This window comes from Novosphingobium sp. JCM 18896 (assembly GCF_025938095.1).
Classification (GTDB): Bacteria; Pseudomonadota; Alphaproteobacteria; order Sphingomonadales; family Sphingomonadaceae; genus Novosphingobium.
In genome coordinates, this window is sequence record NZ_JAPCZF010000003.1 from 1 (window position 1) to 57671 (window position 57671).

Genomic DNA, 57671 nt, shown 5'->3' on the forward strand with positions numbered 1-57671 from the left:
CGTGATCCAGCACCATGCGGACTGCCCGCTCACGAACCTCCGGTGCAAACTTGTTCGTCGTCTTGCTCATCGTAGACCCTTCCTCTCAGGAGTTAGGGCCTCCGACAATCCCGGGGCGGTTCAGTCTGTTACGACGCCGCTCGGCTACGATGACGATGATTATATTCCGCTGTCCAAGGCTCTCGTTGCGGTTGGCGGTCGTCCCAAACCGTATTCCGCATTCTTTTCTAAGACGTTCGCTATGCGGAGTGGGTTGCGAGCTCCGGCAAATGCGCAGGGTCAGGTCGATCTCAGCCGGCTTCGCGTGAGCCCTGGAGTCCTCGATCATCTTTACCGACTTCACAGCAGTTTCGCGCTAGCGACCGCTGATGATACGCAGAAAAAAACCTTGCCCTATGGCGTGGCAGCCGAAATCCTGAATTGCAGTATCGCTGACGTGCAGATGCTCGGTTGGTCGACCGCCGTGCCAATCGATACCGAAATGCAGCGGATTACCATTTCCAGTGTCGCGCGCCTCGCAAAATCTCTCGTGAGCCTCGAGGAGATCAACGCCCGGCTAGGTTACCGTGAGCGACGTGCTTCGTCATGGCTCAAGGAGAATGGACTCAAGGAGCTTCTGCCTGGATTCGCTTCAAGAAGGGCTGTCGCCGCAAAACTCGGGGCCATGCTGCCACTCGGACACTGGCGCCGCCACCTGAAGGGTCTCACGATTAGGCAGGTCGCAAGAGGGAGAGCTGACCTATCCGACCGTGAGTGGGAATTGGTACGTTGTTGGATCCCTCGAGCCCGGCGCAGCCGCCATGGAGTATGCGACAGGGCTGTCGCTAATGCCATGATTTGGGTTTCCGGCACGGGCAGAAAATGGTCAGACCTTCCGTCACGCTACGGGCGCCGCGATGCATGCTATTCACGTTTCCGCACCCTGGAGCGTCGGGGAACGACCGAAGTGATAAGCGATGTCTTATCGCGTGAGAATCAACGAGGCCAAAAAGGTGGGGTTGGACCCAACTTCATAAACTAGCATGCAGGTCCGAAGGGTAGCCGGAATGATGGAAAGCGATGAACGTAGGGCTTTATCAGCGATGATGGAGCAGGGGAGCTTGCTGCCCATCGATCGAAAGCGGCTAAGCGCGCCCGGAATCCGGACCTTTCTTGCAATAGCAGATCAATGGCTTTTGACTGAGGATCAGCGGCGGAAGGTCCTCGGTAGCCCGGCGCCATCGACCTACCGTAGGTGGCGTCGCGAAGCGTCCAATGGTCTCTCCTTCTCGCTGAGCCTGGATGTGCTCGCTCGACTGTCTAACTTGCTCGGGATCCACGCCGCGCTGAGCCAGCTTTTTACCGAACAGAGATTAGCCGTTGAGTGGATGCATTCGCCGCACGCTGCACCGCCGTTTGATGGGCAGTCGCCGTTGGACCTCATGACGACCGGCCATCTGGATGGCCTAATGGCGACCCGGCGATTTCTCGCTGCGGCCCAACAAGGGCTCTATGTGCTGCCCAATGCGATCGATGTTGACAGCACGCCCTACACCGAAGAAGAAATCCAGATACGGTAATTCCGCTGTGACTGGACGGGCTGATTAAGCCTTTGTAAAGGCGCTCTTTTCGTAACGGCGTGCATTTTGAGGCATTGTTGTTCCTCAGCCTCTGATTTCAAGGCGTCGTTAGCTGATCCGGTTCCGGTGAAATAACGATGCCTTTGGCGGAAATCTGCCATTTTTCTGAGGCGTTCTAAATTGGTCTCAACAAGAACTTGAAGCTAGCCTTTGGCTAGGCCTCTGTGTGCTCTTCCTCGTGCGGTCGGTAGGGTACCCTGCCCGCTGCCGAGCCCATCCGGCGCGACTTGCGCTGACCTCGACGCAGATCGTTTTTTCGGCCGCGAAGGCCGGCATGGCCTGCAGCGCCAGCACCATCGACACGGCGACGATCGAACCAGAAAACCTCATCTGAACCGCCACTTTGAAAAACGTGAATGCAGATAATGCGAGTTACTAGCAATAGCAATATGACAATCTATGACGTGATCGGGCGGCGCTGTTCAGCAGATTGCGGGCCGATACGAACAAGCGAGCGGCCTTCACGTTACCCGATCCGTCATCGAATTTACGCGGCGAGCCGCTTGGCATCGTACATGCGACGGTCTGCGTGATCGAGCAGATCCTCTAGGGCGATCGTGGTGCCGCCAGGAAGCACGACGAGACCGAAGCTCACGCCAATCCGCCAGTCCTGGCGTTTGGATTCGGCGTCGATCAAAGCTTGCAGGCGCTCCAGCGTGCGACGGGCATCATCGTCGGTCACGGCAGTCAGAACCAGCAGGAATTCATCGCCCGCGATACGGTAGATGGCATCGGACTGGCGGATCGTGTCCTGAACGAGCCGCGACACCGCCGACAGGCACAGGTCGCCCACCGCGTGGCCAAGCCGGTCGTTGAGCTGTTTGAAGCGATCAAGGTCGAGGTAGGCGACTGCGATACCATCCGAGGCGGCCGGCAAATCAGCAAGCGAGCTCGAAAGTCGTTGCAGCATGGCTCGCCGGTTCGGCAGGCCCGTCAGCGGATCGCGCAAGGCCTGGCCTTCGGCACGTTTACGCCTGGAAATGTCTTCGATCACGGCGACGAAGAAGTCCGGCGAACCGTTCGCCAAGGCCACCATCGATACCGTGAGGTTGACCCACACCAGGCTGCCATCCGGGCGGATGTAGCGCTTTTCCATCTGGTAGTGATCGATGAGGCCCGCGGCGAGATCGATGAGCTGCTCGAGATCGGCATCGATATCGTCGGGATGGGTGATGACCTGGAAGGATTCGCGATAGAGCTCGTCGCGGCTGCGCGCGACGATCTGGCAGAAGCGATCGTTGGCCCTGAGGAACTTTCCGGTGATGTCGACATGGGCCATGCCGACCGCAGCCTGATCGAACGTCGCTTCGAACCGCCGCGAAGTCTCCATCTGCGCACTGTTGGCGAGGCCGAAGGCGATCGGCGCGATCAGGAGTCGCGCGATCAGGAGATCGTCTTCCTGAAAGGCCCGCGGCGACGCCGAGTAGATCTTGAGCACGCCGACGTTTCCGGCCGCGCCCGGCAAGGCGACGAGGATCATCGAGCCCACACCGATTCGCCGGCAGGCCAGGCGATCGACGCGAGGATCGGTCTCCGTGTCGTGGCAGATCGCGGGCTCGCCGCTGAGCACGCATTCGCCAGACAGGCTGCCGCGCATGGGCAGCTCAAGCCCGACGAAACCGGCAGCGCTCCCGCTCGCGGCCCGGTAGACCATGTTCTCGCCTTCGCGCATTTCTATGACGGCGCCATCGGCACCATCGATGGTCGCAAGCGCGCCACTGACGACAGCCTCGAGCATGTCATGAAGGTCGCCGACCGCGTCGACGATGGCGCTCTGCGCGGCGATGATCCGCGTCACCTGTTGTCGCCAATGCACCATGTCTGCCTCTTTCGACTCACGTCCTGGAGAGCACTAGGTAATTATACCGAGTGGGACGCTCTTGCGCCACATTAAGCCACCAGCGGCTTCTCCGAGCTGGCGGGCTGCAGTGCCGGCAGCGAGGCTTCGATCGCCCAGCGTATGGCTTCGGCGCTATGCCTCGCGCCAAGCTTCGTCAGCACGTTCGAACGGTGAAGTTCGACGGTGCGAGGGCTGATTTCCAATCGCTCGCCGATCAGCCGATTGCTGAGCCCCTCGGCCATGCCAGAGAGGATTTCGCGTTCGCGACGCGACAATCGTTCGATGCGCGCCGTCGCTTGAACCTGCCGAGCGCCGCCGGAGACGGCCATGGCCGATCGCGTGCCGGCGTCACGCAGGATCTTTACGAGGGTGTCCGTGCAAAGCGGCCATGAGGCATAGCCCACCGCGCCGTCGAGCACGGCATCGACGACCCGCGCCGGCTCGGGCTTTTCCGAATAGGACACGATCGGCAGCCAAGCCTGCTGCGCACTGATTGCCTGGGCCAGTGACGAGATCGCGCCCGGGTCGTCGTGAATGACGACTATCCCCGATTTGGGCCACGATCCGAGAAACTCTTCCACGGTTTCGAATGGCTCGGCGAAAATGCCGGTGTTGTTGAGGAAGAAAGTGATCGAGGCACGGCGACGAACGTCGACATCGATCACCCAGACCATCTCATGCATTTCGGCTTGGGCCCTTTTTCGGGAAGCTGGGGCGAGAATTCTTGTCCACGTCCATAGCCATCAGGGCTTTATGGTAAGCGCCGGGTAAACGGCATTTAGTATAAATACCTGGTGATGAATCTGGCGCGCGGCGCTGGTGCCTCAGGCTCTCCGGCGGCGCGTTCGGACGTCGCCGGTCTTCAACGCACCTTTGGTTGCCATGATAGCCGCTGGGTGCATGAACGACGGGTGCGCTGTTGTGCCCATTTCGGAGGTATTGCCGCTTGCCGGCTGCCCGAACAGTGCTTTCATCGTCGCCTGCGAGTGCGGCGCGCCAAGGGGCTGGCAGGAAGTACGGGACTTTTCAGAATGCGTAATGGATGGATCGTCGGTGCGGCTATTGCCGTTCATTTCGCTTGTCCTGCCTGGGCCGGCGACAAGGTATTGACGGGACCGGTGCCGAGTTGGGTGGCGCCGGCGCCGGCGCTGAACCTCGATCCGTCCGCGCGCTCTGGGACCGCTTTGCCGCTGTTCGACGAGCAAGTTCTCGTCGACGGTGATACCGTTACGGCCTTCTTCGACACCGCAACGGTGATCTCGACGCCCGAGGTGTTGGCCCAACGCGGCAACCTCAAAATGAGCTGGCAACCCGATCACGGCGACCTGACCTTCCATCGTCTCGAGATTGTGCGCGAGGGGCAGGTCATCGACGCGCTGGCAGGGGGAGCCGGCATTACCGTGCTTCGACGCGAGGCCGGTCTCGAGCGGATGATCGTCGATGGCCAGCTTACCGCCGTGAAGCATTTCGAAGGTCTGCGCGTGGGAGACACGCTCCGCGCGGCGTTCAGCGTGACCACGCGGGATGCGACGCTCGAGGGCAACGTTCAGGATGGCCTGCTGCTCATTCCGGCGCCGGCAAAGATCGGGTTCGGAAGAGCCCGTCTACTTTGGCTGAGTAATCGCGACATCGCCTGGAAGGTCGGCCTGCCGAATGTCACCGCTGTGCCGCGCAAGATCGATGCGCGTTGGAACGAAATCGTCATTCCGCTGCCGATCGCGAAGTTGCCGGAAATGCCGAAGAACATGCCGTCCCGGTTCACCCCCGTGCCGGTCGTTCAGTTCTCCAGCTTCAAGGACTGGCAAGCGGTAGCCCGGGCGATGGCGCCGCTGTATCGGACGGAAGCGACGATCGCGCCTGGCTCGGACCTGGCCGCCCGCGTCGCGACCATAGCTGCGCGCTCGCAGGATCCGATCGAGCGATTGGCCGATGCGCTGCAGATGGTGCAGGACGAAGTCCGCTATCAGCTCATCGCGCTTGGCACTGGTAACTACGTGCCTCAATCCCCTGCGGAGACGTGGAGCAAGCGCTATGGCGATTGCAAGGCGAAGACGCTGTTGCTGCTCGCGGTTCTCGATCGCCTGGGTGTCGAAGCCGAGCCGGTTCTTGCCAATACCGGCCGAGGCGATGCGGTTGGACAGATGCTGCCGGCAGCCGGCGCCTTCGATCATGTTTTCGTGCGGGCGAAGATCGCGGGGGAAGATTTCTGGGTCGACGGTACGATGTTGGGGTCGCGCCTTGCCGACATCCGCGACGTTCCGCGGTTCGGGACGGTGCTGCCCCTGGCCGGTGCCGCCCCCACGCTCGTCGAACTGCCGAAGCGCGCGCATGCTCGCTCGGACCTCGACGTCGATATCGCCTACGACATGACGGCAGGTCCTTACTTGCCGGCGCCTTTCCGCCTGACCTTGCGGCATACCGGCGCCTATGCAGCGACCAATCGCGTCGATCGCAATGCCGACTACGACGAGAAGCTGTTCGCCTTTGCGGAAAAGGCCGCGAACGACTGGATCGGCACCTCGTCGATTGGCAAACCGCGTGCCGAGTTCGACACCGCGAACGCGACCTGGACTCTCGTGGTGGACGGGGTCGGATATCCCAAGTGGCAGTACCGTGACCGGCGGCAGGCTCTTTCGCTGGGGCCAACGCTCATTGTCGCTTACGACGCGCCTCGCGACAGAGCGGCTTGGCGTGCCATCCCGGCGCTCATCGATCAGCCGTGGACGGCGCGCAGCCATGTATCGATACGTCTTCCCGATGACGGCAAGGGGGCGACCCTGATCGGTGGTGACATGGGGGATCTCGATCTGCCCGCGGTCAAATGGCAGCGATCAGCCAAATTGACGGAAGGCACGGTGTCCGAAGAGATATCTTCGTTCGAGACCGGCGCCGAGATTCCTGCCGACAGGACGAGCGGTGCGGGGCGGGCCATCGCCGATGCCATGGCCAAGAAGGCCCGCATCGAACTGCCCGAAAGCTATGCCCGGCGCTGGGACGATGTCGCGCGCAGGAAGGCCTCGCCCGCCGTAGCGAAAGTGCGGGCCATTTTCGACGAGCGCATCGCCGCGAAACCCGACGATGCAGGGCGCTTGGTCGACAGGGGGTGGCTTCAGGAGCGCCTGCTCGATTGGAGCGGGGCCGAGGCCGACTATGCCAAGGCGATTGCGCTGGATCCGACGGCGGCGCGCTATTTGAACCGCGCGCAAGTGCGATCCCAGCGCGGCGACAAGGCGGGTTCGCTCAAGGATGCGCAAGCAGCCTACGATCTCGAGCAGGGCGACAAGGAAGCTCGCGACTATCTTGCGGTAGAACTGGCAGAGGCCGGGCGTGTGGACGAGGGGCTCGACCTCCTCCCATCCGAACCGGACATCAACACCGATGATGGGCTCTCGGATTTTCTGCACCGTGTGGACGTCCTGGAATCGGGCGAGCGTCACGAAGAGGCTCTCGAACTCCTTGACGCGGCTCTGGAGAAGCGAGGAACATCGGCTGAACTTCGCAACGCGCGCTGTTGGTATCTGGCGCTGCGGAGCAGCAGTCTCGATATGGCCCTCGCGGACTGCAATCGCGCGATCGAGCTATCGTCCGATCCGGCGACCTATCTCGATAGTCGTGCAATGGTTCGTTTTCGCGAGGGCAAGTTGGCGGAGGCCCGTGCGGACTATGACGCAGCACTCGCCCAGGAACCGGAACTCGCGAGTTCTCTCTATATGTCGGCGGTCGTGTCCAGGCGGCTCGGAGACAAGGGGCGGGCCGATCTCGAACGGCGGGCCGCTCTTACGCTGAATCCATCGGTCGAACGTTTCTATCGACGATACGGGATAACCCCGTAAGCCCTTCGTGCTGCATTCTGCCGATGCCGTCGGCGCGGTAGGTCTATTCGCTGGCGCAGCGCGCGGGGGATGTGCCGAGGCCCGCAGTCTGTTGAAATTTCATCGACTGGCCAGTTCTCTTATTCGGCCACAAAACAGCCGCGCGAATGACTTTGCGGCGGTCGAAACGGTACGTCGATCGAGTGAATACATGATCATCCTGAACGAGTCCGGTTCGTCGGTTCGCGTCCATGGCAGAGCCGCCAGCAGGCCCTGCGCGATCTCGTTCTCCACGGCATAGGCGGAAGCATGCCAGATCGCGTCGGTGGCTGCGGTCAGCCTGACGAGCGTATCGAAGTCCTCGATCACGTGGCGTGGGCCATCGACGGTGTCATCGAGTTCCGGCGATCGCGGCATGCGCACGCCGCCGGAGACCAAAACGGGGAACAGCGTTTCGTCGCTCGCGCCATCGAGCAGCGGATGACCGGTGCGAACGATTAGGCTTCGCGGAAACCGGCCGAGCACTTCGGCGCGCACCGGCACGGTATCGGGCAACTGTCCCTCCGCGGCGACGAAGAACTCGATGTCGCCCGCCATGAGCAGCGGCCATAGCGCTTCGACATTGCGCACCACCACGTCGTTGATCACGCCGGGCGCGGTCTCGATCCGTTCGAGCAGCGCCGCGGGGAGCAGCGCGCGTGCCGGCATCGGCGCCATGCCGAAGCGGACGAGGCCGAACTGGCCCTTGGCCGTGCGATCCCACTGCCGCTCCACGTCATCGGCGTTGGCGAGGAGGACCGAAGCGGCATCGAGCATGACCTGCCCTTGCGGCGTGATCCGCACGCCCGAGCGATCGCGGTCGAACAGGCGCACCTCGAACCGCTGTTCGAGCATCTGGATCGCGCGGGTGAGGGCAGGCTGGGAGATGCCAAGTTCCTCGGCCGCGCGGGCAAAACTCAGGCGGCGAGCGAGCGTCACGGCATAGCGGAGGTTGCGTAGATCGAGCATCAGTCGTGATTATCAAAATTGGCTTTTGAATGCATTAGACTCAATGATGGTGCCGATTAGTCTCCCGATCGGAACAAGCAGAAAGCGGCGCATGATCGCCGATCTTCAAGGGAGAGCCGAACTTGATGACCCTTCGCCGTTCGATTGTCGCGCTGATGCTGGCCGGTACCGCGCTTGCCGGTCCTGCCCTGGCCGATCCGCAGAACGCCACGCCGCGCGCCGCGCCGGCAGCTTCGGCGCAGAGCCAGCAGCGGCCGAACGTGCTGGTATGGCTGATGGACGACGTCGGCTTCGCGCAGGTCTCTTGCTTCGGCGGCCTGGTCGAGACGCCCAACATCGATCGCGTGGCGGCGATGGGGTTGCGCTATTCGAACTATCACACCGCGCCGATCTGTTCGGCTTCGCGCGCCGCCTTGTTGACCGGGCGCATGCCGCATTCGGTCCACATCGGCGGCCATGCCACGGCCGCGCGCGATTTTCCCGGCTATGATGCGCATATCCCGGCGGGGGCAGGGACGATCGCCGCCAATCTCCACGCCGCGGGCTATGCGACCTATGCCGTCGGCAAGTGGGATCATCTGCCCAACGGAGATGTCTCGACCGCCGGCCCGTTCAACTATTGGGCTACCGGTCAGGGCTTTGACCGGTTCTACGGCTTCCTCTCCGCCGACACCGACAACTGGGAGCCGCAACTCGTTCGCGACCAGACGCCGATCGGTCGGCCGCAGAAGCCCGGCTATCATCTGAGCGCCGACATGGCAGACCAAGCGATCGCGATGATCCAGTCGCGCGGCGCGGCCGATCCGCAGCGGCCGTTCTTCCTCTACTGGGCGACCGGCGCCGCGCACGCCCCGCACCACGCGCCGGCCGAATGGATCGCGCGCTACAAGGGCAAGTTCGACCAGGGCTGGGACAAGGTGCGCGAGACGATCCTGCAGCGACAGATCGCGCAAGGCACGGTGCCGAAGGGAACCAGGCTGGCGGCCCTGCCCGAGGGCATGCCCCGGTGGGACAGCCTGAGCCCTGAGGACAAGCAGCTCTACGCGCGGCAGATGGAGGCCTTCGCCGCATCGCTGTCCTATGCCGATGCGCAGTTCGGCCGGATGCTCGATGCGCTCGCCGCCGCGGGCGAACTCGACAATACGATCGTGGTCGTGACCTCCGACAACGGTGCCAGCGCCGAAGGCGGCCCGAGCGGGCTCTACAACGAGGCGGCGGTGACGGGTGGCGGGCTGACCGCGGCGGACAACCGCGCCTTCCTCGACCGCTGGGGCGCGCCCGGTACCTATCCGCACTATGCCTATGGCTGGGCGGTCGCGGGGAACACGCCGTTCCGCTACTACAAGCAGACCACGCACGAGGGCGGAACGCATGTGCCGCTGGTGGTCGCCTGGCCCAAGGGCATCGCCGCGCGCGGCGAGCTGCGCGGGCAGTTCGCCCACGTTTCCGACATCGCACCGACCCTGCTCGCGGCGGCGGGCGTGCCGCTGGCGCAGACGGTGAACGACGTGCCGCAGGTGCCGATGGAGGGGCAGAACCTGACCGCGACCTTTGCCTCGGCGCGCGCACCCGGGCACGAGGGGCCGCAATATGTCGAGCTCTACGGCAACAAGGGGCTGTGGCAGGACGGCTGGCAGATCGTCACCTCGCACCGCTACCGCACCTGGGACTGGCAGACGGCCAAGACCTTCGACGAGCCCTGGGAGCTCTACGATCTGCGCAAGGATCCCGGCCAGACCACCGATCTCGCCGCGAAATATCCCGAGCGTGTCGCGGCGATGGCAGCGGCCTTCGCCGACCAGGCCAAGCGCTACAACGTCGCGCCGATCCACAACCTCAGCGATACCGCCGGCGAATCCGCCAAGAAGGCCGCGGAGGATTTCGCACGCCGGGGTGGCAAGTGGCACTATGCCGGTCCCACCAGCAATCTGGCCTCGATGATCGCGCCACCGGTGAACACCCGCGGTTTCACGATGACGGCGAAACTCGATCTCGCCGAGGCCGGGGCCACGGCGCCGATCTTCTCGATGGGCGGCCGGATGGGCGGGATCGGTTTCTACTTGCGCGACGGCAAGCCGACGCTGGTGATGAACGACCTTGCGGGCGGCAGCGTCGCGGTGACGGCGGCAGACGCGCTGGCGCCCGGCAAGCAGGAGATCGCCCTCGACCTCGTGCGGGGCCAGCGCGAGGCTACCGGTGCGACGCCGTTCGAAGTGAAGATCAGCGCGGGCGGCAAGGTTCTGGCACAGGAACGGCTGTCGTTTGTCTTGCCTGCCTATTTCGGCATCCCGGAGACTTTCGATCTCGCCGCCGACTGGGGATCGCCCGTTCTGGCCGGCTATCGTGCGGGGACGCCGTTTCCGGGCAAACTCACCGACGTGACCTTCGACTTCAACGGCAAGGGCGGTGGCAATCTGCAAGTTCACTGAGGTCGGAGAATGGGCCTGCCAATTTCCCCTACCGATCGCTCCGCTTTGATTGATCGGGCCGGCTCGCGAAGGGCTGCTTGCTTGGCCACCGACAACGGCTAAGCGACAGGCATGACGGCCTCAGATCTCGAACAGCTGCTTATCGCCCGCCTTGTCCGGCAGCGAGGCGGTACTTCACAGGCCTGGCAGCGGGCGCTTGGCAAGGTGATCGTGCGCGACAGGGAGACCCACGCCCATTGCAATTGGGATGTCAGGCCGAGCGGCACCGACGCGCAGCGCGCTGCGATCGAGGACCTCCTCGACGATGTGCGACTTGAACATTCCATCCTGGCAGCCGGTTGAACGCTTTCCAGGATTCTTAGAAGTGAATGATCGTCAATTTTGATCGAGATGCTCGCGCACGAATGTCACGGGGATAAGCCGCTTTTCCTTTTTAGGCCATAAAGCGCAGAGGAACGCCGAACGCTTTCCGGCTCCCGATGGCCTGAAAGACGACGAATGCGGGTTCAGGAACCGCTCTTGACCTGATGATGTGTCAAATCCTGGGTTCACCTGGGCTGTCGTGGGTGATACCCCGAGCTCAGCGATCAAAAGACGGGATGCATCCATGCCTTCGAACGGCTTTCCCTCCGAGGAAGTGCGCAGCGATTTCTACCCCAAGGCCGACTATCTGGACCGCCGCTTCCACGATCTGGAGAAGGAGCAGCTCTGGCCCAAGGTCTGGCAGATCGCCTGCCGCGAAGACGAGATCCCGGGGGCGGGCGACTATGTCGTCTACGACATCATCGACGATTCCATCGTCGTGGTCCGCGGCAGCGATGGGGAGGTCAGGGCCTTTCACAACTTCTGTCCGCACCGCGGCAATCTTCTGGTCGAGGGGCAGGGGAACGCCAGGCAGTTCGTCTGCTCGTTCCATGGCTGGCGGTTCGGTAGCGACGGCCGCAACATCAAGGTGATCGATCGGCAGGATTGGGGCGATTGCCTGGCCAAGGGCGATGCCGATCTCGTGCCCGTCCAGGTCGGCACCTGGGGCGGCTGGGTGTGGATCAACATGGATCCCGATTGCCAGCCGCTCGACCGGTATCTCGAGCCGATGAAATCGAAGTGCGAACTGTTCGAGTTCGAGAAGCTCCACCCGGCCTGGTACAAGTCGGTGGTGGTCGAGGCGAACTGGAAGACCACGATGGGCGCCTTCACCGAGTTCTACCACGTCCAGACGACGCACTCGCAGATGCTGACCTATACGCAGGACTATTCGACCAGCCGCGCCATGGGCCGGCACGGCTGGATTTCCTACGAAGGCGGCACCGGCCTGCCCGTCGGTCGCAGTCCGCGACTGCCGGCGAAAGAGGTCGCCGATTTCCGCGAGCACCTGTTCGAATATGCCGAGCAGTTCCGCGACGACCTGCAGGCGATGCAGACCCAGCGCGCGTTCGACGCGACCCAGCGCCTGCGCACCGAGACCACGGCCGAGACGCCGCCGCACGACGTCGTCGCCAAGTGGGGGCAGTTCATCTACGAAGCCGCGATCGAAAGCGGCGCCGGGTGGCCCGAAGGGCTGACTCCCGAATACCTCGCCGAAAGCGGCTTCGACTGGCACGTGTTCCCGAACACGGTGTTCCTCCACCCCGCCATCGAGGCCGTGCTGTGGTACCGGTTCCGCCCTCACGGCGACGATCACACGCGCTGCATGATGGACGTCTGGTCGCTCGAACGTTTCGCGCCGGGCGCCGAGCCGAAGGTCGAGCACGAGGTCTATCAGGATTGGCGCGACGGCGATTTCCCGCTGATTTTTCGCCAGGATTTCCTCAACATTCCCAAGGTCCAGAAGGGCATGAAGTCGCGCGCCTTCAAGGGCGGGCGGCCGAGCCCGATCCAGGAACGCGCGCTGTCGCATTTCCACAAGACCTTGCGCCGCTTCCTCGAGGATCCGCACGCCGACGACGACCTCGGGCCCGAGCCGAAGGTCGCGGCGCCGGCCCCGTCGGAGGGTTGAGGCGGCCATGCATTTCGACGAGACCTTCGACCTCGTGATCGTCGGCAGCGGCTGCGCCTCGGTGACGGCGGCGCTTGCGGTCCAGGCCGCCGGCGGGAGCGCGGTGATCCTCGAAAAGCAGGCTCTGTTCGGCGGCTCGACCGCGTTTTCGGGCGGCATCGCCTGGATTCCCGCCAACCCGCTGCTTGGTGACGACAACGCCGAGGCTGGGCGCACCTACCTAGATGCGATCGTCGGCGCCCCGGACAAGGCATCGCCCGCCGCCAAGCGCGACGCGTTCATCGCCGAAGGGCCCAGGGCGGTGCAGTTCCTGCTCGACCAGGGCGTGGATCTCATTCGCGTGCCCTGGCCCGATTATTATTCGAACGCGCCCGGCGGGCACGAATACGGCCGCACGATCTCGGCCGCGCTGTTCGACCTGCGCGAACTCGGCGATTGGCAGGACAAGCTCGGATACTTCTACGGCTTTCCGCGCATGCCGGTCGGTTCGTGGGAATTCGTCGACCTGACGCTCGCCAAGACGACCTGGAAGGGCAAGCGTGCCGCGCTCAAGCTCGCCTGGAACATGCTCAAGGACAAGCTGACGGGCGCGCGCACCGTCGGTTCGGGCAATGCCCTGCAGGGGCGCATGCTCAAGGCGGCGCTCGATCATCGCGTGCCGATCCGGCTCGAGCACGAAGTGACCGCGCTCGACATCGAGAACGGCGCGGTAGTGGGCGTCACGGTCAAGACCGCGCAAGGCGAGCGGCGCATTGGCGCGCGCAAGGGCGTGCTGCTCAACGCGGGCGGCTTTTCGCGCAATGCCGAGATGCGCAAGACCTTCCAGCCGCAGCCCAACACCGGCGCCTGGACCATGGCCAATCCCGGTGACACCGGCGGCCCGATGCAACTGGCCATGGCGCTGGGCGCCGACGTCGACTGCATGGAGGAGGCCTGGTGGACGCCGGGATCGCTGCTGCCCGACGGGACCTATGGCGGGTTCCACGTGCCCGGCGAGTCGGGCAAGCCCGGCGTCATCATCGTCGGCCCGGATGGGCGCCGTGTCGGCAACGAGGCCGGCGCCTATATGGAGTTCGGCCAGCGCATGTATGCGCGCGGAGCCGTGCCGGCCTGGGCGATCATCGAGGGGCGGGCGCTGAGCCGCTATAGCTGGGGTCCGGTCATGGCGGGCAAATCCCCCGCGCCGTTCGTCGAGAACGGCTATTTCCTCAAGGCCGACACCCTGGCCGACCTCGCGCGCCAGGCCGGGATCGATCCCGACGGGCTGGTCGACGAGGTGGCGCGGTTCAACGGTTTCGCCGAGCGCGGCGTCGATGAGGATTTCGGCCGCGGTGCGAGCCACCACAACCGGGCGATGGGCGATCCGGGCAACAGACCCAATCCCACGCTCGGCAAGATCGAGGCAGGCCCGTTCTATGCCGTCGAGATCCTGCCGTTGGACGTCGGCACCTCGGGCGGGCTGGTGACCGACGCGGATGCGCGCGTGCTGCGCGCCGATGGGAGCGCCATTGCCGGCCTCTACGCGGCGGGCAACATCACCGCGCCCGTCGTGGGCCATACCTATCCGGCGGCCGGCGCCAGCATCGGCGGGGGCATCGTCTTCGGCTACGTCGCGGCGCGCCATGCGATGGCGGCTGGGGCCGGGCAGGGCGCGGGCTGATCCGATCGTGCTGACCTCGCGGCGATCCGAGGATCTTGCCATTTTCGGTAATGGCCATCGATTGCCGCGACTTTCGAAAATGGGCCGAAACCGTCGTCCCCTGGGCTGGGGCACGTCCCGCAAGCGTCATAGCAGACGAGACACCGTTCCTTGCAAAGGTGTCGCAATGGCCATGAAAACGTTCAAGCAGCTCCTCGAAGCTGCGCGGACAGCAACGGCGCTCGAAGACTTCGGCGAAGAGACGTTCCGCGAAGGGCTCGAGAGGCTGCTCGCATCGCTCGATGGGGAAGCCCGCCTCAACCTGCAGGGCGAGATGCTAATCGAGCACCAGATCGTCGACCTGCTCTCGCGGCGGCTCGAGGTCGAGCACTGGTATGCGATGCACCCCGAGATCGACGACCAGGAGATCGTCGCGCCGCTGATCGGCCTCGGCTTGCCGCGGACGGGATCGACCGCGCTTGGCTGCCTGCTGGCCGAGGATCCGGCGGTGCGCAGCCTGCGCGCCTGGGAAGCCAACGCGCCGTGCCCGCCGCCCGAGGCCGCCAGCGAGCACAGCGATCCGCGCATCGAGGAACAGCGTGTGCGCTCGGCACAGATCGACGCGATCGCTCCGCGGCTCAAGATGATGATCCCGGTCTCGCCGACCGCGCCGACCGAATGCCAGCAATTCATGGGCTTCGATTTCAAGAGCCAGATCTTCCAGGCCTCGGCGCGGATCCCGTCCTACTTCGCCTGGTTGAACCACGATGCCGACCTGGTGCCGACCTACCGCTACGTGAAGCGCGTGCTGAAGCTGCTGCAGTGGCGTTGCCCGCCGCATCGCTGGCGGTTGAAGAACCCCGCGCACATGCTGTTCATCGACGCGCTCGACACGGTCTTTCCCGACGCGCGCTATTGGATGACGCATCGCGACATCGCCAAGGTCATCCCGTCGGTGGTGGATCTCTATCGCGAGTTGTCGCGGGCCTATACCGACGAGCCCGACGGCGGCTGGATCGTCGCCGCCAATGTCGAGTGGACCAGCACGGGCCTGGAGCGCGTCAGGGCCTTTCGCGAGCGCGGCCACGATCGACGCTTCTTCGACGTCGATTTCCTCGAGGTTCAGACCGCGCCGATGGACGTGATGGAGCGGCTCTACGCCTTCCTCGGCGAGGAATTCACCATCGAGGCGCGGCGGCGTATGCTCGCCTGGCGCGAGCAGGAGCCCGTGAACAAGCATGGCCGGCACAGCTACGATCCGGCGAGCCTGGGCGTCGATCTCGCGGCGGTGTCCGCACGTTTCGCATTTTACGACCATGAGGCCGGACGCCGGTAATAGCGTGGACCGCGGTTCCACCGCGGCCGAGAGGATTTGGACAGGATGCCTATTTCTTTCGAGAACCTGCTGCCGCGGTCACCCGGGCAACCGGCCAGCGCGCTGCTCGGCGAAACGATCCGGCGCAGGGTCAAGGACGACAATGCCGCCTTCACGCTTTCGGATTTCGTCTGGGATTCCGCGCCTTGCGACAGCTGGAACGCCAGCTGCCACGTGCTCAACTTTGCCCTGACACCGCGCCCGCAGCCCTCCTGGATCAGTTTCGGCGGTCCGCAGCGCTATGCCTTGGGCCCGCTCATGTTCGTTCCCCAGGGTATCGAGACGCGCAGCTACCTGGCCCAAGGGCGACAGCGGTCGTTGACCTGCCTGCTTTCGGCCGAGGTGATCGAGAGGATACTCGGCCGAAGCCCCCATTGGGACAGCAGCGACCTCGAGCATGCGCTCAACCTGCGCAATCCCGCGATCGAGCAACTGCTCTGGCGTATCGCCCGCGAGCTCGAGCGGCCGGGTTTCGCTTCGGCCGCGTTGATCGAAGCCCTGGGCAATGCGCTGGCGATCGAGCTCATCCGGATCTTTCGTCTCGAGCAGCGGTTCGCGCCGAAGCGCCTGACCGGCGGCCTGGCGCCTTGGCGCATGCGCCGGATTCGCGAGCGCGCGCATGTCGACGGGCCGGCGCCCGACCTTGCCGAACTGTCGGAGATTTGCGGCCTCTCGGTGCGTCACCTGACCCGCGCGTTCAAGGCGGAGACCGGGCAGACCCTGGCGAGCTACGTCGAGCAGGTGGTGATGGACCGCGCGCGCGCCAAGCTTGCGGAGACCCGCGAGCCGATCGCCGAAATCGCCGTTCGCCTGGGTTTCGCAAGCGCCGCGAGCTTCTGCTCGGCCTATCGCCGCCATACGGGCGAGCGACCCAGCGACCTGCGCAAGGCGCGCCGCGCTTACGACTGACGGTGCGAAATCGCGCGGCCATTTTTCGAAAGTCGGTGCTTGCCCGGGGCCGTTGTCCTCGGCCGTTCTTTTGGCCCGATGCGACGAACTTCCGCGAGCATCTGCACCTTCGAATTGCGCAATCCGGCCAAATAGAATCGTTACAATATTGAACATTTTTGTAATTCGTATGATCATCGTCTCCGATCTGAACTGCGGCATGAAATCGCGCATTTTCAGAGTCTAACAACGGAAAACCTGCGACTTCCGCGCGCCGACGGCTCGCGGTGATCGGCGGGACGGGAGAACGCGATCGTGAGCGCTTCGTGGACCGGCGGCCTTGAGCCCGACATCGACTACATGCTCGCCGAGCGGCCCGACGATCCCGAGATGCGCGAGAGCGCGTCGATCTGGCTCTACGAGGACAACGGCGCCTTCGCCTTCCCGCGCATCGGCATCGAGGCGAAGGGCGATAGCTGGGACAGCCACGGCTTCCAGTTCAATTTCGTCGATCGTGCGGGCCGCGCGATCGTCGATGGCGGTGCCGGGACGACCCATTCCCCGATCGGATCCGACGGCAAGGCTTCGATCCTCGGTACCGGCGGGCTGGTGTTCGAGTGTCTCGAACCCTTCCACAAATGGCGCGTGCGCTATGATGGGCAGGGCGCCGACACCACGCCCGAAGCCCTGATCGCGCAGTCGGTCGATCGCGACAGGCGCGCGCCGCTGCGGCTCGACGTCGAGCTGACGATGGCGCTGCCGGGCTGGACGCAGGACCTGCGCCCCGAACGGCTGGTCGGCATGACCGAGGCCGAGCGGATCGATGCCGGCCTGATGGGCTATGGCTGGCGCGTCGAGCAGGCGTTCCGCGCCGAAGGCGAACTGACCCTGGACGGGCAGACCCGCGTCTTTCGCGGCTCCGGCAATCGCATCCATCGCCAGTCGGTGCGGCCGCTCGGCGCCTTTCGCGGCCATTGCTGGCAAGCCGCGCTGTTCCCCGACGGGCGCGCCTTCGCGCTGTGCGTCTATCCGCCGCGCGAGGACGGCACGACCCACAATGGCGCCTATGTCTATGTCGACGGCCAGATGTATCCCGCAGTCGCGCGCGGCGTGCCGTTCCTGACGCGGCTGACCCCACGCGGCGAGGACGTCTCGTTCGAGCTCGACTATGCGCTCGGCACCGCGCGCATCGAGGGTGTCAGCGATTTCAATGTCTTCCACCTCGGCGTGCCAGAGATGCCGGGCTTCGCGCTGCACCAGGGCGGCGCGCGCTACACCTGGGAGGGACAGAGCGCGCATGGCATGATCGAGCGCTCCAATTGGGCGGATCAGCTCGTGGGCTAGGCCCGCACCGCTGAACACGAGGCGGCGATGCAACGCGCCCGTTCGGCCTGAACATCACGATTGTTGGACAGCGACCGCCAAACGGACGGCGCGAGAGGAGGGGCAAATGGCATTGTCTTGCAAGGTAGCTCTATGGTCATCGGCCGGCCTGCTGGTCGGTATCGGAACGCCGGCACTCGCCCAGGCGGACGGCGGTCACGCCCAGGCCTCGTCGCCCGACGACATCGTCGTCACGGCGCGGCGTTTCGAGGAGCGGGCGCAGGACGTTCCGATCTCGATCACGGTGTTCAACCAGGACCAGCTCTCCGACCGCAACGTCGTGACGCCAGAGGACCTGTCACTCTACACCCCGTCGCTGAGCACCACGGGGATCTACGGACGCGACAGCACGGCTTACGCGATCCGCGGTTTCACCCAGACCTTGCAGACCTCGCCCTCGGTGGCGGTCTATTTCGCCGACGTCGTCGCGACGCGCGGCGGCGGCACGGTCGCACAGGGCGACGGCGCCGGGCCGGGCAGCTTCTTCGACCTGCAGAACGTGCAGGTGCTCAAGGGGCCGCAGGGCACGCTGTTCGGCCGCAACACCACGGGCGGCGCGGTCCTGCTGGTTCCGACCAAGCCGAAGGACCAGTTCGAGGGCTACGTCGAAGGGCTCTACGGCAGCTACGATTGGGTGGGCCTGCAGGGCGCCGTCAACGCGCCGCTGAGCGACACCTTGCGCGCGCGGATCGCCGTGGATTTCCAGGACCGCAAGGGTCTGACCCGCAATGTCGGCGTAGGCGCCGATCTCGACGACCGGCACTACATCGCCGCCCGCGCGAGCTTGGTCTGGGACATCACGCCCGATCTCGAAAACTATACGATCCTCTCCTACGTGCATTCGAAGAGCAACGGTTCGGCCTTCTCGCTGCTCGAATGCGATCCCAACACCTTCATCGGTTCGGTGATCTGCGGTCCCTTCGCGACACGCCAGCAGGGCGGTCCGCGTGTCGCCAGCATTGATCGCGACGATTCCGTCAACGAACGCAAGAACTACGGCATCATCAACACGACGACGCTGCAGGCCAGCGATACGCTGACGATCAAGAACATCGTCAGCTACAGCCGGCTCAAGGGGCACTATCGTTCCGACATCTTCGGCACCGACTTCAAGGTGCCGTCGACCGTCGTCGTGCCGATCCAGGATGCGGCAGGCAAACTGCTGGCGCTATATCCGACATCTTCGGGCGCGCTCGCGGGTACCCGGCTCCAGTTCATCGACGTTTCCGATGCGCCGGGGACGCAGACGACCGATCAGTCGAGCTTCACCGAAGAACTGCAGTTCCAGGGCAATGTCGGAGAGGGCAAGCTGATCTGGCAGGCGGGCATCTACTACGAGCGCTCGGACCCGCACGGGCTGGTCGGGACGATATCCACCCAGCTCACGAACTGTGCCGACATCGCCAACCTGCAGTGCTATTCGCCGCTCGGACAAGTCTATCGCAAGGGCTATGCCGAGTTCTATGCACGGGCCACGGGCTTCCCCGTCCAGTTCACCGATCCCGGCTTCGATTTCCCCATCGGCGGTGTCGGCAAGCGTCTGAGCAACATCGCCTATCGCAACTTCGGACTCTATGGTCAGGCGACTCTGGCACTGACCCGACAGCTCAAGCTCACCGGCGGCATCCGCTATACGTCAGACAAGGTCCGCAGCACCGCCAAGGCCTTCACCTATACCTTTCCCGCCGCGAACACGCCGGTCGTCTCGTGCATCGTGCCGAACACGACCTTGGCCCAGGACTGCCGGATCGACGCGAAGACCAGCAGCTCGCGGCCGACCTGGCTGATCGATCTCGACTACAAGCCGAACGAGAACGTCCTGATCTATGCCAAATATGCGCGGGGTTATCGGCAGGGCAGTGTGTCGGCGAACGCGGCCGACGGCTACCGGACCTTCGAACCCGAGAAGGTCGACGCCTACGAACTCGGGCTCAAGGCCGACATCCGCGGTGCCGTCCGTGGCTATTTCAACCTCTCCGCCTTCTACAACAAGCTGACCAACCAGCAGCTGAGCGCGCTGTTCAACACGCCGCCGGGCAGCTCGATCTCACAGGCGGACGGCATCATCAACGCCGGCAAGTCGCGGATCTACGGACTGGAGGTCGAGGCCAGCATCACCCCGTTCGCCGGCTTCAACCTCAATGGCTCGTACACCTATCTGAACACCAAGCTCATCAGCTTGACCCCGACCGTATTGCCGCCCAATTCGCCGTTCTTCGAGGTGATCCCGGCGGCCGACGTCGGTGGGGACCTGATCTATTCGCCGCACCATCGCCTGACCGTCGCGGCGAGCTATACGCTGCCGCTCGACGAGAGCCTGGGGCAGATCACCCTTGGGGCGGTCTATTCCTATACCGGGCCGCAGAACGGCGCGGCGCTTTCGGCCTCGCGCTTCGCCGCGCTCGAAGGGTTCAACACGCTCAATCTCAACCTGAACTGGGATCGGGTGGCGGGATCGCCGATCGACCTGGCCTTGTTCGCGACCAACGTGACCAACGAGACGTACATTTCGGCGGTCGCCGGTCTCTACAACAGCAGCGGTTTCGAGGTCGCCCGCTACGGCGAGCAGCGGATCGTCGGAGCCAAGCTGCGCTACAACTTCTGACGGACGGCACGGCCCCAGTCATCGCGCCGCATCTGGCGTGATGACCGGGGCTTTTGCGTGTTTGCTAGGCGTTCCAGATGAGCGGCAGCGCGACGGGGCCGATCGGGGCAATCGAGCAGAACGATACCACCTCGACACCGGGCGCGATGCCGAACGGCGGCAGGATCGCGAGCGCTTCTTCCATGGCGATGCGCATCTCGCGCTTGGCCAGGTGCATGCCGATGCACAGGTGCGGGCCATAGCCGAAGCTTACGTGACGGGGCTTGCGGGCGAGATCGATGATCTCGGGCCGGGGGAACACCTCGGGGTCGTTGGCTGCGAGGAAGGTCGGCATCAGCACGAGGTCGCCGGGCAGCATGCGCGCGCCACCGACCTCGATCTCCTTGGTGCAGACGCGCAAGGTCGTCACCGCGGCATAGGCGCGCATCAGTTCATCGATCGCCTCGGGAATCCTGTCGGGGTTCTCGCGCAGGAACTGCTGGTGATCGGGGTTCTCGGCGAGATGGCGGAAATGCGCCGAAAGGTTGGTCGAAACCGTGTCGAGGCCGCCGACGAACAGGTTGAAGCAGAAGCCCTTGAGTTCGTCCTCGGTGAGCTTGCGGCCCTCGACCTCGGCCTGAACGCCCAGCGTTAGCAGGTCGTCCTTCGGTTCGCGGCGGCGCTGCTCGCATTGCTCGCTCAGGTACTCGGTGACCGCCTTGAGCGCTTCGACGACGGGCTCGATGCTGTGCGATCGCAGGATCGCATGCTCCCAGGCCAGGAACTGCGCGACGTTGTCCTGCGGCAGGCCCATGAGCTCGAGGAACACGCGGATGGGAAACTCGAAGGCGAATTCCGAGACGAATTCGCAGCCGCCCCGTGGCCGCAGCTCGAGTAGCAGTTCGCGCGCGTAGAGGCGGATGCGTTCTTCGAGCTTGGCCATGCGCGACGGGCCGAACATCGGGTTCAGCACCAAGCGATAGCGCGAATGGAGCGGCGGCTCGGCCTCGCCGGGGATCGAGAACCAGGTCTCGCCGATCATCTGGGCGAACTGCGAGGTACCCTTCGGCGTGAAATGCTCGGTGTCCTGATAGACCTGCTGCAACTCGGCATAGCGGCGGGGGACCCAGGCGCCCGGAATCGAGTAGGGGACCGCATCGACCCAGAACACCGGCGGGCCCTGGTGGATTTCGGGGATGAAGTCGCGCGGGATGGCGGTGCTCGTCGTGCCGCGGCCGGCGAAGGGATAGGGTCGGACCAGTTCCGCGGGAACATGCGCCGGGCGTGGCGGCAGCGGCGGCATCGCCGGGGCTTCAGCTGCGTTTTCCATTCTCGTTCTCCCGAATGTCTTGGTCGTGAAGATCGGTTCCGGGCGAACCCGGCTACCAGTAGATGCGGCGCTGAGCGCCGGCGGCGCGCGCGCGCAGGATCGCCTCGCGTTCCTTTGGCGAGACCCTGCGCGTGTCGGGCGGCAGGGCGGCGGTCACAGCCTCGGTATCGACGAGCCGGAACGTCAGGCCCGGCGCGGTCGCGCAGCCGGTCCAGCGTAGCTGCATGACGCCGACCGGGTGCCCCGTCGTGTCGAGCCAGTTGGCCACGCCCGGATCCTGAGCCGAAACGATGAAGCGCAGGAAGCCGTCGGCATCGCGATGCGCCTGCTTGCGGTTGAGGCTCGTCTGGGCATTGGCCCAGTCGAGCGTGCAGCCGAGCGCGTCGGTCAGCGCCAGCGACAAGGTGTCGACGCCGCGGCGCAGGTCGGCCTCGACCACCAGCACCTGGCCCTCGGCCAGGTCGAACACGCCTTCGTGATACCATTGGCCAACAAGCCCGCCGCCGGCCGAATAGTCGACCGTGGCGACGGCGTTGACCGTGCCGTTCGCGCGCAGCCCTGCGACCTTGCGCATGCCGAAGGCGAGCGTGCCCTCGACCATCTGGGCAAGCCCTGCGAGGCGCGCGGCCAGTTCGCCGGACGAAGTGCGCCGGCGCCGGCTCGGACGGTCGAGCCGTGTGATCGCGAGGACCGGATCGCGATGCTGCCCCCAATCGTCGGAAACCGAGCGCAGCATCAGGGAGCGCACGTCGCGCGCAATCTCGTGCCAGGCGCCGTGATGCCCCTCGGGACGCCGCGCCGACAGCACGAGGTCGAGCTTGCCCTCGGCGTCGAGGTCGAAGCTGCGCAGATCGATGGCCGGATAGGTCTTGAGCCCGGCCGCCGTCGGTCCGCCCATCGGCATCAGCGACACCTCGGGCGCCGTGCCGCGATCGCCGGTCAGCCGGTAGACGCCTTCGCCGTCGATTGCCGCGGTCAGATAGACCGTGTCGGGATTGGGCATGCCCATCCGCTGGTGGTATCCGGCGCCGGGCAGGAAGGCGGGATGGTCGAGGTCGGCGCAGACCCGGCCGAGGTAACTGGCCATGAGCCCGCCGAGCATCGCCGTGGTGAGCTCGGCCGCGGTGTGGTCGTGACCGGTCAGGTGCTGCGACAGCCGGTGATGGACCTCGGCCAGGTCTTCGAGCAGCCGGTCGAAGCCGGTCGGCGCAGCGGTCGCGCTCATGCCCGCAGCTTGTCGGCGAGGTCGAACCGTTCGGTGTAGAAGGCGAACTCCTCCGCCACCTCGTCGACGTCCAACCCGTAGTCGCTGAGATCGTAGCGATGGACACCGCGCTTGCCGGGCGGGTTCTCGGCGCGCCAGGTGGCGATGCTCTGGCGGACGGCCGGAGTCAGTTCGAGATCGAGCGAGCGATAGACGTCGACCATCGCCGCTTCGGGATCGGCCACGACCTGGCCGTAGTCGACATGGGCGATGGTCACCCCGTCGGCCCGGTTCGCGTCGAAATCGACCAGGGCACGGATGTGACGGCTGACGAGGTCCTTCATCTGCCGGCCGAGCTCGGCGCGATCGACCGCGTCGGAGAACATTCCGCGCAGGAAGGTGGCGTAGCTGCAGTTGGATGCCAGCACGGCCACGGGATCGCGGTGGGTCACGACCATCGCCGCGTCGGGGAACACCTGCCGGATTTCGCCCAGCGCGAGCAGGTGGCAAGGCCACTTGAGCGCCCAGCGCGAGGGCGGGGCCTGCCACTGCAAGGTCTGCAGCACGCGCTTGTGATGGGCATAGCAGGCGGTGAGGTCGATCGTGTCGAGAACTCGGTCGAAGTAGCTGGGCACCCGGAAGGTCCAGTAGTGCCCGGCGTTGCCGAAGGTCTGGTCCATGATCATCACGCATTCCTGCGGACCGTCGGGATCGGACAGATGGAAGCTGTCGTGCGCGCCACCGTCGTTCTGCCGCCGCTGCCGGTGCTGCTCGGCGCATTGCGCCTGGCGCCTGGCGGCCGATGCGGTGTCGATCGCCGGGGGCGGGCAGGGGCTTTCCCCCTCCCAGGTCCGCATCATGCGGAAGCTCGGTTCGCGGTCGAACAGGTACTGGAAATAGGTCGTGCCCGAGCGCGGCAGACCGGTGAGGAAGACGGGCCGGTCGACCGGCTGGCGGACGATCTCGGGCTCGGCCGCGCACCAGTGCGAGACTTCGATACGCTTGCGCTCGGCAAGCGCCAGCATCCCGCTGCAGGCGGCCGCGCCTCGCTCGCTCAGGCGCGCTTCCGCGTTGAGCGAGGAGACGAGGAGATCGAGGTTCTGCGCGAAGAGGCCCGGGGTCGGATCGGCGACCGGCGACATCGCCTGGGCCTGGGCGAGGATCGCCGCAGTGCTGAGCAGGGGCGTGCCGCTCACAGGAAGATCACCAGGCCGCGGGCTTCGACGCTGGCGCGCGTCGGCGTGCCGGGCGGGCAGTCGGGATCGGTGAAGGCCGTATGCGGCACGCGCCGGGTGACGTCGTCGCGACTGTCGTGCGCCTTGAAGATGATGACCTCGTCGCGGGTCATGTCCGGGAAGTAGTGCCAGCGGTGCTGCGGATTGTAGAGGTAACCCGTCGTGTCGTGGCGCATTTCGCCGGTCTCGCGCGTGCTGGTCACGGCGGTGACGGTCACTTCGTCGGTCGGCGCGACGCTGCCGGCATCGCAGACCGCCAGCGGGAAATCCTGCGGCGGCGGCGAGACCGCGCGCCACATGTTGTACAGCGCCCAGCGTGCGTTCTTGGGCAGGCGATCGCCGGCCGCCTCGGTGATCCGCGCGAACAGCTGCGCCGCCGACTCGTCGGTGTTGTCGGCGTGGGCATAGCGTGCGGGCTTGGCATTGATCAGCGGTGCGAGCAGGTCGCTCGCGCTCTCGCCGAAGCGCTTCTTGCCGCCGCCCAGCAGCATCGCGAAGACGCCGCCGGTGGTCTCGCGCAGAAGCGTCGCCATCTCGTCGATATAGAGCTGGTCGACCGCGGGATCCTCCTCGATCAGCCGAAAATCCTCGACCGCGCTAACGTGCGGGACGAGGACGAAGCCCTCGTGGTCGAGCGAGGTGGCGAGGTCGCGCGCCGCATGGATCGTCACGCTCCGGCCGGGCAGGGTGTCCATGGTCGAGAGGCTCTCGTTCTCGGTGCAGAACTCGAGATGCGGCTCTGCCGCCGACGCCCGGGGGTTGCGCACGTAGTTCACCGTGGCTGTCACGTCGCGCGCGGTTTGCCCTTCGATCGCCAGCATTATCGTCTCCCATTTTGTCCGTCGCCGCAGGAGCCATGGGACTGGCCTCTCTATCCGGCGATCCGCGAAACGTTACAAAAATAGTAAAAACTGTCAAGTTCGAGAAGGCGGGTGACTTTACATTGAGTCTCGATGGCGTAATGCTCGCCCCATGGGAGAACGCAACGCCAGTGCAGATGCGATCGTCGCCGCGGCCTGCCGGCTGCTGGCGGAGCTCGGCAGTCACGACAAGCTGTCGCTATCGGCCGTGGCCGAGGCGGCCCGAGTGTCGCGGCCGACGCTCTATCGCTGGTTCGCGACGCGCGAGGACCTGCTCGTCGCCATCGCCGCGCATCAGGAAAAGCGCTTCTACGAGGGGCTGGCCGAGGCCCTCGATACCGAGACCACGCCGGCGGGCCGACTGGACGCGGCCTTGCGCTATCTGGTCACCTATCTCGACGAGACCTTCGGGGTCGCTTCGCCGCTGATAGAGCCGGGCATGACCGTCCGCTCGCTGACCGTCTCGCTGCCGAAACAGACCGCGACCTGGGTGCGTCTGCTCGGCGATGCCATCGCGCGTGTCCCCGCGGTCCGCGCCGGCGAGCTCTCGGTCGAGCAGGCGGCCGAGATCTTCCTGCGGCTCGCCTATTCGCACTACCTCATACCAAGCCCCGCGCCCGAGGTTCTGCTGCAATGCATGCGCAGCATGGCCGGGCTCCGGGTGAAATCTCCGGCTTGAGCCGAGACTGCCGACAACGCCATTCGCGAGGATTCCCGATGCGCTTTTCCTGCTCCCTGCCGCTCGACGAGAACACGCCGGGTGAATTCCACACGCTCGGCGGCATCGCGGAAATGGTCCAGGCCATCGATCGTGCCGGCCTCGACGGCGTCTTCGTCACCGATCATCCGGCGCCCAGCGGCCGCTGGCTCGCGGGAGGCGGGCATGCGACGCTCGACCCGTTCGTCGCGCTGACCGCGGCCGCGGCGGCCAGCCCGCGGCTGCAGTTGCAGACGCACATCCTGGTGTTGGCCTATCGCAATCCCTTCGTCGTCGCCAAGGCGGCCGCCTCGCTCGATGCCCTGGCCGGTGGCCGGCTGATCCTCGGCATCGGCACGGGCTACCTCAAGCCCGAATATGCCGCGGTCGGCGTGTCGTTCGACGATCGCGGCGCGATCACCGACGAATCCATCCGCATCCTGCGCGAGGCCTGGACCGGAGAGCCCGTGCAGCACGAAGGTCCGCGTTTCACCGCGCGCGACGCCGTGATCCTGCCGCGGCCGCCGCGGGCCGAGGGCATTCCGATCTGGGCCGGCGGCAATGCCGCTCCGGCGATCCGCCGCGCGGTTGCGCTGTGCGACGGCTGGTCGCCGTTCCCCGTCGCCGGCGTCGTCACCAAGACCGCGCGCACCGACGAACTGTCGACCATCGCCCATCTGAAGGAAAAGATCGCCTATGCACGGGCCTATGGCGAGGAGATCGGCCGGATCAAGCCGTTGACGATCTGCATGGGCCGCCTCGATGGCGATGCCCTGGCCCCGCAGGACCCCGCCGGGGTCGCCCAGGCGATCGATGCCTATGGCGAACTGGCCGAGGCCGGCGTGACCTGGACCACCGTGGCGCTTCCGTCGCCCAGCCGCGCTGCCTTCGCCGAAAACGTCCAATGGTTCGGCGAAGAGATTGCCGCGAAAGTGCCCCGCTAGGACGAACCCGGCGAGGCTTCAGGCGACGGCGCGCCGAACCTCGCCGATCTTCTTGCCGTGCTCGAAATAGCCGAGGCCGTAGTCACCCTGGATCGTGCTGCGAACGGTGTGCCGCTCGTACCGGGCATCGCAGCCTTCGACCGCGTGCAGCATGCGGTGGTTGTCCCAGATCACCATGTCGGCCGGCGACCAGTCGTGCCAGTAGGCGCTCGTCCCCGATCCCATCGCGTTGATCGTGTGGCAGACCTCGTCGAACAGGGCGTCGCCGGCCTCGTCTTCGTGGTGCTCGAGCCCGACGGCCATCCACAGGCCGGCATGCAGGACCTTCTCGCCGCTCGCGCGCGTCCAGACCGCGGGATGCATGGCGCGCGGGAAGATCGCGATCTCCTCGAGCATTTCCGGCGAGGCCCCTTCGCGGCTATCGCCGAGCGGGGTGAAGTTCACACCGAAGCGCATCCGCGAGAGGCGGGTGTCGAGCGTGTAGATCACGTTCAGCCCTTCGATCCGGTCGCGCAGTGCTGGCGGGAACTGGCGATAGCATTCGATGCCGTCCATGAACCCGGTGCGGCCGCCTTCGGGCGCGACCACCGGCGAGCGCAGGACGCCCGCATAGTTGAGCTCGTCGTTGTAGCAGTGATCGAAATGCCAGGGCGAGAACCGGGCGACCCGCTTGCCGTCGATCTCGACCAGTCCCTCGACATTGTCGGCATCGTCGCTGGGCGAATCGTGCATGTCGATGACGCCCTGGGCCTCGTCCTCGGCGGTGCGGGCGGTCGATTTCGTCGGATGGTCCTTGAGCGGCCCGAATATCTTGCTGACCGCCACCTGCATCTTCGCGGTGGCCTCTACGTCCTTGAACACGATCAGGCCGCGTTCCTGGAACAGATCGCGCAACTGCTGGCGGACGCTTTCGCTCGCCACCGTCGTCCAGTCGATCCCTTCGACGATCGAACCGAAACTCAGATCGCTCCGCAGGTCGCGGGTCGTGATGGCAGACATCGCACTTCCCTCGTTTCCGGGCATCGCTCCTTGCCGGGAGGCTTCCCTTTTGTTGGAATTGACACAAATTCAATTATGGATCGGTGCCAACGTGCCGTGCGGTGAAAGCCGACCCTGCGCGAGCATTTTCCGGCCAGATCTAGAAATCGCGGAATGCACGCTTGATCGGCCGTCGAACGCTGATCGCAGTTGCTTGTCGCCATCGTTCGGATAGGGCGTTGAATAAGGTTCAATTCGAAGGGTTGCGGCACGGCAAATGGCAGGGTCCAAGCGCGTCACGAAGGCCTCCGTTCCGGCTGCCGAGCGAGCGCAGCGGGGGCAGAAGCTCGTCAAGAAGGCCATGGCCCTGGGCAACAAGGGCAACAAGACGCGTGCGCTGTTGATGGCGAGTGCCAGGAGGCTGCTCGATGCCAATTCGCCGCTGGGCCTTTCGGCAGCGGCGATCAGCAAGGAGGCGGGCACTTCCCCGCCCACGTTCTACGTCTATTTCGAGAACGTCGAGGACATCCTCTGGGCGCTCTGTGAGGAAATCAGCCAGGACGTCTCGCATCTGTTCGACGACGAGGCCTTCCTGCGCGTGGACGATAGGCTCGAAGACGATGCGCTCGCTTTCGTGCGTGGCTACTGCGCGATCTGGGCCGAGCATGGACCGCTCCTGCTCTACCGCAACATGGAGGCCGATCGCGGCAACAAGCGGTTCAATCAGCTCGTGCTGCGCATCGCCCTGCCCATACTCGAAGGCATAACCGAGCGGATCGTCGAGGCGGACGTTGGCAGCCAGCCCGTATCGCGGGTGGATGCCAATGCGGAAGCGGTCGTCCTGGTCAGCGCCATCGACCGCATCGCGGCGGCGCTGCACCTCTGGCCCGACGAGAGCCTCATGCCCGAGGTCCTGCTCCGCGCCGAGGCGCGCGTATTGACCCGCATGCTGCGGAGGTGATTTTGCGGGTCGGCTGCACCGGTGCGCCTTTGTCGAGGCTCTCTTTGCTGTTCGTGTTGCGTCAATGATGGGCTGTCTCGCAAGGCCTGGCGATCGACCAATACCGCGTTCCCCCGATGCCCGGCGGGCAAGCGCGAGTAAATCTATGTCGCCCATCACGGATATCCAGCTTCCGCAACGATCCAGCCTCAGCCTACCCCATCGACATGCAGAGGTTCGGCAAGACATCGAAGCGATCATTCCGCCCAGAGATTGCGCCGCCGTCGATGGAAGATGGATCGAGTGATACGCTGATCCGAAGCCGAACGCCGTGATGGGCCAAGCCGTAGGATCCACTTCGGGGAACTTGGAGGAGGGAGCCCTACGCGATGTCGCCCGCCCCGACATGCCTCCAAGAGATCGCACGGGGCACTCGATCGTGGTGCGCATCTCGCATTGGCTGATCGTGGCGGCCGTATTTGCGCTGACACTCTCCGGCACGAACATACTGACGTCTCATCCCCGGCTCTATTGGGGGGAAACCGGCAACGTGAACGATGAGCCATGGTTGGTCATACCCATCCCGGCCTCCCGGAGGTCCGTACCGACCGCCTACGACTTTCGGCTGGAAGACCGGAACGGTTGGAGCCGCAATCTTCATTTCGAGGCCGCTTGGGTCCTGGTTCTGACCGGGCTTGTCTATGGCCTATGGGGCTTTGCCAGTGGGCACTTCAGGCGCGATCTGATCCCAGGGCGCGGCGACCGGAACTGGCGGGCATTCTCCGCGACTGTTGCCAAGTACGCTCGCCATTTCCTTCGCAAGGAGCCGCTGCCGACGGATGAAATCGCCTATAATCCGCTGCAGCGGGTGACCTACCTCGTGGTCATCTTTCTGCTGTTTCCAGCGATCATTGCCAGCGGCCTTGCGATGTCCCCTTATCTCGCGGCGGCCTGGCCGGGATTGGTGGAGTTCTTCGGCGGGCGGCAATCGGCCCGCTCCTTCCACTTCCTGCTGGTATCGGGGCTTCTCGGCTTTGCCGTCGTCCACGTCATCCTCGTCAAGGTCTCGGGATTCTCGCGACTGCTTCGCGGAATGACGATCGGACATGGGTAGGAAGACCGTAGCGATGGATCGGATCGGTCGACGCAGTCTAATCGCGATGCTTGCCGGCGCTTCGGGCTTCGGGATGGCGAAGGCCGTATGGGGCCGATCGGACCTCATCCCTCCCGATCATGGTGGACCATACGGGCTGGGCAATACCTTGACCTATGGAGCATCCCGCCTCGTGACCGGTGATGCGCTCGCGCGCGAATTCCCCCGCACGATGATCTCGCAGGAGCCCTTTGCGAACGGCTTCGGAGCCTTGCCCGAGGCGTTTCACGCCATGAACGACCGCGGCTTCGTCGACTGGCGGCTCGTCGTCGACGGCATGGTCGAAAAGCCGCTGTCGTTATCGCTCGCCGATCTCAGGAAGATGCCGAGGCGAAGCCAGATTACGGAAGTGGCCTGCGAAGAGGGATGGTCGTACATCGCGGAATGGCACGGCACTCCGCTGGCGCACGTGCTCGACCTGGCCGGGCTGAAACCGGGCGTCAAATTCATCTCTTACGGCACCATTCAGCCCAATAAGTGGGACACGATCGATCTGGACGAGGCCATGCACCCTCAGACGTTGCTGAGCTTCGGCATGAATGGGGGTGCTCTGCCCGTCGAATTCGGTGGTCCCTTGAGAATGCGAGCCCCGCCAGCTGGGTTACAAGAGCCTCAAGTTCATCACGACTATCACGGCGGCGAGTTCGATCGAGTCCGTGCGCACGGGGCTGGGCAACGGCGATCCCGACTATTCGTGGTTCGGTGGCATATGAGCCCGCCACGCACATTCGCCCGGGCTAGCCGAGGTCTCGATCATTCGGGGACGCTGGCGCCTGGTGACGAACGTCGGCTCTTCATGAGCGGCTGGATACGGGTTCCGAAGGCTTCGACGCCCTCGAGAAAATCGTCGAACGTCAGCAATACTCCGCCGGTGTTCGGCACCTCGGCCATTTCGTCGAGCATTCTGGCGACACTGGCGTAGGAGCCCACCAGAGTTCCCATGTTGATGTTGACCGCGCCTTCGGGCGCTGCGAGCTGGCGGACGTTCGTGTCGGCATTGACCGTGTCCTTCGCGCCCTGGTCGGCAAGCCAGCCGATCGCCTCGAGATCGATGCCGTCGTTGTAGCTCTGCCATTTGGCCATCGCTTCGTCGTCGGTCTCGGCGGCGATGATCATCACGAGCACGAAGACCGACACCTTGCGTCCGGTCACCTCCAGCGCCTTGGCGAGACGCTCGTTGTTGCCGGAGAACGCCTTGGGTGAGTTGACCCCGACGCCGAGGCAAAAGGCATAGTCGGCCCATTTCGCCGAGAACGCGAGACCGGCGTCCGACGAGCCGGCGCAGATGATCTTCATCTCGCCTTCGGGCTGCGGACGGACGAGGCAGTCGTCCATCGTGTAGTATTCGCCCTTGAAATCGCTGCGCCCGGTCTCCCACAGCTCGCGCAGGATGCCGGCATATTCGTCGAGCATCTTGTAGCGATTGCGGAAGTGCTCGTCGCCGGGCCAGACCCCCATCTGGGTATATTCGGGCGGCTGCCAGCCGGTGATGAGGTTGAGCCCGAACCGGCCGTGGCTGATCGAATCGATCGTGTTGCACATCCGCGCGGCGAAGGCCGGCGGGATGATCAGCGTGGGGCAGGTCGCATAGATCTTGATCCGCTCGGTGACCGCGGCGAGGCCGGCCATCAGGGTGAAGCTCTCGAGCCCATATTCCCAGAACTGCGTCTTGCCGCCGAAACCCCGCAGCTTGATCATCGACAGCAGGAAATCGAGCCCGTGCTCCTCGGCTTTCAGCGCGATCGCCTTGTTCAGATCGAAGCTCGGCAGGTACTGCGGCGCGTTCTCGCTGATCAGCCAGCCGTTGTTGTTGATCGGAACGAAGACGCCGACTTGCATGGTTTCAGCTCCTGAAGGGCGGCGCTTCGCCGGCAAGCCAGGCGCAGACGTCGCGGTTGAACGGTTCGGGCACGGTCACGTTGCATGCGTGACCGCCCCACGGCAGGTGCAGGTGAAATGCGTCGGCGATCAGTTCGGCGAGCGCCGGCGCGTTGGTCCAGGGGACGAGCAGGTCGTCCGCGGCGCTGATCAGCAACACCGGTGCGGCGATTTCGCTCACCCAGCCCGTGCAGTCGAACGAGCGGGCCGCGGCGATGCGCTTTTCCATCGTCGCGTCGCCGGGCCAGTGCGCGAGATGCGTTTCGGTATCGGCGGTCAGGCGCGCGTCGTTCTCGGAAAGCCAGGTCGGCGGAAACAGGAACAGCGGTTGGGCTTCGAGATAGGCGCGCGCGCCTGCAGTTCGCAGCAGTGTAAGGCGGGTGGAAAAGCAGCGCGCGGTCTGCGGGTCGAGCCGGGGCCAGCCGTTGATCACGACGAGCCGGTCCACCCGCGAAGGGGCGATGCGAGCGACTTCCAGCGCCGCCATGCCGCCGATCGCATGCCCCAGCAGATGCGCGCGCTCGATGCCCAGCGCATCCATCAGGGAGAGCATGTCCGTGCCCAGGTCGGCGAGCGTCGTCTCGTCGGGCAAGGCACGGTCGCTACGTCCGGTGCCGCGATGGTCGTAGGCGATGACCCGGAATCGTTCGGCCAGAGCCGGGATGTTCGGCGCCCAGTAGCTCGCCGAGCCGCCCAGGCCGCTCGACAGGATCAGCGGCGGTGCATCCGGCGCCCCGTGCAATTCATAGTAGAGCTCTGCCGCCTCAGCCAATGTGCGCCACGCTGGCGATCTCGACCAGACAGTCGGGCTTCACCAGCTCCGCCTTGATGCAATAGCGCGCGGGCTTCGCGCCCGGAAAGTACTCGGCATAGACCGCGTTGAACGCCGCGTAGTCGGCCAGATCCTTGAGGAAGATGTGATTCATCGCGACGTCTTCGAGCTTCGCGCCGGCGGCTTCGAGCGTGATCTTGATCACGTCGAGGACATGCCGCGTCTGCGCGGCGGCATCGCCGACGTGGAGCACCGCGCCGCCTTCGCCCAGCGCCAGCACGCCCGAGACATAGACCGTGTTCCCTGCTTTCGCCCCGGCCGAATAAGGCGCGATCGGCGTCGGAAACTGCGGCGGGTTGATCGGCTCGAACGGCATCACTTCACTCCCTAGGGGCTTGGGGCGGGCATCTGACCGACAGCCGTGCAGAAATCGGCGACGGTCCCGACCCAGCCGAAGAATTTCTCGACATTGTAGATCGTCGCCTCGCGAATGAAGTCAGGGCCGAGGTGGTGCGTGGCATCTTCGAGCATCACGCCGAAATACTCGAGGTGGAAGCCGTCGCGCAGCGTCGATTCGACGCAGACGTTGCTGGCGATGCCGACGAAGACCAGGGTCCTGATGCCGCGCGCGCGCAACACGCTGTCGAGCTGCGAATTGAAGAAGGCCGAGTAGCGCGGCTTGTGTACGCGCAGATCTTGGGGCTGGGGCGCGAGTGCCTCGACCAGATCGTAGTCCCAGGTTCCCCGCGCGAGCAGCTTGCCGGCCAGTTCGGGGCGTGCACGCATCGTCTTCAGGGCGTTCGACTTGTGCCAATTGGGGGACGCGGGCGTGCCCGCTTCGACGTAGTCGGCATCCCATCCATTCTGGAGGAACACGATCGGCAGACCGGCCCCGCGCGCGGCTTCGAGCACGCGCGCGATGTTGCCGATCACCGCGGCGGCGGGCGACACGTCGAAGCCTGCCTGGTCGACATAGCCACCGGGGCTGGCATAGGCGTTCTGCATGTCGACGACGACGACCGCGGTACTCTTCGCGCCGAGCCGGATCGGCTCCGGCCGTGCGGGGAGGATGACCGATCGCGGATCGGCAGTAGGGTCGGGCTCGACGATTGTCTGGCTCACACGCGCACTATCGTGCGATCGCGAAAAATGATCAACCGTTCACACGATCGCGGGTGCTCGGTGCCCGGCGGCGCGGCCAGGCAGCTTGGCAGATCTTTTCGCTGCTCGCCGACGTAGCCGTCGTCCAGCGTGCTTTCCGGCCTCTTCGCAAGCTGGCATAGAGAGCGAATGTGATGTCCCTTGAGCGCCGGAAGGCGTCATCGGGCTAACGACGAATCTAGCGAAGGACGATTTGGATGGCGCAGGCTGACGGGGCGCTGGATGCCGGAATCGCGACCGAGACGGGACGCGGACGTTTCGAGGTGTCGGTTTCGACGGGCGGGGTGCAGTTCCTCGCCGACGAGCCGGAAGATGTAGGCGGCCTGGGATCGGGCCCGACGCCCTATCAGATCCTGGCTTCCGCGCTCGCGGCCTGCACCACGATGACTCTGCGACTCTATGCCGACCGCAAGGGCTGGGACATCAAGGACCTGCGGACCGCGGTGGGACATTACCGCGAAGAAGGTAACGTCCAGCCCGACGTGTTCGTGCGACGCATATCTTTCTCCGGTGAACTCGATGCCGAGCAGCGCGAACGCCTTCTGGGTATCGCCGATCGATGCCCGGTCCACAACACGCTCAGGGGCGGTGTGCGGATCGAAACCCGGTTGGGCGACGCCCTGCCCAAGGCCGCGCCGTCGACCACGCACATGGTCGACATGGAAGCCCTCATCGACGTGGGACGCGGATCCTACGACTTCACCGAGCGGTGAGCTTGTCGGATTGATCCTTACGGATGGCGTTCGAGCTCGTGGGGCTGTCCCGGCTTCAGCTAACGGCGAATAGTCGACGACAGTCCGTCAGCGCACGATGATCCGAACCCGATCGAGATTCTGCAGCCGTGCGTAAGGCGTGGTCGCATCACCCTGCCGCTGGGAAATCCCGCGGAGTGTGACGAAGTAGGTGCCCGGCTGTGCGAAGCTGTGGCTCAGCGTCACCGTCGCCTTCGTTGCATTGCGCTCGATCGGCGAGGAGCTTGCGAAAGATCCCGAACCGTCGAGATCCCATTGCGCGGCGATCAGCGAGCCGGCGCCAGGCGGGACTGCGATCGTGCCCGTGAGGCGCACGGGCCGGCCACTGCCGACCTCTACCCGTTTGCTGCCGTTCGCGAGGAGCGAGACGACCGGCTGGATGCCGCGGCGCTCGGACGCGGTGGCGGGGACGACGATCTGGGTGTCTCCCGTCACCGAGAAACGGGTGCTGCCCGGCGGCGGCGTGCCCTTTTCCACCCAGGAGGCGAGGTCGCGCAGCGCCTGGTGGAGCATGCCGAGATAGCCGACCGTGTGCGTCGCGTCCTCCTGGCCGACCGAATCGCCGTGGAGCGCATGATCGGTGAACCACAGGCGGAAGTGCTGGTCGGTTGCCGCGCCGTAGTGCTTGCGCACCTGGTCGCGATACCAGACGGCCTGCCACGGCCAGGCCTCGCGGTCCCATAGCGATTCCACCAGGATCATCTTGCCGTCCCACTGGCCATTCGGAACCGTGCCGGCCGCGCCTTTCGCGAACAGCGGGCCGAGCAGCATCGGCCGCTGCGGATAGAGCGGCTTGCCATCGGGGTCGCGGAACTGGTCGTAGCCGGGATAGTCGCGGCCCGGCACCTGATGGCGATGGTAGGTCTGTGCGGCGAGGTAGTTCGAATTGTCGACTTGGACCGCGTCGCCGGGGGCGATCTTCGTGGCGATCTCTTGGCTGGCCATGCCGAGGACGACGATGTCTCCGGCGATCTTGCTGACCGACAGCCGCTGTCCTTTGGCCGCGCCCGACAGGACGATCAGATCGCCGCCGAGGAAGTCGATCGATGGCGGGGTATGGGCCATTCGATAGCCCACCACCCGCTTGCCGCCTTCGCCCTGGAGCGCGGCGAAGGAGTTGTCGACGTCGCCATCGACCGTGCCGTTGACGATCCGCGGATTGATTCCGAGCCGGGCGGCCTCGGCCGCGGTGATGGGTACCACGACCGCGGTCTGGTGCTGCATTCGATAGGGAGCGAGCTGTTCGGGATGGTCGAATCCCAGATAACCGGGTTTGGTCCAGAAGTCGGTGAAGTAGCTGGGATCGGCCGCGAGCACGCCGCCGTAGATCGCCGGGAAGGCGTGCACGCCCATCGTCTTCCAGCCGAACCACGACTTGACCGGAAAACCCATCCGCGTCGCTTCGCGCAGCGCCGCCGCCTCTTCGTCGGACAGCCCGGCATAGGGATCGCCACTGCCGCCGGGCTCGACGGCATCGACGATCCGCGGAAACTTCTTCTCGAGCACCCGCATCGCATGCATGCGTACGGTGAAGTTCGACGGGCTCGCCATCGGCGTGCCGAGGACATAGGGCACGACCCCATCCCAAACGCCGCGCGTGTTCTCGTAGGAGCCGACCGTGCGGTAGGCGCCGCCGCTGCCGCCATAGGCATAGCCGTAAGGCCGCCTGCCGCCGTACATCTGCAGCGCGACCACACGCGAATATTGGGCCGCGGCGGCATTGGCACGAAAGGCGCCGATCGTCGGGTCGGCCGAAAGACCCGGGCCGCCGGTGTTCGATTGGCCGCCGCCATTGGTTTCGATGAAATAGCCCCGCGAGGCGATGGCGAAGCCGATCTTGTTGCCTTCGCCCGGCGGCACGCGCTGGGCGAGGTTCTCATTGTCGGGGGCCGGGGTGAAGTGCTGGAAGAACCGGCCCTGGTACTGCTCCTTGGGCGGGAGGTAGAACGAGAACCGGGTGTCGGTGCCCCTGAAGCCGCCGTGGACATAGCGGTGGCGCACCGGCGCGTCGCGCCACTCGTCGATGTCGACATAGGGCTGGCTGAACATCGGATCGACGGCCGGCTGGCTCGTGGGCGTCGGCTGGGGCGTCGCCGGTGGAGATGGTGCTGCCCCTGCGAGCAGAACAGCCGTCAAGACCAGGCCGATGGCCGTCGATCCTTTGTTCATAACCTTTATGCCTTTTTCGATGCGACCCGAGCGGTTCAGAACTTCTTGCTGGCGCCGAACTGGACCAGGCGGCCCAGGGTGTTGCCGTTGATGAAGCCGCAGGCGCCGGGCGTGAACGTGCAGACCCCACGGTATTCGGGCGGATCGGTGTCGAACACGTTGTCGACGTTGAGCGAGAAGGACAGATCCTTGAACAGGTTCTCGCTCTTCACGTCGTAGCGGAAGTAGAGGTTGAACACGTCGTAGGCCGAAACCTTCGTCTGCGGCACGAAGCTGGGGGTTGCCGGATCGACCCTGTAGCCGGCGCTGTGGTTCCAGGTGACCTGGGCGAGCAGGTTGCCGATCTCGGCACCCGCGGTCGTGCGGATGCGGAAGCGGCTGGCGTTGGCCGCGAGCAGATCGGTGAAGGGCAGCGAGGGCGACGCCTTCTGCTCGCGGTTCAGCTCGTAGTTGGCGTTGGCCACCAGGCTGATCGCGCCGAAGCCGGTCTCGTGCCGATAGTTGAGGTCGAAATCGAGCCCGTCGAGATTGAAGTCGCCGAGGTTGTTCTTGCGGATGTCGACGATCGCATAGACGCTGCAGGGCGTCGCGTTCGTGTGGCAGGCCGGGCCGAAGGGAAGCGATTGCGCGCTCGCCGCCACTTCGCTGAGCGCGGCCGAGGTCGGGTTCAGCGTCACCACGTTGGGATAGTCGCGATAGACCAGAAGCGCGCTCTGGCCCGGCGGGATGCCGATCACCCCTTTCAGCTTGATCTTCCAATAGGTGATCCCGAGCTTCAGGCCCGGCACGAAGGGCGGATCGATATCCGCGCCGACCGAGATCGTCCGTGCCTTCTGCGGCTGGATGCCCGGGGCGTTGCCGCGCACGACGTAGACCGACTGGGCCGCGCCGGGCACGGGATAGCCGATTCCCGCCGGCGGGCCGAAGCCGGCGACCGGCAGGACGAACAGGGTGGTGATGTCGGCGCCCGCCGAATCCGCGAGGCTGGGGGCGTTGAACGACTTGCCCCAGGCGCCGCGCAGTTTCAGCCAATCGGTCGGCTTCCAGGTCACACCGATCTTGGGATTGAAGGTGTGGCCGACGTCACTGTAGTCGTCGTAGCGCGCGGCGGCCGACAAGGTCAGTTCCTCGAAGAAGGGCGTCGCGTTTTCGGTGCCGAAGATCGGCACGACGATCTCACCGAAGGCCGCCTTGACGTTGCGCGACAGATTGACCCGGCGCAGTCCCGCGGTGGCCGGCGCGATCACCGTGCCGTTGACCAGTTGTGCCGGCGTGCCCGTCAGCTCGAACCCCGGAACGGCATCGCCGCCGCGCGAGTCCCAGCTCTCGCCGATGTATTCGCCGCCCACCGCCAGCTTGACCGAACCGCCGGGCAGGATGAACAGGTCGCCGTCGATCACGGCGCGCGCGTTGTAGAGTTCCTGCCGGGCGCGGCCGTAGGTCCAGTAGTTGGAAATCGCGGCGGTCGCGGCGGCGTTGCTCGCCGCCACGTCATAGGGATTGAACAGCGCGGCGTTGACCGCGTTAGTCAGCGCAGTCGAATTGAACGCGCCCTTGCGGCTGTTGGTGATGCTCTGGCCGTAGTTGCCGAGGACGCGCAACTGCCAGGTGCCGCCGAGGTCCGCCGTGACGGTCGGCGTGATGCCCCAGGTGGACAGCGAGACGCGCTGGGTGGTGGCGTCGGCCCCTCCGAAGGAGAACAGCACGGTCTGCGACGTTTCGGTGCCGATCCGGTGCGCCGCGAACAGCGGGTTGGTCGACGTCACGGTGACCCCGTTCTGCGGCAGGTACTCGCCGAGCGCGATCTCGGTCTTGCGATTGGTGTAGAAGGCCTTGATGTCGACGTTGATCGCGTCGTTCAGCTGCTGGTTGAAGCCGGCGAAGACCGAGTGCCGCCGCTCGGAGGGATAGACGGCGGCCAGGTCGCTGAGATCGCACTGCCTCGGCGTCGCGGCAGGAACCGGCGGGGTGGTGAACGGCAGGCCGTAGAGCGTCGTGCCGACGCGCACGTTGCCGGGGCTGCACAGCAGGTTGGTGCGGCCGTCGGTGCCGGCGAACTGCTGCACATAATCGCGGTCGCGGCCGAGGATCGCACTGTGCTCGGCATAGTTGTACGAGACGTAGAGGCCGCCGCTGCCCCAGTCGCGGCCGATCGTCACATTCGTGTCGAGCTGATGGTAGTTGTCGGCGAAGCCGTAGTGGCCGTCGACGAGAACGCCATCGAACTTCTTGCGCGTGATGAAATTGATCACGCCGGCGACCGCATCGGCACCATAGACCGCCGAGCCGCCGTCGGGCACGATTTCGACGCGCTCGAGCGCGCCGGGCGGGATCACGTCGGGGTCGGGCGTCGTCGAGCTCACGCCCATGCCGACGATGCGGTGACCGTCCATCATGACCAGAGTGGTCGAGCCGCCGGCGGTCGTGTTCCCCGGCAGGTTGCGCAGGTTGGGCCGGTTCACCGTGCCGGTGTTGCCCGCGCCGGCGGGGGCTTGCAGCGAGTTGAACGCGCCGAGCTGCGGGATCGTCTGCAGCAGCTGCGAGGTCGTGGTCGCGCCGGTCGACTGTACGTCGGCCTGAGTCACGCCGATGATATTGGTACCCGCCGGAGCGACGCCGCGCAGCAAGGTGCCGGTGACCACGATGTCATCGACGGTCGCGTTTTCGGCTTCTTCCGAAGGCGCAGTTTGCGCCATCGCTGCCGAGGATAGGGTGGCCAGGGCCAGTCCCCATGAACATGCGCCTGCGCGAAAAGCGTTTCGCGCCGAACGCGCACGAGTGGTGGTTTGCCCCATCATCGATCTCCCTGGCTTTCAAAAAACGATGCGGTCGATGCTTGCGTCGACCTTGTGTCATACCTTTTGAAAAATTGGTCTGACCTGTCAAGGTTATTTCATGGTGTGAAATAAATCGATGCTTCCAAGCGTGGGGCGCCCGTCATAAGGGTCGCGCTATGAAGATGGTCAGCTCCGGCGAAATACGCGTGCTCAAGGCGATCCGCTCCGACGGGCCCGTGTCGCGGCGCGATCTGCCGGAGCTGACCGGTCTGGCGGCGGGTACCATCACGCTGATCACCGCCGATCTCCTGCGCCGTGGCTTCATCACCGAAAAGCGCGAGGCGACCGGCCAATCGGGACGGCCGCGTGTGTTCCTCGAAATCCGCGAGGATGGTCCGATCGTGCTCGGAGCGACCTTGACTGAAAACGGTGCGCTGCGGACGACGTTCGTCGATCTGTCGGGCAACATCCGCTTCGGCACCGAAATAGAGACCGGGATCGGCGTTGCCGGATCGCTCGACGATCTGGCCGAGGCGGTGGGGCGGACGCTGGAGGCCGCGATCGAGGCGAGCGGCTGTGATCGGAAGGACATCGAGCGCATCGGCCTGTCGCTGCCCGCGCTCGTCGACAGCGACCAGGGCGTCATTCACTTCATGATGACCTTTCCGCAGACCCCTTTCCCCTTCGCGAAAGTGGTCTCTGCGCGTCTCGGCCTGCCGGTGACCCTGGAAAACCACATGTCGTGTCTGGCGCGGGCGGAGCACTGGTTCGGGCAGGCAAAGGGACTCGACAGCTTCACCCTGATCCACATCGGCCCGGCCATCGGTTCGGCGCAATATTTCGCGGGCATGCCGCGCACCGGTGTGCACGGCATCGCGCCGCAGATCGGGCATGTGAAGACGGCTCGCGGTGATGACGCCGCACGATGCTATTGCGGCGCGCACGGTTGCGCCACGGCCTATGCCTCGATCTACGGGATGGTCCAGCAGGCCGGGCTCGTCGATGGCTTCGACATAGCCCCGGCGCAACAGGCCGAGCTGTTCGGTCAGCTCGTTGCGCGTGCGAGCGAGGGTGACGAAGCGATGCTCGAGGTGGTGGAGCGTGGTGCCGCCCACCTGGCGTTGCTTGCCGCGGACATCGTGATCGCGACGGACCCGGGCGTCATTCTCGTAACGGTTCCCGATGCGCGCTGCATCGAACTCATGCGCGGTCGTTTCGATGAGGTGTTTCGCGCCCACTTGGTGCCCGGCGTCGCATCGCTGACCGAAGTTCGGTTCGCCGTCGCGCTTCCTGATTGGGAGGCGAAAGGCGCAGCGGCCTTGGCGTTAGAGAGAGTGCGGCAATAGGAATTCTCTCCTGATTGTTGCGGGCAGGATCGGCATTGCCGCTTGCAACTCCCCGATACCTGCCGCTCGTTCATGTACGGCCGAGGCTCGAAAACTATAGCGCACGGTGAACCGGACCTGCGCGGCCGGCCTGGTGGCATCAAGGCCCCGGAGGTCGCTTCCGGGGGCTTTGCCGTAGCGATCTCAGGCCTTGCCTCTGCGGGAGCCAAGTCCCACTTCGAAGGTTCTCTAGCCGAGGGAGGCGAGGATGGACGAAGCGGACGGCAAACCGACAGACCCCACCAAGGCGGACCGTCGCGCCGGGCGTGACAGTCGCAAGATCGAAGGCCGCAGGCTCAAACCCTCGACCCTGATGATGGGGCACGGCTACGATCCCGTGCTGTCCGAAGGCGCGCTGAAGCCGCCGATCTTCCTGACTTCGACCTTCGCATTCGAGAGCGCGGCCGCGGGCAAGCGGCATTTCGCCGCGCTGACCGGGCCCGGCGCGGCCCAGGCCGACGGGCTGGTCTATGGCCGGTTCAACGGCCCCGACCAGGAAATCCTCGAAGGCCGCCTGGCCATATGGGAAGAAGCCGAGGCGGCGCTGTCGTTTTCCTCGGGCATGTCGGCGATCGCGACGATCCTGCTCACCCATGCGCGGCCAGGCGACACGATCGTTCATTCGGCGCCGCTCTACGCCGCCACCGAGACCTTGATCGGCAAGCTGTTCGGGCGGCTGGGCGTGAACTGGCTCGACTTTCCCGCCGGCGCCACGCGCGAAGAGATCGAAGCGGTGCTCGCGCGCGCCAAGGGTGCGGGACGGGTGCCGCTGATCTTCCTCGAAAGCCCGGCCAACCCGACCAACACCTTGGTCGACATCGAGGCGGTGCGCGACGCGCGCGAGACCGTGTTTGGCGGCGAGGACAAGCCGCTGATCGTCATGGACAACACCTTTCTGGGCCCGCTCTGGCAAAAGCCGGCCCGCCACGGTGCCGACGTCGTCGTCTACAGCCTGACCAAATATGTCGGCGGCCATTCGGATCTCGTCGCCGGCGCGGCGATCGGTTCGCATGCGGCGATCAGCGCGATCCGTGCGACGCGCAACGTCATCGGCACGATCACCGATCCGCATACGGCCTGGATGCTGCTGCGCAGCCTCGAGACGCTCGAACTGCGCATGAGCCGCGCGGGCGACAACGCCGCCAAGGTCTGCGCCTGGCTGCGCGAACATCCGAAGGTCGAGAGGGTCGGCTATCTCGGCTTCCTCGAGGAGGGCAGCCGCCAGGCCGACATCTACAATCGCCATTGCGCGGGCGCGGGATCGACCTTCTCGCTCTATCTCAAGGGCGGCGAGGCGGAGGCTTTCGCCTTCCTCGACGCGCTGCGGATCGCCAAGCTCGCGGTCAGCCTCGGCGGCACCGAGACCCTGGCCAGCCATCCCGCGGCGATGACGCATCTGTCGGTCGCGCCCGAGCGCAAGGCGATGCTGGGGATCAGCGACAGCCTGGTGCGCATCTCGATCGGTATCGAGGACGCAGACGACCTGATCGCCGATTTCGAACAGGCGCTCAAACGCGCCTAGCCATGCGGCTTGTATTGCATCCGTCGCCACCTACATCGGTGTCAGCACGGTTCGGCTAGCGGTACTTCCCCCTTCCGCCGCCCACCGCGCCGAGTGGGGTGGCTGCAGACACTCCCTACTCGATCCAGATCACTGGAAACGAAAGCGGAGCGGCCGAGTGATCGGCCGCTCCGTTCGGTCTTGCGTCAACGGCCGAGCTGGCTGCCCAGGATCAGACCGATGATGCCGGTGCCGATCGCCGCCATGATGATGTCGCCGTTGTCGTCGCGATAGTAGCGATAGCCGCGGCGCGGCGGCGGCAGGTTGTACGAACCCCAGTCGTTCACGTAGTAGCGGCTGTTGTTCCAGTAGGAGTAGCGCTGGCCTTCGCGCCAGCGGCCGTTGTAGCCGTTGTAGCCGTACTGGCGGTTGTAGCGGCTCCAGCGCCAGTCGTTGCGTGCGCGGGCGGCGCCGTTCCAGCCGCGGCGGTTGTCGTAGCGGTCCCACTGGTCGGGACGCCCGTCGCGGTCACGGTCACGGTTCCATTCGCGACGGTCGGATCGGCCGTCGCGGTCGCTGTCGCGTCTGGGCTGTGCCGAGGCGGGAACCGCGGTCAGCACGCAAGCGGCGGCGGCAAGCGATGCCACGGCACTCGATAGCTTCTTGTTCATTCGATACTCCTTTCGGGTGACGACCGAATGCCGGCCGCGCCCTGAACGGAGGGGAAACAACTCTGTCAGGATACTGTTCCCCCATCGCCTTGAACGATGAAGCGTGCGCTGCCGCGGATCAGGTGACGACGCGGCCGCCGTTGACGCCGATCGTCTGGCCCGTGACGTAGCCGGTTTCGTCGAGACACAGCCAAGCGCAGGCGTTGGCGATGTCGTTCGGCTCGCCCATGCGGCGCACGGGGATCGTCTGCAGCAGGACTTCGGTCGGGATCTGGAAGCGATCGCGATTGGCCTCGGACATGATCGTGCCCATGACCGAGCCCGGCGGGATGTTGTTCACGGTGATGCCGTAAGGGCCGAATTCCTGCGCCATCGAACGCGTCATCGTCACGACCGCGCCCTTCGACGACGAATAGGGGATCATGTTGATCGCACCGGTCTGCGCCGACGACGACGAGATGTTGACGATACGGCCCCACTTGGCGGCCTTCATGTCGGGCAGCACTTCCTGGGTCAGCAGGAACGGCCCGCGGACGTTGACCGCATAGATGAAGTCCCAGCGTTCCTCGGTCAGTTCCTCGAACGGGGTGAAGTCGGTGACGCCGGCGTTGTTCACCAGGATGTGGATCGGGCCGAAGGCTTCGCGCAGCTTGTCGATCGCGGCCTTGACCGGCGCGCGCTGCGATACGTCGGCGCCCAGCGCGATCGCCTTGCCGCCCGCGGCCTGGATCGCCTCGACCGTCTCGGCACAGCGCGCCTCGTCAAGGTCGAGCACGCCGACGGCCACGCCGTCCTTGGCCAGGCGCTTGGCGCAGGCGGCGCCGATGCCGGCGGCGGCGCCGGTGACGAGGGCTACTCGGTAGGTCATGATTCGCTCTCCGCTGTTCAGGTGTTCAACATCGCCCTTAGCGCGAATAGCCGGGCTGGGAAGCGGCTTTTCGGGCGATCGTACAACATCGTCGCGGTCGGGCGAAGCGGCTAGCGGCGCGGGGCTTTGGGTGGCGGCGTGGCGCGAGTGAGGCGATCGAAGATCTGCGTAATGACTTCGGTCGCCTCGCGCGCCTTGTCGCTGACGCAGCCGTCCTGCAGCGCGAAGTTGCCCCAGCTCTTGCCGTTGAGGAAGTTGATCCCGGCGACGCGGGGCCGGGCGGGATCGAAGCTGCAGCCGGCCGGATAGACCTCACCCGCATAGCCGCCGACCGGATCCTCGGGGCCGAGCGCGTGCGGGCGCAGCAGCGCGGCCTGCGCGCGCAGTGCTTCGAATTCGGCCTGGGGCAGGGTGAAGCTGCGGCGCTGCTCGCTGAAGTCCTGGGCTTCCTCGGGATTTTCGGGCGCGCCGACCCTTTCGAGCTCCTCGAGATATTCGATCGAGCCGCCCGGGGTGATCGACCACGAATGGAACCGCCAGGCACCGCCGGGCTGCTGGACGCGCTTCCACACGGTCAGGGTATCGCCGGCGATCGCATAGTCGCCGGGCGCGGCGAAATCGCCGACCAGGCTCTGCCGCGGCGCTTCGGCCTTGCCGCAGGCAACCAGGGCGAGCGGTGCGACCAGTGCGAGGAGCAGGCGGTCAGCGCGCAAGCCGGTTCTCGACGAAAGCGATCACGGCGGCGAAGGTCTCAGCCGCGCCGGGGCGATCGAGGCCCGTGATCACCGCGACGTGCGCCATGCCGTCGATCGCGCAGAGCGTCGAATCGATGCCGGCGGCGAGGAGCTTGTCGTGGAACAGCCGCGAATCGTCCCAGAGCACTTCGCCGGTGCCGACGCTGATCAGGCTCGGCGGATAGGTGGTGATCGGGGCGAGCAGCGGCGAGGCGAGCGGATGCGTGGGGTCGAGGCCCTGCAGGTAGAGTTCGGCCGCGACCCCGGCCGATTCCTGAGAGAACATCGCGTCGGTTGCGGCATTGGCGGCATAGGAGTCCGCGGTGACGCGCAGGTCGAGCCAGGGCGAAAGCAGCACCAGTCCGTCGATCCGCGGCGCGCGGCCCGCGGCGCTGAGCAGGCCCAGCGACGCTGCCAGGCCGCCACCCGCCGAATCGCCGCAGACGATCAGCGGCGCGTCGCCGATCTCTTCGCGCAGGGCGGTGAGCGCCGCGAGCGCATCGGTCAGGCCGGCGGGGAAGGGGCCCTCGGGCGCGAGGCGATATTGCGGGACAACGATCTCGACTCCGCACGCGCGGATCAGGGCCTCGGCGAAGAGGCTCTCGAATTCGGGACGGCCGATACGGAAACCGCCGCCGTGGAGCTGCAGGACATAGCCGCGCGGCGCGGTGTCGGGCGAGAAACGCAACGTGCGCAAGCCGGCGAACTCGGCTTCCACCGGCGGCTTCTCGGTCTTCCAGGTGCCGGCATCGACGGCCGCCTGCATCTGCGCGCGGCGCTCGAGCAGATCCGCGGGCGCGGCGCGGCCCGCGCGGATCGGCGGAAGCGAAATGGTCATCGGCGGAACGGCCCCTCTCTCGTACTCTGCGTCAGGCTGTAGAGTGCTCGCCGCCGCGCCGGAAGGCCCCTGCGTGCAGTTCCGCAATGACGGAAGCGAACGCGGCGAGGACGTTCACCCATGATGCAATTCGCGACACGGTCCATCTTGCGCAGACCCCGTTTCGGCCCCAGATGTTCAAGCGATGTTCAGCCGTCCCAGCTTACGGCTCGTTCGCAAAACTATCGGGCGCCAAGCGGTTAGGTCATGGCTCCCCTGGAGAGTCCATGATGTTCGCCAATCCGCAATCTTCCTTCGGTCGGATCAAGGCCGCCGCCGCCGCGGCGCTGATGTTCGCGGTGGCCGCCTGCGCATCGCCGTTCAACGCCAACGTCTCGCGCTTCCAGTCGCAGCTGCCGGCGCCCTCCGGCCAGACCTTCGCGGTCGTCGCCGACGATCCGTCGATGGCTGGTGGCATCGAGTTCGGTCAGTATGCGCGCCTGGTCGAGGCCAAGCTGGCGCAGCAGGGTTACACCCCCGTTGCCGAGCCGGCCCAGGCCACCCTGCTGGTCCGCTTCGACTATGGCGTCGACAAGGGGCGTGAGCGCGTCCGTTCGACCAGCTTCGGCGCCGGCTCCTACTGGGGCCCGTGGCGCGGTTATCGCGGCGGCTTCGGCTATGGCCCCGGCTTCTATCGTCCGGGCCTGTGGAACTATGGCTGGTACGACCCCTGGTTCGACCAGGGCGGCGTCGAGAGCTACACCGTCTTCACCAGCGGCATCGAAGTGAAGATCGACCGCCGCGCCGATGGCCAGCGTCTGTTCGAAGGCAAGGCCGAGGCGGTCTCGACCTCGAACCGCCTGCCTTACGTCGTGCCGAACCTGGTCGAGGCGATGTTCACCAACTTCCCCGGCAATTCGGGCGAGACGGTGCGCATCAGCGTCGCCCCGGAGAAGAAGAACAGCTGATCGAGTTCCCTAGCGAGGGACCCAAGAGGGCGGGACCGGCAACGGTTTCGCCCTTTTTCGTTTGAAAGCTGAGATGATGAATCCTCCCCTGCAAGGGGAGGTGGCAGTCGCGAAGCGACTGACGGAGGGGTGTCACCCTCTCGGTAGCGGGGCACCCCTCCACCACCGGCTGCGCCGGCGGTCCCCCTCCCCTTGCAGGGGAGGATCTTGGATCAATAAGCTCGTTCGACGATCTTGTTCGTATTCGTCGCGCCGTTCTCGAAGTAGCCGAGGCCGTAGTCGCCCTTGATCGTCGTGCGCTGCATGCGGCGGCCGTATTGCGGATCGTGGCCGCTGACCGCGTGGAGCACGCGCCAGTTGTCCCAGATCAGCATGTCGGTGGGCTTCCACTTGTGGAAATAGGACAGCGCCTGGGCCTTCTCGAAGATCTCGGCACAGACCGCCTGGAGCAGGGCATTGCCTTCGGGGCTCTCGTTGCCCTCGATGCCTTCGGCCATCCATGGCGAGACGTGGAGCACCTTCTCGCCCGTGCTCCGGGTCCAGACCGACGGATGCACCGCACGCGGAACGTCGGCGGCCGCTTCCATCACGGGATAGGCGTGGGCGTTCTCGGCGATCACGCGGTAGCCGTCGGGTGCACCGAAGTGGAAGTTTTCCATGATCACGTTCATCCGGTAGAGGATGTTCGTGCCTTCGATCGCGTCGCGCAGGTCGGGCGACAGGACCTCGTACAGTTCGATGCCGTCGACGAAGCCGGTCAGGCCGTCTTCGGGCGGGACCTGGATCGAACGCAGCACACCGGCGCGGTTGAGTTCGTTGTTGTAGGCGTGATCGAAGTGCCAGGGCAGCCACTGCATGAGTTCCTGCCCGCCGATCGCGAGGCGGGTGCCTTCGAAAGGCTTGCATTCCATGTCGATGACGCCGGGCATCGCATCCTGATCGACGCGCGGGGTGGCCTTGTTGGGATGATCCTTGAGCGGGCCGAACACGTCGCCCAGCGCGATGTGCATCTGCGCGGTCGGCTCGACGTCCTCGAAGACGATCACGCCCTTGGCTTCGAACACCGCATTGATCTCGGCGCGGATCGCGGGATCCTGCGTCTGGGCGAGCGTCAGCCCGCCGATGCGGGCGCCGAAGGCGCGGCCTTCGGTCAGCGGCCTCACGTCGAGAGTCATGGCATTCTCCTGGGTTCGCATGTTTTTCCAGCGCCTATCACGAAAGCGAGGGGCTTGCCTTGACGAAATAGGACACACCCGTCGGCCAGCCCCCTCCTTTCCCTCGCCCCGTCATCCCGGGCTCGACCCGGGATCCCGCTTTACCGCAACGGTGGAGAAGGCAGCGGGACCCCGGGTCAAGCCCGGGGTGACGATATCGGTTGCCAAGAGGGGGGGCTTCCCCCCGAACGCCTTATTGCGCCTGTGCCAGCTCCGGTGTGGCCGCGCTCTCGCGCAGCTTGGGCATGACCTTGTCGGCGAAGCGCTTCATCTGGTCGTAGACGCGGTCGTAGGACATGCCGCCGTAGGAGAAGTTGGCGATGATGTCGTAGTCGCCGACGGTCGCCTTGCGCATCGCATCCTTCTCGATCAACTGCTCGGGCGTGCCGATCAGGTTGCCGCCGATGTAGTCCTTGTAGGCCTTTTCGGGGCCGCCGGCAGCGTTCATCGCATCACCGAGCGCGACGTAGGTCGCGTAGGACGGCATGTTCTTGAAGTGCTCGCCGCCCCATTCGTAGTGGTTGGCGACCTGGTAGAACTGCTTGGCGAAATACTCGTCGGTGTATTCGGCCACCTGCTCCTCGGTGTCGACGCAGACGACGAAGTCCGAGATCACGAAAGGCGGGGCCTTCTGGCCGTGCTTGGCCTCGAAGGTGGAGCGGTAGGCGTTGATTTCCTTCATCGAGTGCGACCAGTCGCCCTGGCTGAAGCGCAATGCCTTGAGGCCGTATTCGGCGGCGACTTCGGCCGAGCTCGGCGACATCGAGACCATCAGCATGCGGTCGCGCGTCCAGCCCTCGGGACGCGGCCGGATCTCGACCTCGGGCTGCTGGAAGTGCTTGGTATTGGCCTTGACCGTACCCGTCTCGAGCCCGTCCATGATGATCAGTGCAGCCTCGTCGAACAGCTCACGGCTGTCGGCGATGTCCTTGCGGAAGCCGTTGAACTCGCGGCGTGCGGCGCCGCGGCCCATGCCCAGGATGACGCGGCCCTCGGACAGGGAGTCGAGCATCGCCACCTTCTCGACCACGCGGACGGGATCGTTCCACGGCAGGATCACCGCGGCGGGCATCAGCTTGATCGTCTTGGTCTTGGCCGCGACGTAGGACAGCGCCTGCAGCGGATCGGGGCAGGCGGCGTAGTCGGTGAAGTGGTGCTCGACCATCGCCGCGAAGTCGAAGCCCATGGCCTCGGCCTCGATGGCGATCTGTGTTTCCTTCCGGAAGAACTCCATGTCGGGCATGCCGTGGAGGTTCTGGAAGCCAAGATGGACACCGATCTGCATGACGTTCTCTCCTCGAATCTTTTGATGTTCAGGCCGAGACCAGGCGTTCGCTGGTCGACGTGATGGGTTCCTCGCCATTCAGGGTGGCGCGGTGGAATTCGCGGCCGCTTTCGCGGTCGAAGGGCAGGACGCGGTGCATGGCGCCGGTGTTGTCCCAGATGACGAGGTCGCCGAGCTGCCACTTGTGGCGATAGACGTACTGGTCCTGGGTCGCGTGGCGCATCAGCCGTTCGAGCAGGTCGTGGCTCTCGGCCTGGGCCATGCCTTCGATGTAGGCGCCCGAGGTGCTGAGCACGAGGCTCTTGCGGCCCGAGCGGTGGTGCCAGACCAGCGGGTGCGAGCGCTGCGGGTAGGAGTACCAGACCGCGAATTCCTCGGGCGTGACGTCGCGCATCACCGGGAACAGCGCGGCCTGCATGGTGTGGACCACGCGCAGCTGCTCGAGCTCCTGGCGCTCGGCCTCGGGCAGGTCCTCGAAGGCGGCATAGGTGCTCGCGAAGCAGGTGTCGCCGCCGGTCTGCGACAGCTTGAACGGGGTGAACAGCGTCGCCAGCGGCGGGATCGCTTCGTAGGTGCCGTCCATGTGCCAGAGGTGGTTGCCCGGCAGGAAGCGCGCGTAGTCGGGGTTCACCTTGCTATCGAGCGAGATCTTCATCACGCCCTCCTCGCCCTCGTTGAGCGTGCGCCCGTCGGCGCCGCGCTTCGAGGCGCCGAGGCGCAGGTCGCCCAGACTGCGCGAGATCGTGCGCAGTTCGGCATCATCGGGCGCGATCCCGCGGAACAGCAGCACGCCGCGCGCGTCGAGTAGCGCGCGGATCTCCTGCGCGTGCGCGCCGCTGAGCAGGTCGGCCTTGGCGATCGTCACTTGCGATCCCATGCGCGGGGACAGATCGACCGATGAAAGCGCCATGGTTCGGCATCCTCTTCCTATCCGTCTCGCCGAATCGACTGCGGATCATTTGTTACCGTGTTCGTTTCAATAGCAGGCGATTATGATACCGTCGAGGGCATTTTTCGCGAAATCGGCTTGAATAGTCACTTGCATCGTTTCAATGTGTCGGCATGGTAGTTGCGGAGACATCGAAAGTGCGTCGGCCCGGCCGGCCGACGCTCAGCGACGAGCAGTTGCTCGACATCGCGCTCGACCTGTTCCTCGAACACGGCTTCGAGCGCACGAGCATCGATGCGATCACCGCCGCGGCGGGCATGGCCAAGCGCACGGTCTATGCGCGCTACGCCGACAAGGAGGCGCTGTTCAAGGCGGCGCTGGCGCGCGCGATCGACGAGTGGATGGTGCCGCCCGAACGATTGCGCGCGGCCGAGGTCGAGGATCTGGAGAAGAGCCTGCTGGCGATCGCGCAGATGCTGCTGACCAATATCCTGAGCCCGGCGGGTTTGCGCTTGCTGCGGCTCAGCAATGCGGTTTCGGTATCGATGCCCGAGATCGCCGCGGCCAACACGCGCATGGGCACCGAACCGACGCTGGCCTATCTCGCCGACCTGTTCCGCCGCCGCCTGCTGCCTGGCGATGCGCCTGCGCCCGAGGCCGACGAGGCGGCGCTGGCCTTCCTCCATCTCGTCGTCGGTGGTCCGGCCAGCACGGCTGCCTGGGGCGTCGCGTTCGACGACGAATCGATCGACCGCCACACGCGCTACTGCGTGCGTCTGTTCCTGCACGGCGCCTTGCCTGCACGCGATCAGGGGTTGATCGAGCGCGAGAACCGCCGGCTCAAGGCCCAGGCTGAGGACGTGGCCGAGGCGTTGGATTCCTTGAATAAAAAGCTGCGTGACGGCGTTTGACACGCGCGCGACGGGCCGTGCGCGAGGCGGGGTGGAAAGTCTACTGAGTCGCTTGAGATTGATCCGGCATGGTTTATCTTAGGTTAATCGACTCGGAGGAAGCGCCATGCGGCAAATTCAAATTGGATCGATCGTTTTCGCCAAAGGCGAACGGATGTTGCGCCGGGTCCTGGCGATCAAGGACGACCATGCGCGACTGGAGGGCGTCAACGGCAGCCCGCGTCGCTGGTTCTCGCTCTCGCAGCTATCGCTGGGCGGCGAAACCGCCCCGCTCAAGACCTACCTGCTCTGACCTCGTAACGCGGCCAGGCCTTGAGGCGCCTGCAAGGCGCCTCACATTCCCTATTTCACATGCGCCATCAGCGGATCGGCCATCAGGCTGGTCGCGAAGGGCTTGAGCTGATCGAAGGCGCCGGCGCGGACCAGCGTGGGCCAGTCGGGCTCGGCGATCATCGCGCGGCCGACCGCGATCAGATCGAAATCGCCGCGATCGAAGCGCCGCATCAGGTCGTCCAGACGCTTGAGGTCCAGCTCCGCCGTGGTGTCCGCGCTGAGGCTGGCGATGAAATCCATCTCGAGCCCGATCGAGCCGATCGTGCAGGTGGGCACGCCCGTCACCTTCTTCACCCAGCCGGCAAGGTTGAGGTCGCTGTCGTCGTAGGTCGGTTCCCAGAAGCGGCGCTGCGAGCAGTCGAACAGCTCGATCCCGGCATCGACGATCGGCGCCAGCAGTTCCTCGAGCTCCTGCGGGGTGTCTGCGAGGCGCGCGTTGAAATCGGCCATCTTCCAGAACGACATGCGCATGATGATCGGCATGCCGGGCTCCAGCTGTTCGCGGCAGGCGCGGATCACCTCGGCGGCGAACTGGCCGCGCGCGCGCGGGCTGCCGCCATAGCGGTCGTTGCGGTGGTTGAGTTCCTTCCACAGGAACTGGTCGATGACATAGCCATGCGCGCCATGCAGTTCGATGCCGTCGAAGCCGAGCTCGACCGCCTTGGCCGTGCCGCGCGCATAGGCGGCGATGACCTCGTCGATCTCGGCCTGGGTCATGCCGTCGGTGACCTTCTGTCCCGGCGCGATATAGCCCGAAGGGCTGACCTGGCCGAGTTCGGGGCGGAAGACGATGCCTTTGCCGGCGAGCAGATCGGGGCCGCTCGGGATCAGCCCGACATGCCAGAGCTCGGGCACGCAGATACCGCCTTCGCGGTGGACCTTGGTGGCGACGTTGCGCCAGGCGTCCCAGGCGTCGTCGCCGTGGAAGCGGCCGAGCAGCGGATTGTCGCCTGACGAGGGGTGATCGATATAGGCGCCCTCGGTGATGACCAGGCTGGCGCCGCCCTGCGCGCGCCGCGCATAGTATTCGGCGGCGTCGTCGCCGGGAATGCCGCCTTCGCAGACTTCGAGCCCCATCGGCGGAAATACGAAGCGGTTGGGCAGGGTGAACTTGCCGAGCTGAAACGGTGTAAACAGGCCGCTGAAATCGGTCATGGGCTCTCCGGGAATCGTCATTCGCGCCTTTTGGTGGGCGCGTTCGCCGGCAATTTGTACAGATGTTCAGCCGATGTCGAGAGGCTTGGGGCGAGGGGCCGCTTGACTATGTCCGCGCCTGCAGTCTCGCGAGGTCTTCGGCGCGGTCGACGTCGAGCAGGATGCCGTCGTCGGCGACCTCGACGAAAGCCAGGTCGTCGCGCTGCTTGAGCAGGCGCCCGGCGCCCTCGTCGCCGGTCAGCCGGGCGATCTCGGGAAAGGCGCGCGCCGAGAGCAGGACGGGATGGCCGTTCTTTGCCGCGTGGCGCGGCAGGGCGGCGAAGTGGTCGTCCAGAGCGGTCGCGAGGCGACCGGCGACATGGTGCGGGATCAGCGGCATGTCACCGAGGAAGACGAAAATACCGTCAACCTCGCCCGCCGCGGCGACGCCCGCCTGGAGCGACTCCGAAAGCGCGGTGCTGGCGATGCGGACGGTGTCGACCGGAGGACCACCCGGCCAGTCGCCGACATCGACGCGATCGCTGCAGACGACGATCACACGCTCGACCGGTGCCGCACGCGCGGTGCGGATCGCATGGTGGAGCAGAGGTTCGCCGCGGAACGGGGCGGACAGCTTGTCGCCGCCGAATCGCCGCGCGGCTCCCGCCGCGAGTACCACTGCGGCCAGGGATTGGCTCACGCGCGTTCCCGCGACGGATTCAGCGCCTGCATGACTTCGGCCAGAATTCCCACGGCGACTTCCCAGGGGGCCTTGCCCAGTCCGGCGATGCCCGGCGAGAGGTGCAGGCGGGCCAGGTCTTCCGCCGTCGCACCCGCGGCTTCGAGCGCCGCCAGCCGCGCCGGCGCGCGCGACTTGGCGCCGATCATCGCGACATAGCCGGCGCCGTGGCGCAAAGCGTGGAGGCAGCCGCCGAGATCGTGGTGATCCTCATGCGTCGCGCCGACATAGGCGGTCCAGCGGTCGACGCCGAGTTCGGGCAGGAGCGCGGCGGGTTCGCCGCGCAGGTATTCCACCTTGGCGAAGGGCGAGGGGCCGTCGGGTCCGCCGGGGCGCAGCAGCAAGGTTTCGAACTGCGCGTCGGCGGCGAGCTGGGCCAGGGCCAGCGCGCCGGGATCGCCGCCCGAGACGATCAGCCGCCGTGGGGGATCGTAGCGGCGCTGGATCCGCAAGGGATCCTGCGCGAACGAGAGCAGGGGGGCGTCGTCGCCGGGCAGCACCTGCTGATCGCTGCCGTCGGTCGACCAGAGGCAGGAGCGTCGCTCGCGCGCGTTGTCGAGCAGGGCGCGCGCCGCCGCGCTGCCGGGATCGATCCGTTCGAGCAGGACGTGCAGCGCGCCGCCGCAGCGCAGGCGGATGTCGATCCAGGGGCTGCCCATGCCGTAGTGCAGCCGCTGCGGCACGCCGCTGGCCAGCACTTCGGCTGCGTGGCGGGCGACGTCGCCCTCGATGCAGTCGCCCGAGAAATAGCCGCTGGCCTGGCTGCCATCGAACAGCATCTGCGCGCCGGGCCCGCGCGGAGCGCTGCCCTCGACCTTGTAGAGCGTGGCCAGCGCGGCGGGACGACCGGCGAGAAGCGCGCGTGCCAGCATCGGGCGCACGTCATCGCTCCAGCCGAACAGGGGCCAGTCGGCATCGGCAATCACGTCGTCTTCGATCATCACGTCTATGATATGTACCGTCTCATAGAACGACAAGGCGGCCCATGCCTAAGCGGGAGAACGTTCGTTGCTGATGAGCGGAGCGATGATCAGGCGATTGAGGATCGCGGCGATCTCTTCGGGCGAATAGACGTCGTCCTGCGACAGCCACCAGGCGAGCAGGTCGATCGTTCCGCCGGTGCCATAGACCACGCCGAGGTCGGCGGGCAGCCAGGACTTCTTCTCGACCATGTCGCGCGGAAGCTGGCGGGCCTGGCGGATGAATTCCTCGCGCACGATGCTGGCGGCGCCGCCGGTCAGCAGCGCGGCCCAGAGATTGCGATGTTCGGCGACGTGGCCGCACAGCGCGCGGGTCGATTCAAAGCTGTTGGAATCGTAGAGCACCGGCAAGGTGCGGCCGAGCAGGTCGGCGATCTCTTCCGAGGCGACGTCGCTCAGCAGGGCTTCCTTGGTCGGGTAATGGCGGAAGAACGTGGCATAGCCGGTTCCCGCACGCGCCGAAATCTCGCGGATGGTCAGCTGGTCGAACGGCTTTTCCTCAAGCAGTTCGAGCAGGGCGCCGGTCAGCGCGTTGCGCGAGCGCACCTGACGGGCATCGCTGGGCCCTTCCTTGCTGATACGACTGACGGCTCCTTGCATAAGATGGCCGTAACATTGGTCTTCGCGTGTGTCGATTCGCAGCCGGGCGCACCGCGAGAATCCAGTTCAAATCATGGACATTATCGCGAGGACGACGTTCCCGAGGCGTTTTCAGGCCAAGGTGATGCGATCGGCATAGAGCAGACGACCGCCCGAGAGGTGCCAGAGCGCCTCGTTGAAATCGCCGGGCGCCATGGCGAAGCAGCCCTCGCTGCGGCCGATCTTGCCCCACTTCGAAACCATCGACGGATCGACGTACCAGGCCGGATGGACGACGATCGCGCGCGGCAGGGCCAGCGAATTGTCGGGATCGAGCCCGACCAGGCGGATCGAGGTGCCGTATTTGCCCTTGTACCACTCGCAGGTGAGGTAGCCGCCGCGCGATGTCGCTTCGGAGCCGGGCACGTTCGAGAACTGCTTGAGCCAGCCGTCGTGTTCGGGATCCGAACCGCGACCGTGGGCGACGAGGAACGAACGCACCGTGCCGTTCTCGAGATTGGCGAAATGGAAGCGCGGCAGCGACGAGGGGCGGGCGAAATCGGCGATGCCGGCAATGTCGCGGCGCCAGACGGTGTTACCGGCGCGAGCGACTTCGCGTTGCGCGATCTCGAGCACGCGGCGCTCGTAGGCGGGGTTGGGTTCGGGCACGGCCGGAACCGTGAGCGCGGGCGTCGGAACGGCGGTGGGGGCAGCCGGTGGAACGAAGGCGCTATCGAACGCGTCGCCCAGCGGATCGGCCAGCGCGCGCGCAGGCACGGCCAGAGCCGCAGCTCCGATGAGCCCGCCCTTGATGACATCGCGTCGCTTCAAACCCGCCGACATAGAACTCCGATATAGGGAGAATGTGAAGAAATCGCCATATCGGATTGAAAGCGGTTCCGCTTCTGAACGGAATTGCCGCGCGTCCCGGCTGCGAAGGGCTGGTTAGGCGACGACTTTCAGGCGTGCCTTGTCGTGCTGGGCCATCCAGTCCTCGACCACGGGGGCGATCGCCTTGCGCCATTTGCTGCCGTTGAAGATGCCGTAGTGGCCGACGTCGGGCGCCAGGTGGTACTTCTTGCGGCCGGCGGGCAGCTTGGAGGCCAGGGTCAGCGCGGCCTTGGTCTGGCCGATGCCCGAGATATCGTCCTTCTCGCCCTCGATCGCGAGGAGCGCGGTGTCGCGAATCGCGGACAGGTCGATTGGCTTGCCGCGGTGCAGGAACTCGCCCTTGGGCAGCGAGTGGCGCTGGAACACGTGCTCGATCGTCTGGAGATAGAACTCGGCGGTCATGTCGCAGACCGACCGGTATTCGTCGTAGAACGCCTTGGTCGAATCGGCGCTGTCCTCGTCGCCTGCGACCAGATGCTCGAACATCTGGTAGTGGCTCATCATGTGCGACGAGATGTTCTGCCACATGAAGCCCGCGAGCTGGAGGAAGCCCGGATAGACCTTGCGGCCGGCGCCCGGATAGATTGCCGGTACCGTCGCGATGACGGTGTTCTCGAACCACGAATAGGGCTGGGTCGTCGCCAGGTCGTTGACGCTGGTGGGCGCCTCGCGCGTGTCGATCGGGCCGCCCATCATGGTCAGGGTGCTCGGCCGGCAGGGATTGTCGGCGGCGCCCATGATGGCGGTGGCGGCGAGCGCCGGCACCGAAGGCTGGCAGACCGCGATCACATGGGTGTTCGGGCCGATATGCTCGAGGAAACCGATCAGGTAGTCGATGTAGTCGTCGAGATCGAAGCGCCCGGCTTCGAGCGGCACGGTCTTCGCGTCGGCCCAGTCGGTGATGTAGACGGTGGCACGCTCGGCCATGCGCGCGACGGTGCCGCGCAGCAGGGTGGCATAGTGCCCGCTCATCGGCGCGACGATCAGCAGCTTGGGCGCATCGGCGGCGAGGCCGTCGTGGCTGAAGCGCAGCAGGTTGCCGAACGGGCGGTGCAGCACGATCGCCTCGGTCACGGCGTGCTTCTGGCCGTCGACGGTCACGCTTTCGATGTCGAAGGCGGGCTTGCCGCGCGGCGCGGCGGCATGGGCGAAGACGTCGAGTGCCGAGGACATCACCGAGCCGAAACCGAAGGCGCCGAACGGCGACAGCGGGTTGGCGAGCATTTCCGAGGTGACGGACGCCCAGACGCTGGCGCCGGTCAGCATGGCGCGCTGCAACTCGTAGGCCTTATAGAGCAAGGTACGACTCCTGAAACATGCCCATAATTTGGGCCTTCGTCATTGATTGTGCAATGCGGCATTTTTACCTGCGCCGTATCAGGCTCAGGCTTCTCCGCTGCCTTGTCCGCCGGCTTGTGCGGGGCACGCTTTCCCTGGGCCCGGACAGGTTGTAAGGGCGCCCGATGACCGCCGAAAGTATCGAGCCCGAAGCGCCGCTTTCCGCCGAAAGCCAGGATCCGGCGGACGAGTCCGTGAAATTGCCGGAAGGCAAGCCCGCGCGCACGCTCGGCCCGCTGCGGATGATCTGGAAGCTGACGCTGGCCTATCCCAAGCAGATCGTCATCGCGCTGCTGGCGCTGCTGACGACCTCTTCGGCGACGATCGCCATTCCCGCGCGGTTCAAGGCGATCATCGATCAGGCCTTCGTGCCCAATGCTGCGGTCGAGACGATCGACCACGCCTTCTACTACCTGCTGATGATCGTCGTCGTGCTCGGCATCGCGACGGCGGTGCGGTTCTACTACGTGTCCTGGCTCGGCGAGCGCGTGGTCGGCGACCTGCGGCTCAAGGTGCAGGACAACCTGCTGCGCCTGGCGCCGAGCTTCTTCGAGGCGAACAGCCCGAAGGAAATCTCCTCGCGCATGACCTCGGACACGGCGATCATCGAGACCGTGGTCGGCACCACCGTATCGGTCGCACTGCGCAACCTGATCACGGGTGTCGGCGGGGTGATCTACCTGTTCTTCCTCGCGCCGATGCTCACCTTGGGGCTGCTCATCGGCATTCCGCTGGTGGTCGTGCCGATCGTCTGGTTCGGCCGGCGGCTGCGCAACGTCTCGCGCACCAGCCAGGACCGCGTCGCCGGCATCGGCGCGCTGACCGCCGAAGTGCTCGGCGCGGTGCGCGTGGTCCAGGCGTTCAACCAGGAAGGCCGCGAGCGCGCGCGCTTCGCCGACGAGGTCGAGCGGACCTTCGCCACGGCCAAGCGCCGCATCACCACGCGCGCGGCGATGACCGCGACGATCATGGTGCTGATCTTCGGCGCGCTGGTCCTGCTGATGTGGCGCG

At 65.6% G+C, this 57671-nt stretch carries 50 protein-coding genes and 1 pseudogene (1 of these 51 running past the window's edge); 24 read left to right on the forward strand and 27 right to left on the reverse strand.

The window, feature by feature from the left end; translation table 11 throughout:
• Positions 1–664 precede the first annotated feature (664 nt).
• From OLX23_RS10400 to OLX23_RS10410, 3 genes are all read left to right on the forward strand, one after another.
• Positions 665–1021, forward strand: coding sequence for a transposase (locus OLX23_RS10400; protein ID WP_264445670.1), 357 nt, complete (start codon positions 665–667; stop codon positions 1019–1021).
• Between the two features lie 25 nt (positions 1022–1046).
• The gene (locus OLX23_RS10405; protein ID WP_264444930.1) at positions 1047–1559 is read left to right on the forward strand and encodes an MbcA/ParS/Xre antitoxin family protein; all 513 of its coding nucleotides are present in this window, start codon (positions 1047–1049) and stop codon (positions 1557–1559) included.
• Positions 1560–1785: 226 nt separating this feature from the next.
• A complete protein-coding gene (locus tag OLX23_RS10410) occupies positions 1786–1953 on the forward strand; it encodes a hypothetical protein (RefSeq protein WP_264444931.1) in 168 nt (55 codons plus the stop codon).
• A gap of 153 nt (positions 1954–2106) precedes the next feature.
• On the opposite strand, the gene OLX23_RS10415 is transcribed toward OLX23_RS10410, so the two are convergent.
• A complete protein-coding gene (locus tag OLX23_RS10415) occupies positions 2107–3438 on the reverse strand; it encodes a sensor domain-containing diguanylate cyclase (RefSeq protein ID WP_264444932.1) in 1332 nt (443 codons plus the stop codon).
• A 71-nt stretch (positions 3439–3509) separates the two neighbouring features.
• The gene (locus OLX23_RS10420; RefSeq protein ID WP_264444933.1) at positions 3510–4142 is read right to left on the reverse strand and encodes a response regulator transcription factor; all 633 of its coding nucleotides are present in this window, start codon (positions 4140–4142) and stop codon (positions 3510–3512) included.
• Positions 4143–4256: 114 nt separating this feature from the next.
• Here OLX23_RS10420 and OLX23_RS10425 point away from each other — a divergent pair, with 114 nt between their 5' ends.
• Positions 4257–7292 carry a DUF3857 domain-containing protein gene (locus OLX23_RS10425; protein WP_264445671.1) on the forward strand — a complete coding sequence of 1012 codons (3036 nt, stop codon included), beginning with the start codon at positions 4257–4259 and terminating at the stop codon, positions 7290–7292.
• 99 nt (positions 7293–7391) lie between these two features.
• Here the strand turns inward: OLX23_RS10425 and OLX23_RS10430 are convergent, their stop codons facing one another.
• Entirely contained in the window at positions 7392–8279 is an 888-nt protein-coding gene (locus OLX23_RS10430) for a LysR family transcriptional regulator (protein ID WP_264444934.1), read from the reverse strand.
• A 125-nt stretch (positions 8280–8404) separates the two neighbouring features.
• Between OLX23_RS10430 and OLX23_RS10435 the strand changes: the two genes are divergently transcribed.
• The 8 genes from OLX23_RS10435 (at position 8405) to OLX23_RS10470 (ending at position 20594) form a co-directional block, all read left to right on the forward strand.
• A complete protein-coding gene (locus OLX23_RS10435; protein WP_264444935.1) occupies positions 8405–10708 on the forward strand; it encodes an arylsulfatase in 2304 nt (767 codons plus the stop codon).
• 111 nt (positions 10709–10819) lie between these two features.
• Positions 10820–11050 (forward strand): hypothetical protein, encoded by a 231-nt coding sequence (locus OLX23_RS10440; protein WP_264444936.1) that lies wholly within the window; start codon positions 10820–10822, stop codon positions 11048–11050.
• A 265-nt stretch (positions 11051–11315) separates the two neighbouring features.
• The gene (locus tag OLX23_RS10445) at positions 11316–12704 is read left to right on the forward strand and encodes an aromatic ring-hydroxylating oxygenase subunit alpha (RefSeq protein ID WP_264444937.1); all 1389 of its coding nucleotides are present in this window, start codon (positions 11316–11318) and stop codon (positions 12702–12704) included.
• Positions 12705–12711: 7 nt separating this feature from the next.
• Positions 12712–14364, forward strand: coding sequence for an FAD-binding protein (locus OLX23_RS10450; protein WP_264444938.1), 1653 nt, complete (start codon positions 12712–12714; stop codon positions 14362–14364).
• Positions 14365–14530: 166 nt separating this feature from the next.
• Positions 14531–15679: a sulfotransferase family protein gene (locus tag OLX23_RS10455; protein ID WP_264444939.1), complete on the forward strand. Its 1149-nt coding sequence runs from the start codon at positions 14531–14533 to the stop codon at positions 15677–15679.
• Between the two features lie 45 nt (positions 15680–15724).
• Complete coding sequence (locus OLX23_RS10460) at positions 15725–16627, forward strand: helix-turn-helix domain-containing protein (protein ID WP_264444940.1); 903 nt, start codon at positions 15725–15727, stop codon at positions 16625–16627.
• A gap of 294 nt (positions 16628–16921) precedes the next feature.
• Positions 16922–17950, forward strand: coding sequence for a hypothetical protein (locus OLX23_RS10465; protein WP_264444941.1), 1029 nt, complete (start codon positions 16922–16924; stop codon positions 17948–17950).
• A gap of 106 nt (positions 17951–18056) precedes the next feature.
• Positions 18057–20594, forward strand: coding sequence for a TonB-dependent receptor (locus tag OLX23_RS10470; protein WP_264444942.1), 2538 nt, complete (start codon positions 18057–18059; stop codon positions 20592–20594).
• A 64-nt stretch (positions 20595–20658) separates the two neighbouring features.
• Here the strand turns inward: OLX23_RS10470 and OLX23_RS10475 are convergent, their stop codons facing one another.
• Genes OLX23_RS10475 through OLX23_RS10490 form a run of 4 tightly spaced genes read right to left on the reverse strand, consistent with a single transcriptional unit; the run spans position 20659 to position 25163 of the window.
• Positions 20659–21903 (reverse strand): cytochrome P450, encoded by a 1245-nt coding sequence (locus OLX23_RS10475; RefSeq protein WP_264444943.1) that lies wholly within the window; start codon positions 21901–21903, stop codon positions 20659–20661.
• A 52-nt stretch (positions 21904–21955) separates the two neighbouring features.
• Positions 21956–23128: a hypothetical protein gene (locus OLX23_RS10480; RefSeq protein ID WP_264444944.1), complete on the reverse strand. Its 1173-nt coding sequence runs from the start codon at positions 23126–23128 to the stop codon at positions 21956–21958.
• The gene (locus OLX23_RS10485; protein WP_264444945.1) at positions 23125–24303 is read right to left on the reverse strand and encodes a sulfotransferase family protein; all 1179 of its coding nucleotides are present in this window, start codon (positions 24301–24303) and stop codon (positions 23125–23127) included. Before OLX23_RS10485 ends, OLX23_RS10480 begins: the two co-directional genes overlap by 4 nt.
• A complete protein-coding gene (locus tag OLX23_RS10490) occupies positions 24300–25163 on the reverse strand; it encodes a CmcJ/NvfI family oxidoreductase (RefSeq protein ID WP_264444946.1) in 864 nt (287 codons plus the stop codon). The genes OLX23_RS10485 and OLX23_RS10490 overlap by 4 nt, the downstream gene beginning before the upstream one ends.
• A gap of 151 nt (positions 25164–25314) precedes the next feature.
• On the opposite strand from OLX23_RS10490, the gene OLX23_RS10495 reads away from it, so the two are divergent.
• On the forward strand, positions 25315–25881 hold the full coding sequence (locus OLX23_RS10495) for a TetR/AcrR family transcriptional regulator (protein ID WP_264444947.1): 567 nt from the start codon (positions 25315–25317) through the stop codon (positions 25879–25881).
• 38 nt (positions 25882–25919) lie between these two features.
• Positions 25920–26843, forward strand: coding sequence for a TIGR03619 family F420-dependent LLM class oxidoreductase (locus tag OLX23_RS10500; RefSeq protein WP_264444948.1), 924 nt, complete (start codon positions 25920–25922; stop codon positions 26841–26843).
• A gap of 18 nt (positions 26844–26861) precedes the next feature.
• On the opposite strand, the gene OLX23_RS10505 is transcribed toward OLX23_RS10500, so the two are convergent.
• Positions 26862–27842 (reverse strand): TauD/TfdA dioxygenase family protein, encoded by a 981-nt coding sequence (locus OLX23_RS10505; protein ID WP_264444949.1) that lies wholly within the window; start codon positions 27840–27842, stop codon positions 26862–26864.
• A gap of 256 nt (positions 27843–28098) precedes the next feature.
• Between OLX23_RS10505 and OLX23_RS10510 the strand changes: the two genes are divergently transcribed.
• The 3 genes and pseudogenes from OLX23_RS10510 to OLX23_RS10520 form a co-directional block, all read left to right on the forward strand.
• Entirely contained in the window at positions 28099–28782 is a 684-nt protein-coding gene (locus OLX23_RS10510; RefSeq protein WP_264444950.1) for a TetR/AcrR family transcriptional regulator, read from the forward strand.
• Between the two features lie 418 nt (positions 28783–29200).
• The gene (locus OLX23_RS10515; RefSeq protein ID WP_264444951.1) at positions 29201–29875 is read left to right on the forward strand and encodes a cytochrome b/b6 domain-containing protein; all 675 of its coding nucleotides are present in this window, start codon (positions 29201–29203) and stop codon (positions 29873–29875) included.
• A 271-nt stretch (positions 29876–30146) separates the two neighbouring features.
• Positions 30147–30494: pseudogene (locus OLX23_RS10520) on the forward strand (molybdopterin-dependent oxidoreductase); the annotation flags it as partial.
• 173 nt (positions 30495–30667) lie between these two features.
• On the opposite strand, the gene rutA reads toward OLX23_RS10520, so the two are convergent.
• The 4 genes from rutA to rutB are packed head-to-tail and all read right to left on the reverse strand — an operon-like array spanning position 30668 to position 33686.
• Positions 30668–31753, reverse strand: a complete 1086-nt coding sequence (rutA, locus tag OLX23_RS10525) for a pyrimidine utilization protein A (RefSeq protein ID WP_264444952.1) — start codon at positions 31751–31753, stop codon at positions 30668–30670.
• A gap of 4 nt (positions 31754–31757) precedes the next feature.
• The gene (gene rutD / locus OLX23_RS10530; protein WP_264444953.1) at positions 31758–32564 is read right to left on the reverse strand and encodes a pyrimidine utilization protein D; all 807 of its coding nucleotides are present in this window, start codon (positions 32562–32564) and stop codon (positions 31758–31760) included.
• Entirely contained in the window at positions 32557–32940 is a 384-nt protein-coding gene (rutC, locus tag OLX23_RS10535) for a pyrimidine utilization protein C (protein WP_264444954.1), read from the reverse strand. The genes rutD and rutC overlap by 8 nt, the downstream gene beginning before the upstream one ends.
• Before the next feature lie 11 nt (positions 32941–32951).
• Positions 32952–33686: a pyrimidine utilization protein B gene (gene rutB, locus OLX23_RS10540; RefSeq protein WP_264444955.1), complete on the reverse strand. Its 735-nt coding sequence runs from the start codon at positions 33684–33686 to the stop codon at positions 32952–32954.
• Positions 33687–33922: 236 nt separating this feature from the next.
• Between rutB and OLX23_RS10545 the strand changes: the two genes are divergently transcribed.
• Entirely contained in the window at positions 33923–34438 is a 516-nt protein-coding gene (locus tag OLX23_RS10545; protein ID WP_264444956.1) for an OsmC family protein, read from the forward strand.
• An 87-nt stretch (positions 34439–34525) separates the two neighbouring features.
• Here the strand turns inward: OLX23_RS10545 and OLX23_RS10550 are convergent, their stop codons facing one another.
• Positions 34526–36646 (reverse strand): PKD domain-containing protein, encoded by a 2121-nt coding sequence (locus OLX23_RS10550; protein ID WP_264444957.1) that lies wholly within the window; start codon positions 36644–36646, stop codon positions 34526–34528.
• Between the two features lie 35 nt (positions 36647–36681).
• A complete protein-coding gene (locus tag OLX23_RS10555; RefSeq protein ID WP_264444958.1) occupies positions 36682–39342 on the reverse strand; it encodes a TonB-dependent receptor plug domain-containing protein in 2661 nt (886 codons plus the stop codon).
• Positions 39343–39599: 257 nt separating this feature from the next.
• On the opposite strand from OLX23_RS10555, the gene OLX23_RS10560 reads away from it, so the two are divergent.
• Together OLX23_RS10560 and OLX23_RS10565 are read left to right on the forward strand one after the other, a co-directional pair.
• Positions 39600–40769 (forward strand): ROK family transcriptional regulator, encoded by a 1170-nt coding sequence (locus OLX23_RS10560; RefSeq protein ID WP_264444959.1) that lies wholly within the window; start codon positions 39600–39602, stop codon positions 40767–40769.
• A 247-nt stretch (positions 40770–41016) separates the two neighbouring features.
• Positions 41017–42330, forward strand: a complete 1314-nt coding sequence (locus OLX23_RS10565) for a cystathionine gamma-synthase family protein (protein WP_264444960.1) — start codon at positions 41017–41019, stop codon at positions 42328–42330.
• Between the two features lie 185 nt (positions 42331–42515).
• On the opposite strand, the gene OLX23_RS10570 is transcribed toward OLX23_RS10565, so the two are convergent.
• From OLX23_RS10570 to OLX23_RS10585, 4 genes are all read right to left on the reverse strand, one after another.
• Entirely contained in the window at positions 42516–42980 is a 465-nt protein-coding gene (locus OLX23_RS10570; protein ID WP_264444961.1) for an RcnB family protein, read from the reverse strand.
• A 118-nt stretch (positions 42981–43098) separates the two neighbouring features.
• Positions 43099–43848, reverse strand: a complete 750-nt coding sequence (locus tag OLX23_RS10575; protein ID WP_264444962.1) for an SDR family NAD(P)-dependent oxidoreductase — start codon at positions 43846–43848, stop codon at positions 43099–43101.
• Between the two features lie 110 nt (positions 43849–43958).
• The gene (locus OLX23_RS10580) at positions 43959–44561 is read right to left on the reverse strand and encodes a hypothetical protein (protein WP_264444963.1); all 603 of its coding nucleotides are present in this window, start codon (positions 44559–44561) and stop codon (positions 43959–43961) included.
• Positions 44551–45420, reverse strand: a complete 870-nt coding sequence (locus OLX23_RS10585) for an alpha/beta hydrolase (RefSeq protein ID WP_264444964.1) — start codon at positions 45418–45420, stop codon at positions 44551–44553. The genes OLX23_RS10580 and OLX23_RS10585 overlap by 11 nt, the downstream gene beginning before the upstream one ends.
• A 269-nt stretch (positions 45421–45689) precedes the next feature.
• On the opposite strand from OLX23_RS10585, the gene OLX23_RS10590 reads away from it, so the two are divergent.
• Entirely contained in the window at positions 45690–46367 is a 678-nt protein-coding gene (locus OLX23_RS10590; protein ID WP_264445672.1) for a DUF4136 domain-containing protein, read from the forward strand.
• A gap of 212 nt (positions 46368–46579) precedes the next feature.
• Here OLX23_RS10590 and OLX23_RS10595 read toward each other — a convergent pair whose 3' ends face one another.
• The 3 genes from OLX23_RS10595 to OLX23_RS10605 all read right to left on the reverse strand — a co-directional run bounded on the left by OLX23_RS10595 (position 46580) and on the right by OLX23_RS10605 (position 49776).
• Positions 46580–47542 (reverse strand): TauD/TfdA dioxygenase family protein, encoded by a 963-nt coding sequence (locus tag OLX23_RS10595; RefSeq protein ID WP_264444965.1) that lies wholly within the window; start codon positions 47540–47542, stop codon positions 46580–46582.
• 232 nt (positions 47543–47774) lie between these two features.
• On the reverse strand, positions 47775–48866 hold the full coding sequence (locus OLX23_RS10600; RefSeq protein ID WP_264444966.1) for an LLM class flavin-dependent oxidoreductase: 1092 nt from the start codon (positions 48864–48866) through the stop codon (positions 47775–47777).
• 28 nt (positions 48867–48894) lie between these two features.
• Complete coding sequence (locus OLX23_RS10605; protein WP_264444967.1) at positions 48895–49776, reverse strand: TauD/TfdA dioxygenase family protein; 882 nt, start codon at positions 49774–49776, stop codon at positions 48895–48897.
• A 176-nt stretch (positions 49777–49952) separates the two neighbouring features.
• Between OLX23_RS10605 and OLX23_RS10610 the strand changes: the two genes are divergently transcribed.
• Positions 49953–50666: a TetR/AcrR family transcriptional regulator gene (locus tag OLX23_RS10610; protein WP_264444968.1), complete on the forward strand. Its 714-nt coding sequence runs from the start codon at positions 49953–49955 to the stop codon at positions 50664–50666.
• Positions 50667–50820: 154 nt separating this feature from the next.
• The gene (locus OLX23_RS10615; RefSeq protein WP_264444969.1) at positions 50821–50958 is read left to right on the forward strand and encodes a hypothetical protein; all 138 of its coding nucleotides are present in this window, start codon (positions 50821–50823) and stop codon (positions 50956–50958) included.
• A 50-nt stretch (positions 50959–51008) separates the two neighbouring features.
• Here the strand turns inward: OLX23_RS10615 and OLX23_RS10620 are convergent, their stop codons facing one another.
• The 6 genes from OLX23_RS10620 to OLX23_RS10645 all read right to left on the reverse strand — a co-directional run bounded on the left by OLX23_RS10620 (position 51009) and on the right by OLX23_RS10645 (position 56621).
• Positions 51009–52154, reverse strand: a complete 1146-nt coding sequence (locus OLX23_RS10620; RefSeq protein ID WP_264444970.1) for a 12-oxophytodienoate reductase — start codon at positions 52152–52154, stop codon at positions 51009–51011.
• A 106-nt stretch (positions 52155–52260) separates the two neighbouring features.
• The gene (locus OLX23_RS10625) at positions 52261–52833 is read right to left on the reverse strand and encodes an NTP transferase domain-containing protein (protein ID WP_264444971.1); all 573 of its coding nucleotides are present in this window, start codon (positions 52831–52833) and stop codon (positions 52261–52263) included.
• Positions 52830–53813, reverse strand: coding sequence for an XdhC family protein (locus OLX23_RS10630; RefSeq protein ID WP_264445673.1), 984 nt, complete (start codon positions 53811–53813; stop codon positions 52830–52832). Before OLX23_RS10630 ends, OLX23_RS10625 begins: the two co-directional genes overlap by 4 nt.
• A 48-nt stretch (positions 53814–53861) precedes the next feature.
• Positions 53862–54398 (reverse strand): TetR/AcrR family transcriptional regulator, encoded by a 537-nt coding sequence (locus OLX23_RS10635; protein WP_264444972.1) that lies wholly within the window; start codon positions 54396–54398, stop codon positions 53862–53864.
• 165 nt (positions 54399–54563) lie between these two features.
• Positions 54564–55262 carry a murein L,D-transpeptidase catalytic domain family protein gene (locus OLX23_RS10640; RefSeq protein WP_264444973.1) on the reverse strand — a complete coding sequence of 233 codons (699 nt, stop codon included), beginning with the start codon at positions 55260–55262 and terminating at the stop codon, positions 54564–54566.
• A gap of 114 nt (positions 55263–55376) precedes the next feature.
• A complete protein-coding gene (locus tag OLX23_RS10645) occupies positions 55377–56621 on the reverse strand; it encodes a polyhydroxyalkanoate depolymerase (protein ID WP_264444974.1) in 1245 nt (414 codons plus the stop codon).
• Positions 56622–56785: 164 nt separating this feature from the next.
• On the opposite strand from OLX23_RS10645, the gene OLX23_RS10650 reads away from it, so the two are divergent.
• Positions 56786–57671: the 5' end (the start) of an ABC transporter transmembrane domain-containing protein gene (locus OLX23_RS10650; RefSeq protein WP_413629818.1), read on the forward strand. It continues 968 nt past the right edge of the window; the window shows 886 of its 1854 coding nt (coding positions 1–886); it begins with the start codon at positions 56786–56788; its stop codon lies off the right edge, out of view.

Bases quoted from the DNA above. Each gene is read 5' to 3' on its own strand.
- OLX23_RS10565 (WP_264444960.1), top strand. From the start codon at position 41,017: ATGGACGAAGCGGACGGCAAACCGACAGACCCCACCAAGGCGGACCGT.
- rutA (WP_264444952.1), bottom strand. From the start codon at position 31,753: ATGCAAGTCGGCGTCTTCGTTCCGATCAACAACAACGGCTGGCTGATC.
- OLX23_RS10480 (WP_264444944.1), bottom strand. From the start codon at position 23,128: ATGAGCGCGACCGCTGCGCCGACCGGCTTCGACCGGCTGCTCGAAGAC.
- OLX23_RS10495 (WP_264444947.1), top strand. From the start codon at position 25,315: ATGGGAGAACGCAACGCCAGTGCAGATGCGATCGTCGCCGCGGCCTGC.
- OLX23_RS10490 (WP_264444946.1), bottom strand. From the start codon at position 25,163: ATGCTGGCGATCGAAGGGCAAACCGCGCGCGACGTGACAGCCACGGTG.
- OLX23_RS10445 (WP_264444937.1), top strand. From the start codon at position 11,316: ATGCCTTCGAACGGCTTTCCCTCCGAGGAAGTGCGCAGCGATTTCTAC.
- OLX23_RS10450 (WP_264444938.1), top strand. From the start codon at position 12,712: ATGCATTTCGACGAGACCTTCGACCTCGTGATCGTCGGCAGCGGCTGC.
- rutC (WP_264444954.1), bottom strand. From the start codon at position 32,940: ATGCCGTTCGAGCCGATCAACCCGCCGCAGTTTCCGACGCCGATCGCG.
- OLX23_RS10590 (WP_264445672.1), top strand. From the start codon at position 45,690: ATGTTCGCCAATCCGCAATCTTCCTTCGGTCGGATCAAGGCCGCCGCC.
- OLX23_RS10420 (WP_264444933.1), bottom strand. From the start codon at position 4,142: ATGCATGAGATGGTCTGGGTGATCGATGTCGACGTTCGTCGCCGTGCC.
- OLX23_RS10560 (WP_264444959.1), top strand. From the start codon at position 39,600: ATGAAGATGGTCAGCTCCGGCGAAATACGCGTGCTCAAGGCGATCCGC.
- OLX23_RS10455 (WP_264444939.1), top strand. From the start codon at position 14,531: ATGGCCATGAAAACGTTCAAGCAGCTCCTCGAAGCTGCGCGGACAGCA.
- OLX23_RS10630 (WP_264445673.1), bottom strand. From the start codon at position 53,813: ATGATCGAAGACGACGTGATTGCCGATGCCGACTGGCCCCTGTTCGGC.
- OLX23_RS10555 (WP_264444958.1), bottom strand. From the start codon at position 39,342: ATGGCGCAAACTGCGCCTTCGGAAGAAGCCGAAAACGCGACCGTCGAT.
- OLX23_RS10470 (WP_264444942.1), top strand. From the start codon at position 18,057: ATGGCATTGTCTTGCAAGGTAGCTCTATGGTCATCGGCCGGCCTGCTG.
- OLX23_RS10595 (WP_264444965.1), bottom strand. From the start codon at position 47,542: ATGACTCTCGACGTGAGGCCGCTGACCGAAGGCCGCGCCTTCGGCGCC.
- OLX23_RS10505 (WP_264444949.1), bottom strand. From the start codon at position 27,842: ATGTCTGCCATCACGACCCGCGACCTGCGGAGCGATCTGAGTTTCGGT.
- OLX23_RS10405 (WP_264444930.1), top strand. From the start codon at position 1,047: ATGATGGAAAGCGATGAACGTAGGGCTTTATCAGCGATGATGGAGCAG.
- OLX23_RS10620 (WP_264444970.1), bottom strand. From the start codon at position 52,154: ATGACCGATTTCAGCGGCCTGTTTACACCGTTTCAGCTCGGCAAGTTC.
- OLX23_RS10400 (WP_264445670.1), top strand. From the start codon at position 665: ATGCTGCCACTCGGACACTGGCGCCGCCACCTGAAGGGTCTCACGATT.
- OLX23_RS10500 (WP_264444948.1), top strand. From the start codon at position 25,920: ATGCGCTTTTCCTGCTCCCTGCCGCTCGACGAGAACACGCCGGGTGAA.
- OLX23_RS10545 (WP_264444956.1), top strand. From the start codon at position 33,923: ATGGCGCAGGCTGACGGGGCGCTGGATGCCGGAATCGCGACCGAGACG.
- OLX23_RS10510 (WP_264444950.1), top strand. From the start codon at position 28,099: ATGGCAGGGTCCAAGCGCGTCACGAAGGCCTCCGTTCCGGCTGCCGAG.
- OLX23_RS10425 (WP_264445671.1), top strand. From the start codon at position 4,257: ATGAATCTGGCGCGCGGCGCTGGTGCCTCAGGCTCTCCGGCGGCGCGT.
- OLX23_RS10460 (WP_264444940.1), top strand. From the start codon at position 15,725: ATGCCTATTTCTTTCGAGAACCTGCTGCCGCGGTCACCCGGGCAACCG.
- OLX23_RS10435 (WP_264444935.1), top strand. From the start codon at position 8,405: ATGACCCTTCGCCGTTCGATTGTCGCGCTGATGCTGGCCGGTACCGCG.
- OLX23_RS10585 (WP_264444964.1), bottom strand. From the start codon at position 45,420: ATGACCATTTCGCTTCCGCCGATCCGCGCGGGCCGCGCCGCGCCCGCG.
- OLX23_RS10415 (WP_264444932.1), bottom strand. From the start codon at position 3,438: ATGGTGCATTGGCGACAACAGGTGACGCGGATCATCGCCGCGCAGAGC.
- OLX23_RS10570 (WP_264444961.1), bottom strand. From the start codon at position 42,980: ATGAACAAGAAGCTATCGAGTGCCGTGGCATCGCTTGCCGCCGCCGCT.
- OLX23_RS10550 (WP_264444957.1), bottom strand. From the start codon at position 36,646: ATGAACAAAGGATCGACGGCCATCGGCCTGGTCTTGACGGCTGTTCTG.
- OLX23_RS10430 (WP_264444934.1), bottom strand. From the start codon at position 8,279: ATGCTCGATCTACGCAACCTCCGCTATGCCGTGACGCTCGCTCGCCGC.
- OLX23_RS10615 (WP_264444969.1), top strand. From the start codon at position 50,821: ATGTTGCGCCGGGTCCTGGCGATCAAGGACGACCATGCGCGACTGGAG.
- OLX23_RS10600 (WP_264444966.1), bottom strand. From the start codon at position 48,866: ATGCAGATCGGTGTCCATCTTGGCTTCCAGAACCTCCACGGCATGCCC.
- OLX23_RS10475 (WP_264444943.1), bottom strand. From the start codon at position 21,903: ATGGAAAACGCAGCTGAAGCCCCGGCGATGCCGCCGCTGCCGCCACGC.
- OLX23_RS10605 (WP_264444967.1), bottom strand. From the start codon at position 49,776: ATGGCGCTTTCATCGGTCGATCTGTCCCCGCGCATGGGATCGCAAGTG.
- OLX23_RS10575 (WP_264444962.1), bottom strand. From the start codon at position 43,848: ATGACCTACCGAGTAGCCCTCGTCACCGGCGCCGCCGCCGGCATCGGC.
- OLX23_RS10440 (WP_264444936.1), top strand. From the start codon at position 10,820: ATGACGGCCTCAGATCTCGAACAGCTGCTTATCGCCCGCCTTGTCCGG.